The sequence below is a fragment of the Roseinatronobacter domitianus genome, assembly GCF_023336755.1.
Lineage (GTDB): Bacteria > Pseudomonadota > Alphaproteobacteria > Rhodobacterales > Rhodobacteraceae > Roseinatronobacter > Roseinatronobacter domitianus.
Window position 1 is genome coordinate 1 of record NZ_JALZWP010000018.1, and the last position, 56,548, is coordinate 56,548.

Consider the following 56,548-nt stretch of genomic DNA (forward strand, 5'->3'; position numbering starts at 1 on the left):
GGAGAGTAGCTCACCGCCAAACCTGATAATCAACCAGTCCATAATACCAACGCGGGGTGGAGCAGCCAGGTAGCTCGTCAGGCTCATAACCTGAAGGTCACAGGTTCAAATCCTGTCCCCGCAACCAAATATCTCAAATAAAACAAATGCTTAGCCTGAGGTATATTTATACCACAGTCCATTATGCGTTTTACATCAACGCCACATCAACACCAGAACAGAAAAACAGCATTCGCCTGCACTGGCGTGCATTCGCCCGCATTCGGCGGCATTCGCGGGCATCACGCCCGGCTTGTCACAGCACCGCGTGTTGTGTAGATTACCAAGTCATACTTGGAGTCTGCCCATGACAGTCAAAACCACGCTCAGTTTCACCGATCGCCATCATCGTTTTCTGACCGACAAGGTCGGCGAGGGCGTCTTCGCCTCGCAGAGCGCGGCTGTGGCTGCGGCGCTTGAGCAGATGATCCGCGATGAAGAAGAGCGCGCGATCGCGCTTGATGCGATGGCCGAAGAAATCCGCGCACGCATGCGAACTCCACCAGCGGAATATGTTGATCCTGAGGGCGCCTTCGCGGCGGTCCGCGCCCGTATCGGCGTCGCGCGGCAGGGATGACGTATCGCATCCGGTTTCACCCGGCTGTGGCGGATGACTTGGCATCGATCGCGGAGCTGATCGCCAATTACGCCGGGCCAGAGGCAGCCCAGCGGCGGCTGTCCGAGATTGAGGCCGTAATTTCCAGTCTGGCTGACACCCCCCTGAAAGGGAGCGTGCGGTCGGAAATCGCTCCGGGTCTTCGCGCTATTCCGGCAGGACGCAAAGCCGTCATTGCTTTTACTGTCAACGAGGCCGAGCGCGCGGTTCTGGTGCATGTCATCAGCTATGCGGGATCAGATTGGATCGCGCGCAGCACTGCGCGAGGGCGTTAGGGGATGGCAAAGACACCAGCACATAAATGGGCGTTCAAGCCGGGGATGCGTGCGGGCGTCTATAGCTGGAAGTCATCAGCCAAGGCCATCGATCGATTGAAATCTGCCAGCTCCGAGATCCGGGCTGTTGCGCGGGTCGACCCAGTGACCGCCGCCGAGGGCGTGATCGCGCTGGCCCAGCGCATCTGGCCTGCTTTCGAGCATATCGACACCTCGTCGGGCGCGCTTGGCAATGCCGTGCGCCGTACGCTAGAGGAGTTGCTGCCAGTACTGATAAGCGCACCCTCCGACGAGAAAACTCGCGCGAAGTGGCTTGAGCAGTTGCGCGAAGCGATCGAGGATGACGGCGTGGATTATCTTGCGCCGATCGCGCATAGCTTTGGACAGATTGCGGCATACCCCGCCCTGATGAACCTGCATGCCGACAGGGATCTCGACATGATCGAGGCCGCGTGGTCCGATCATGAGCGTTTCATTCATGTCGCAACGGCCTCGCTGACGTTGTCCTGTTTGTTGGAGGCGGGGCGTCATGACGAGTTGCTGGCGCTTCTGGCACGCAAGAAGACGCACCTGTGGTTCGACGAGAGGTTTGGCGCCGAGGCGCTGCTGCGCCAGGGGCTTGAAGACGAGGCCCTCGCCTATGCCGAAGGCCTGCTTCAGGGCGACCGTCGCCCATGGGGTCATGCCGAGATTGCCCAATTCTGCGAACGCATTCTGGTCGGGCAGGGGCGTGATGATGAAGCCTATCGGCGCTTCGGCCTGCCATCGGTCTCGGGCAACACGTATCTCGCGATGTGGCGCGATCTGGTGAAGCGCTATCCCGATCTCGATGCACGCCAGATCCTCAGGGACCTGATGGAAAGTCATGGATCACAGGGCAAGTGGTTTGCCGCAGCCAAGACAGCGAAGTATCTCGACATTGCGCTCGATTGCGCTGCGCAGCCTGATGCAGCACCCGCGACGCTCATTCGCGCGGCTCGGGATTTTGCGATCAAAGAGCCAGCGTTCGCTGCACAGGTTGGCTTGCATGCAATCTCGCATCTGCTGGCTGGCCGCGGATATGAGCCGAGCCCCTTCGATATCGATGAGGCCGTCGGGCATGTCATGGCAGCTAGCGCGCGGATAGGGCAGGAGGATCAGGTGCTGCGGGAGCTCAAGAGACTCGCAGCAAATTCGGCAGTTGATGTAAGGATGTCAGGACGGTTGCAATCCTGCATTGCAGACCTTGAAAAGAGCCTCGGCTAGGGGATCGGACACCTGAAATGCGCTGCGCCTGCATCACCCCGGGTTGCTGTCTTTGCAAGATGACGGAGTCCGCGGCTTCAGCTAAGCTGCCAGTATGAAATTCGCTTTTTACGACTTAGAGACCACCGGCATTTCGCCCGCCTTCGATCAACCCCTGCAATTCGCCGCCATTCTGACGGATGGTGAGTTCAGGGAGATCGAGCGGGTCAATCTGCGGTGCCGGATCGCCCCGCATATCATCCCGTCTCCTTGGGCGCTGGCAGTAACCGGTGTGCGCCCAGCGCAGTTGACTGATCCCAGCTTGCCAACCCTATTTGAGTTCACACAGGAAATCGGCGCGTTGATAGAGCGCTGGTCACCCTCGATCTGGACAGGGTTCAACAGCATTCGTTTCGACGAGGAAATGCTGCGCCAGGCCTTTTATCAGAACCTGCAGCCCGATGTGTTCGCCACCCAGTTCAATGGAAATTCGCGCTTCGACGTGCTGACAGCGCTATATGCTGTCTGGTATCGCCAGCCTGATCTGTTCGACTGGCCCGTCGATCCCGATGGCCGGGTGCGCTTCAAGCTGGACCGTATCGCGCCGCTGAATGGCTTCGCCGCGCACAATGCGCATGACGCGCTCGGCGACGTCGAGGCGACCATCCATGTCGCCCGCCAGATCGCCCAGCGCGCCCCGGCACTCTGGGCGGAGCTGCTTGCCAACCGCGATAAGGCGCATGTCCATTCGAGTCTTGCAACCTTCCAGCCGATGGCACTGGTTGAGCGGTTCGGGGGCGGCCTGCCGCGCGCAACCGTCGGCTGTTTCTGTGGAACCTCACCCAGCAATCCCAATCAGGCGGCGTTCTTCGATCTGGATGCTGCTGACCCGGCCGATCTCCTGGTGGCGGATGCCGCATGCCTTTTCGCAGCTGTCGATGCCACACCGAAGGTCATCCGTTCTGTAACGGTCAACAAGTCGCCCGCCTTGCTATTTGTGCCGACGCCCAGCGCCGAGCAGTTGCGCCGCGCCGAGGCAATCGCGAACGCGCCCGAGTTCCGGACGCGGGTAGGGCAGGCTCTGGCTGCGCGCTTTCCCGAGGATCCTGCTGCCCCCACCCCTCCGGTCGAAAAGCAGATCTACGGCGGCTTTTACAGCCATGCTGACAAGGCGTTGTTGGCGGAGTTTCAGCGCGCGGACTGGCGGCGCCGCCAGGAGATCGTCGCCAGCCTGGCCGATCCCCGTCTGCGCCAGCTTGGCCGACGTCTGGTGGCGTTTCACGCGCCCGAACTGCTCTCTGCCGAGGAGCAGGGGCAGTACCAGGCCTGGCTACGGGAGCGCTGGTCAGCGCCGGAAGGGCCTGCGACCGAGTGGATGACGGTAGAGAGGAGCCAACGCGCGATCGATGAAATGCGGACAAGCTCACACCTAGACGTCACGCTTACTACGGAGATCGCAACCTATCTTCAGCGGTTCGAGGGCTCTGAAGGCGAGGAAAGAGCATGATGTCGAACAGGCCTCCCCGCGTGGCTGGGGGCGCTACACGCTGCGCTTATTGCAGCCGACGTAAACTGGACAGGTCACGTCAACTCTACCGATGTGGCGGAAGTCCCGAGTGATTGATTGCCTTTTCCAATATTTCCAGTATTTTCTCATTTAGGCCGAATTCTCGGAGAACCAATGTGAACGGCGTCAGCGATGTCATGACGGTTAAGGAGGTCGCTTCTTACCTCAAGATTAAGGAGAAGACCGCCTACAGGCTGGCCGCAGGGGGAAAGATCCCAGGCTTCAAGGTGGGCGGATCATGGCGGTTTCGTCGGGGTGATATTGAACGCTGGATTGAAGCGCAGAGCGCTGAGAGTTCGGCTGAGGGCAAGGTTAGGACAGAACTTGAGTGAACCAGAGCAGAGCGTTTTGGAGAGCAGTGCGAACCTTGCAGCCATCGTCAAAGTCAGGCTGGCGGTCGGTTTGCTCGGCGAACAGGACCGCGGTAACTGGTGGCCATCATTATGGTTTACATCAAATGCTGCAGCTTTCGTGACGCCCATTTATGGCAATCGGGCCTATGTTGCGCGCTATCATGGTCTGGTCGAAGCGGCGCGGCGGGTGCACGATAGCCGTATCGGGGTTGGACAAGCGCTCCATCTTTTTCGTCTCCCTGAGAGTATGGAGCGACGACTCCATCATGCGATGATCGCAGATCCTGCTCTGGAAGCAGAGGCCAATGTCATTGATGAAGGCAAGGCTGAAGCCATTTTAAGTGATACTGAAATGACAGTGGTAGGTAGCGCCGGGCCGATATGTGTTGGGTCCGTGCGTGAGCTTGATAAAAGCGAGTGGATCAATTTGGTCGCGGGCCACTATCTAGCGGCGTTCAAGAGCGGGCAGCAGTCGTTTCCGTATTTTTCGGGGGCCTGATGGCGAAGCGGGCGTACACGACGAAACTACAGGCCGGGCTCGGTCTTATCCCTGAGACAGAGAAGCTCCTTGAGCTCTGGCAGCCAGGTATGGACAGCCGTGCGCTTCTGGAATGCGCCTTGAGCTCTGGTGATTTCCCGACAATAACAGCGCGGCGACTGCGCAACATCGTTACTGAAGGCTTCGCGCCGCGCTACCTCGCTGAGGATGCAGCACCCGCCCTGGCGCTGAAATCTCTGGAGCGGTCGCTCTCGGAGCTCGAGCGCAAGCAACTCTTCTTTCTTTTTACATGCCGCGCAAACCTAATTTTGGCTGATTTTGTTCGTGACTATTACTGGCCTCAGTACAGTTCTGGCGCGACATCAATTAGCAAACGTGATGCGCTCTCTTTTGTTGAAGATGCTGTTGCTGAAGGCAAAACTACAACGCCCTGGTCAGATTCTACCCGGAATCGAGTGTCTAGCTATCTGCTTGGCGCTTGCTGTGATTTTGGGCTGCTCGGCGCGATGGAGGGTGGTGGACGAAGAATTGAAACCTTCAGGCCAACGCGGATCGTCACAACATTTCTGGCACATGAGCTCCACTTTCGTGATCTTGGCGACAGCGCGGTACTTCACCATGAAGACTGGCGGCTGTTGGGTCTTGGACCTGAGGATGCCCTTGCTGAATTGAAACAAATTGCGCTGCGCGGAGAGGTCATCGTTCAATCAGCCGCTGGGCTCGTTCAAATATCCTGGAAACACAAAAATATGCAGGAGTTGGCAGATGCCGTCTCTTAACACTGACTTCGATGAATTACTGCGACGCATTCAGTCGGGCCGGGAGTTTTCTCACGCGAGCTTTGAGCCGATCTACTATCTGGTTTTCCACCCCCGCGAGATTTTGGAGGTCAAGCAGCACATGCCGGCATGGCTCGCACGCCTAAAGAACGCTGGCTGGCACGTTACGACCTTCTCTATTGCACAACATATCGAAGAAATTTTGCACTCATCACCGATGCGGAAAATCTGGCTGGCCGCCGATGCGAAGGCCCCACTTAATTGGGAAAAGACCAACAAAAGCCTCGCCAACGCACTCACTGGCAGGGATCAGCTGCAGGCGCGTCTGGAAGAAACGATATCGGCTGTCAAGGATGATCCCAATGCCATCGTGCTCGTGACTGACTTGGAGGCGTTGCACCCCTATTTGCGCATTGGCGCAATCGAAGCTCAGCTTCAGGGGAAATTCCATGTCCCAACGATTTTTTTCTATCCGGGCGTGAGAACGGGAAAGACTCGTCTTCGCTTTCTGGGATTCTACCCAGAAGATGGAAACTACCGCTCCGTGCATGTCGGTGGATAGCAGTAGGCAAAGAGAAAGATATGATCGCGATGACAAAAATACGCTCTTTGTTTGATCCTCAAAAAGGTCTTCAGCGCTCTATTGAGAAGGTGATTTCTTATCAGGCGTCGCAGGAAGAGCGGCTTAAAGCGGAGATTACTGAATACATCGTCACCGAGAGCATTGATGAGCAGCTGGAGAAGCTCTTGGACAATATCCAGGCGGCCTTGGAGAGCGGCGGCGGTCACGAGGTCGGCGTTTGGGTTTCGGGTTTCTACGGTTCCGGGAAAAGCTCTTTCACCAAGTATCTTGGTCTCGCGCTAGATGACCGCGTTACGGTCGAAGGTCAGCCATTTGTTCGCCACCTCAGCGATCGCCTCCGGAGACCGCAGACGAAAGCCCTCCTTGATGCTGTTAACAGGCGCCTATCAGCGGCGGTCTTTTTGCTCGACCTCGCGAGCCAGCAAATCGCTGGCGCGACGCTCGCTGAAGTTTCTAGCGTCCTTTACTACAAGGTTCTGCAATCGCTTGGCTACTCACGCAATATGAAGGTGGCCGCCCTTGAGCGTAAGTTGAAGAAAGATGGCCGCTATCAGGAGTTCACCACACTGTTCAAGGATGAGACTGGGGAAAACTGGGAAGACTACCAAAACGACGAATTGGTGGTCGATAGTCTGCTTCCGAACCTCGCACATCGTATGTACCCAGCCTTGTTTAAGAGCGATCAAGCGTTCTCAGCGGCTAGCAGCGAAACCATCTACTTGATGGACGATCGTGTCCGAGAAATGATCGATGTCATTCGCGACGAAACCGGGAAAGAGAATATTGTTTTTGTCATTGATGAGATCGGCCAATACGTCGGCAGTCAGCAGTCGAAGATTCTTGACCTGCAAGGCCTCGCTGAGAACATAAAGAATATTGGCCAGGGAAAGGTATGGATACTAGGGACTGCGCAGCAAACGCTTACCGAAGATGATCCACACACGGCCATAAACTCGCCAGAACTCTTCAAGCTCAAGGATCGCTTCCCGATCTCCGTTGAACTTGAATCCAGCGATATAAAAGAAATCTGCTTCCGTAGATTGCTTGGTAAATCCGCTGAAGGTGAAGCCCAACTAGCGAAATTGTTCGATGCGCATGGCCAGGGGCTACGCACGAATACCAAGCTCGCTGGAGCAAAATACTATGATGAGGGTTTCGACAAGACTAGTTTCGTTAACTTGTACCCGTTCCTGCCAGCTCACTTCGAAATTCTGCTGCGTCTACTGGGCGCGCTGGCGAAATCAACGGGTGGAGTTGGGTTGCGGTCTGCGATCAAGGTGCTCCAGGATGTCTTGGTGGAGGGCGCGGGAAATCAGCCGCCTGTCGCGGATCGGGAGCTTGGGTGGCTCGCGACGACAGTCACCCTTTATGACTCGCTGAATAAAGACATCCGTCGGGCCTTCCCCTCGCTGCATGGAGCAGTAGAAAAGGTCGCGTTCCAGTTCTCGGACGACGAACACACGCAAAATGTCGCTAAGACCATCGCCATTTTGCAGATCCTTGCCAATATGCCCGTCACGATCGAGAATGTGGCAGCGCTGATGCACCCGTCCATCACCTCCGCCTCCACCAAAGAGGCGGTAAAGGCTGCGATCGAGAAGATGCAGAGCAACGCCTTCGTTCCCCTCGGGGAAAAGGATGGCAGTCTCCGATTCTTCAGTGAAAAGCTCAACGACGTCGAACTAGAGCGCGCGCAGTTGCCTCTTCGCGGTACGGAGGTCCAACGGATCTTCAGCGGCGCTCTCCGCGATACCTTGACGCCGCTTCCCTCTGCGCGCTTGCACGGCAGTCGCGCTGTGACATCTGGGGTGAAGACGATCGCTGGCGGACGCAGTGTTGCCTTGGCCGGTGAGCGAGAGACTATCCAAACTGCGTTGGTTTTGGCGGATGCCAGCGAGTATGAAATTGAACGAACGCGGCTGGTGGATGAATCGCGGCAGCGAAGCGCTGAGAACACGATCTTTCTGCTCGGTCGGGCGCCCCAGGAAGCCATGAATCACGCTGGGGAGATATATCGGTGCAACCGGATTGTCGAAATCTATCGGAATGATCCCGATCAAGAGGTCAAAGAATACTGCTCGAGCCAGACTGACAGAGCCGCTCGACTCTCTAACGAGCTCGTGCAGCTGGTAACGCGCGATCTTGCTCGAGGATCTTTCGTGTTTCGCGGCGCTATGACGGCAGTCGAGAGTCTGGATCAGAATCTTCTAGCTGCTTGTAAGAGGTTTCTCGGCGACGTCGCGCAGCAAGTCTATGCCCGCTACACGGAAGCCCCGGAGCGGGTGGATACGGTACTTCCTGAGCGTTTTTTGCGTGCTGCTGACGCCAATCTGCGTGCAGTTACGTCGCAGATCGATCCGATGGGCCTTGTTCAGATCTCTGGTGGCACACCCACGATCCAGACCGACCACAAAGCACTTGTGAGCATACGTGACTACATAGAGCGAAATGGCCTCGTTGAGGGGAAACGTTTGCTCGATACCTTCGCCGATGCACCTTTCGGCTGGTCGCCAGACACGACGCGGTATCTACTTGGTGCGCTCTTGGTCGCGGGTGAAATCAAGCTGAAAGTCGGCGGCCGCGAAGTCACCGTTAACGGTCAGCAGGCCATCGAAGCCCTCAAGACCAACAACAGCTTTAAGCCTGTCGGTATATCACTGCGCCAGGATCGGCCGTCCATGGATGTACTGGCACGGGCGGCGGAGCGATTGACCGATCTCGCGGGGGACCAAATCGTCCCACTTGAAGAAAATATCAGTAAGGCAGCCCAGAGATTGCTGCCTGACCTGCAGCACCGCTATGCTTCTCTTCGTGAAAAGCTCACAACGCTAGGCCTGCATGGCGCTGATACTATGGAGTCCTTGAACCGTCAGGTCGCCGAGCTTCTACTTACTGATTGCTCTGACGCACCACAGGTGTTTGGGGCCGAAAGCTCCACTCTGTTCGATGAACTAAAATGGGCTCAGAGGGTCAAGATCGCCTTTGATCAAAAACTCGATCAAACGGTGCGGCGGGTGCGCGATCTCCAGCGTGATCTTGCGTCTCTGCCCAAGACCGGAGCTCCAGGCGAGCTCGCGAAAGTAGTCGAAGATGATCTAGAAAGCCTAAATGACCGTCTGTCAAAAGAGAGGTTCTTCGACCACGCAGCGGATATTTCAACGACGTGCAGGTCAATCGAAAACCGCGTAGCAGAGACCGTGCGGACGATGGCCAGCGCCCAATCGAGCCTTGTGAACGAGGCTGCCGCTGATCTTGCCCGGATCCCAGAATGGAATGAATTCACGGCTGAAGAGCAGCAGAAAGCGCTTGGCGAACTGCAAGAGCTTTCAGCAAAAGTGAGCGATGACATCGCTGGGCTTAAAGCCTTGCTCGCTTCGCAGTACGACATCAGCACAACTATCCAGGACTTGAAGCGACGAATTGTCGAAGAGGGCCGCGAACGCAGCCGGCCGTCCGAGCCAAAGCCTGGCCAAAAACCCCAAGGCAAGTCTCGCCGGGCGCTAAAGATACCAGCTCGCATAGCAACAACCGAAGAGCTCGACGAGCTAATAAAACGCCTCCAGGATCTGAGGTCGGATGCGTCCTACTACGAATTCGACGTTGAGATCGGAGAGGGGTAGGAGATGGCATTTGATACTGAAACAAGGGGCAAGCTGCAGCGGTTCGTTACGGAAATCAGGGGCCTGTTGACCGATGATTTTATTCGGCAGCTCCAGCAAACGTATGGCATGGACCCTGCTAGCGGGGAAGTTGCGCCGACGGAAAGCCTAAAGCAGCTCGACGATGCGCGCATTGAGACCGCGCACATCCTACGCGAGATCATGGAGCACTATCTCGCCACTGAGGCGAATAAGGACAACGCGGCCAGGATGGCGGTCCTTGAGCGCATCGCACGCGAGCAAGCCTTCACGGTCCTGAACCGACTTGCGGCACTTTGCATGATGGAAGCCCGCGGCCTGCTGTTGCAGTCAGTATCGAAGGGAACACAGTCGCAGGCATTCCAGCTCTACCAGCGCGTCGCAAATGGCGCGCTCGGCGATACAGGGGAAACATATCAGCACTTCCTGAACAGCTTGTTCGATCTTTACGCCGTGGACCTGCCCGGCCTCTTCGACCGGTTTGGACCGCAAAGCCGCTTGTTCCCGCGTGAAACGACGCTCACGAAGGCGCTCGAGCTCATCAACGGCAGTGAAATCGCGCGTCTCTGGTCCGAAGACGAGACGATCGGCTGGATCTACCAGTACTTCAACTCGAAGGAAGAGCGCAAAGCGATGCGTGAGTTGTCCCAGGCACCGCGCAACAGCCGCGAGCTGGCGGTGCGCAATCAGTTCTTCACCCCGCGCTATGTGGTGGAGTTCCTGGTCGACAACACGCTGGGGCGGCTCTGGTTCAACTGGACGGGCGGGCAGACCGGCCTGCGCGACCGCTGCCAGTACCTGCTGGTGAAACCGGATGAGCAACCCGAACCCGCCAAACGCCTGCGCGATCCGCGCACGATCAAGCTGCTTGATCCGGCCTGCGGGTCGATGCATTTCGGGCTCTACGCCTTTGATCTTTTCCTGGAGATTTATCGCGAGGCCTGGGCATGGGAGCAGACCCATGGCCCCGGCTGCCTGGATACTGAAACCGGCGGCAGCGTCGATCTGAAACCGCTCAACCAGACTTATGCCGACCAGGACGCGTTCCTGCACGACGTGCCGCGGATGATCATCGAGCACAACATCTACGGCGTCGATATCGATCCACGCGCGGCGCAGATCGCGTCCCTGGCGCTGTGGCTCCGGGCGCAGCGCGCCTGGCATCAGGCGGGCGTGAAGGCCAAGGACCGTCCCCAGGTGGGGCGTGGGCACGTGGTGGCGGCGGTTGCCCCCCCGGCCGAGGTGGACCTGCGTAAACGGTTAATGGAAGAGCTCGACCCCCTGGATGCAGAGCTGTTTGAGAAGACATTGTTTCTGCTCAAGGGCCTGCCGGAGCTTGGGGTTCTGTTGCAGGTTGAGAAAGAATTGCCTGCCCTCGTGCGCGCGGTCTTTGGCGAACATGGCGACCTCTTCCGCGAAGAGGACATGGCGCAGTGGCAGAAGGCTGAGGCACGACTGCGAGACGCTCTGACCGAGTTCACGCGCGCGGCGCGGTCCACCTATCAGGGGCGGCTCTTTGCCGAGGATGCGCTTCAGGGACTGCGCATGATCGACCACTGTCGTGAGGTGTTCGATGTGGTGGTGATGAACCCGCCATTCGGGGGGCTGAGCCTAAGCGTCAAAGATTACTTGATAAAAAGATACCCAAATTCCAAAAACGACCTTCTCGCGATATTTGTCGAAAGAGGTTTTCTGATGATGCGGTCACAAGGAATGATTGGGGCAATCACTTCGAGAACTTGCTTCTTTCTAAAACGTTTTGCCCCATGGCGGGAAAAAGTAGTTCTGGGATCAGCAACGCCCATTGTCTTTTCGGACCTGGGAGTCGGTGTCATGGATGATGCTGCAGTGGAAGCGGCAGCCTATGTTTTGGAGAAGAACTAGTGGCGCTTTTCTTTCGTCTTATTGGCAAAGATTCACAGGAGGATGCCCTCAAGGAGTCATCGACTTCGCTCCGAAATTCTGGCCATCATCCTGATGTATTTGAAATCGATACTGCGGATTTTCGTTCTATTCCGGGAATGCCTTTTGCCTACTGGACCGGGCCCGGCGTCAGGTCTGCATTCAAGAGCTTCAAGAGCGTAAAATCTCAGGATGTGACGGTTGCAAGCGGGGCTTCATCCAAAGACGATGAAAGGTTTCTACGCCTCGCTTGGGAGATAGAGATCGACGATAGCAATTTTCCGTTTTTGGCAAAAGGAGGGAAGTTCTCACCATACTACGCGACAGTTTATCTTCGGATAAACTGGCGGAATGACGGTGAAGAAATAAAAACTTTCGTCCAGGACTACAGACGCGCGAGGGGTTTTAGTCCCCATTGGACGGCCGCATTACTCAATGCACACCTCTATTTTAGGTCAGGATTGACATGGCCGAGACGAACGAATGGTTTGAGCTTCAGAGCCTTGCCAGCAGGCTGTGTCTTCGGAGACAAGGGACCCGCGGTGTTCGTCGAATATGACGATCCACAAAAGCTTCTTGCTCTATGCGCAATAGCAAACAGTGAGCCATTTAGCATTCTCGTTTCTGTTCGTTTGGCTCGCACTGAGCTAGCGCAATCGTTTGAAGTGGGATTGATTCAACAGACTCCATTGCCGAAGCTTACACCCGACCAAAGTGAAGTCTTTTCAAAATTGGCCCGGCGAGCTTGGTCGACCCAAAGAATCTTAGCGACGGTGGATGAAACATGTCCCGCATTTCTCCTTCCGATCGCGTTAAGAACACGCTTGGGAGATTACGACCCACCATCCATTGCTGCGAGCCTGGACGACATCCAAGCCGAGATCGACACGATCGCTCTTGAACTATATCGGTTTGGCGAAGCAGACCGTGCCGCCGCCCTCGGATCATCTGGAGCTACGGGTGAAGTTGACAGCGACGGAGCAGAAGACGCTGACGATAACGAAGACGACGATGGCGACGAAGCGGTCGACCAGACGGACGGTCTGCTCAGCTGGGCCGCTGGCGTTGCTTTCGGCCGTTTCGACTGGCGCTTGGCCACTGGCGAACGCGAAGCCCCGCCCGAGCCGGAACCTTTTGACCCGCTGCCAGCCAAAAGCCCCGGCATGCTGCCAGATGATGCAGAGCCGTTCTATGCCCATTCCGGCATCTTGGTCGACGACCAGGGGAACCCGAATGACCTTGCCCGCCTGATCGAGGAAGTGCTCGCCCGCGTCGAAGCGCCAGTGCCTGCCGATGTGCGCCGCTGGCTGCAACGCGACTTCTTTCCCCTGCACCTCAAGCAGTACAGCAAAAGCCGCCGCAAGGCCCCGATCTATTGGCCGCTCTCGACCGCTTCGGGCAGCTACACGCTGTGGCTCTACTACCCCAGCCTGACCAGCCAGACGCTCTATACTGCCGTTAACGATTTCATTGACGGGCCGAATGGAAAGCTCCCGCAAGTGGGCAGAGACTTGGTCACACTACGTGACAAGGGCGCGTCCCGAACGCGGGAGGACGAGAAGGTCTTCGAGGCCCTTCAGACATTCGAGCAGGAGCTGATCGATTTGCGCGACACCCTGCTGGAGATCGCGCCGACATATCGCCCGAACCATGATGATGGTGTCCAGATCACCGCAGCACCGCTGTGGCGGCTCTTCCGCCACAAGCCCTGGCAGAAGATACTGAAGGACACCTGGGCCAAGCTGGAAAAGGGCGACTACGACTGGGCGCATCTGGCCATGGCCTATTGGCCTGAGCGCGTGCGCGAGAAGTGCACGATCGACAAGTCGCTGGCGATCGCCCACGACTTGGAGCACCTCTATGTCGAGCCGGAACCCAAGGCGCCCAAGGCCCGCGGCCGCAAGAAGCGGGGTGACGCATGAGCATCGCCGCCTTTATTCGCGACTCGGTGCTTCGTCCTCGCCTCAGCAAGGCTCGTTGCCTGGTCGTCTACGATCCTGCCAAACTCTACCGCGCTATCGTCATCAGTCTTGCCGACGAAGAGACGACTGTCGTCGACGCCAGCGAACACGGGATAGAGAGTCGCGAGAAAGCACTGCAGAGCTTCATCTCCCTCGCGCGTATCGGAGCCGGCGTCCCGGCTGGGCTGGTAGTCTACGTGCCGTCGAGCCCACCAAAGTCGGATCATGAGCGCACTCTCGACCCGTATGCGATCTACACGGCGTGCGGCGCGGTGTTTCCTGATGGAGACGGTGATGAATACCTGAGCCTGTGCCTGAAGGCAAAGCCTGACCATGTGAGCGAAATTCGTCGGCTGTTTGAGGCTAACCCTGTTCCTTCATTCGAGCTGGTCGACAACATCGGAGGCGGAGTTGGCTACCCGACGTTACGAACGATTCTCAAAGTAGATTCCGCTCGGAATATCCTGCTCGCGTTGCTTGCCCCGAGCGAACGACAGCGGGAGGGATTGAAAGGAAACGATGCATGGATAGGCGAGGCAAAAAGCCTTTTCAAAGCAGCGCTGGGCCTAAAGCTGGCAACGAAGGGTAAGAGCTGGTCGGCTGTGGCCGACGAGCTTTGGCGCTTCTTGCTCTTCAGCGAGTTTGTCCTCGATTTGCCCGGCACGCTGCCACCCTCTCTGCAGGCTGTGCCCCATACGGATACAGGTGCATATGCATTGGTATTCGATCTCTGTGAAGCGCTGAGAAATGACAATCGAACACGGCAAACATATATCGACAGAGCTGAGCAGATTGAACGGGAGCTGAATTTACCTGCGGCCTGTTCCGACATGACCGACCTCGGTAAGCTGGACACCTTTCCATTCGAGGAACGGACCTTCCTGCACATGGCGGTGTCAGCGCTCAAGAGTGATCAACTTGACGACGCCCGTTTCGTGGTCGATCAGCACAAGAACTCCGTCTGGCTTGGCAAAGGCGAAAGCCAAGCGCAATGGGGGTTGGTTGCAGCAGGACTTCGGCTTGTTACTGCCTGCGAGGACGCGGAGCGGAACCTAGTCGGTTATGCCAACAGCCTGGACGCGCTCATCGAGCAGTACACGCTCAGCCTGCGAGAAATTGATCGTTTACAAAGGGAGTTCGAGCAGGCGCTTGGCGAGTATGTTTCTCTCGAACCCGTCGTGGATGACGTAGCCGACCATGTGCGTAAGCGTTATGCACGCGTGGCACAGAAAATTCAGACGATTTTCATAAAGCATCTTGAGAAGGAGGGCTGGCCGCCGCACGGGCTGCTTCCGAACATAAACTTATTCGACAAGCTGGTTGCTCCGCTGCTTACAGACCGCAGTAAGCGCGTTGCCTACTTTCTGGTAGACGCACTCCGTTACGAACTAGGTCTTGAGCTGAACCGGCAGCTCACAGATGCCGGAACCACAAGTATCCAAGCGGTGTCGGCCCAACTTCCGACAGTTACGCCCGTTGGCATGGCCAGCCTGCTCCCAGGCGCTGCCAAAAAGCTGAGCGTCATGCGCGAGGGCAAGGACATCATCGTTAGCTTCGACGGACAGCGGCTGACAAGTGTTGCTAGCCGCATGAAGGTTTTTGAATTGCTGTACGGCGACCGCTTCGCGCACATGACCCTATCCGAATTCAATAACGGGAATAACCCGACAGTGGCCGACGCCGTAAATCTCCTGGTCATTCGCAGCACTGAGGTCGACAGTCATCTGGAAAGCAACCCCGATACCACACTTGGCCTAGTTCACCAGGTACTCAAAGGTATTCGTGTGGCGGTTCACCGGTTGAAAAAAGCAGGATTTACGGATGTCGTCATCGCAACCGATCATGGATTCTTCTTGAATGGGCATGCCAATGCGGGAGATGTCTGCACAAAGCCTGGTGCCGGCGATTGGATCGTCGTCCATGATCGCGCCCTACTCGGGACCGGCAGCGGCGATGAGCAGAGTTTCGTCGTCCCTGCCGAGAAGCTTGGTATACGCGGCGATTTCGAATGTTTCGCCGCGCCGCGCAGCCTCGCCCCCTACCGCAGGGGTGTCCGGTTTTTTCATGGTGGTGCGTCGCTGCAGGAAGCCATAGTTCCGGCCATCACCGTGGCATTACAGGACCAAAGCGTGCACGAAACGTCTGTCGCAATAGTTCGGCTTTCATACAAAAGCGGTGTAAAGAGGATCACGACGCGGCTCCCAGTCGTCGATCTTTCGGTCGAATGCACTGATATGTTCGGTCAAGGCCTGGATGTGGAGATACTCCTCGAGGCGCACGACCGCCATGGCAACGTTATTGGTGAGGCGAGGAAGGGTGACCCGGTTGACCCTGCCACCGGAACACTAAAGCTTCAGCCCGGACAGGAAAAACAGGTCACAATCAGGATGGATATGGAATTTGAAGGCAAGTTCACACTCAAGGCCTTTAATCCCGTCACGCTGACTGCTTACGCCAGTATCGATTTGGAGACCGACTATGCAGTTTGAAATCGAGATGGATGAGCTCGACAAGAAGCTTAACACTGCCTTTGACGGCAAGGTTGTTCGCAAGGACCTGCTACATCGGATTAAGAAAGGTACAAATGTTCCTACTTTTGTGCTCGAGTTTTTGCTGGCCCGGTACTGTGCCAGCAACGAACCAGCCGAAATTCAAGCTGGTATGGAGGCTGTGCTTGCGACCTTGGACGAGAACTATGTTCGTCCCGACGAAGCTAATGCAGCTCAATCCCGTGTTGCAACAAAAGGTAAGCATAAGTTTATTGACAAGGTACACGTCCGTTACGTTGAAAAGGATAAGAGGCACTGGGCAGCGCTCGAGAACTTTGGGTCACAGAAGGTTGCAATAGCGGAAAAATTTTATCGTGACATTGACCGACTACTCGAGGGCGGGATTTGGGCGGAAGTGGTTATTGCCCATAACGATATCGACGAGGATAAATACGCGTTCTACGTCGAAGATCTTCGGCCAATTCAGCTTAAGAGGTTTAATTTCGAATCATATTGTGAGGGCCGTAAGGATTTTACACGCGACGACTGGCTGGACGTCATCCTGCGGTCAGTTGGTCTGGAGCCAATGAAGCTTACTCCACGTGTTAAGCTACATTTCATTGCTCGCTTGGCTCCGTTGGTGGAGGCAAATTTCAACTTCGTTGAGCTCGGTCCGCGTGGCACTGGAAAATCATACTTCTTCAGTGAGTTTTCTCCATACTCAACGCTGATAAGCGGTGGACAGGCAACCAAGGCAACGCTGTTCTACAACAATGCACGCGGCAAGATTGGTTTAGTTGGCTTCTGGGACACAGTTGCCTTTGACGAGGTCGGAGGCATTAAGGTCAAGGATCCAGATACTATACAGATAATGAAAGATTATATGGCCAATGGCCGTTTTTCACGTGGTGCCGAGATCATCGCAAACGCAAGCATGGCATTCATTGGGAATATAGATCAATCAATAGAACAAATCGTAAGATCAAGCGAACATGATCTATTCCTTCCGCTCCCGCCACAGTTCGACTTGGCAGTGATGGATCGCTTTGCTTGCTATCTGCCCGGATGGGAAATGCCGAAGAACAGTAGCGCATATCTGACGGGCCGCTTTGGCCTGATCACGGACTACCTGGCTGAGGCCTTCCACTATCAACTCAAACATAACAATCGCTACGAGGAAGTGAGCAGTCGCCTTAAGCTCGGCAATGCCGTAGAGGGTCGCGATGAAAAGGGAATCAAGAAAACGGTTTGTGCATTTCTAAAAATTCTTCACCCGGGCGCGCCAGCAAGCGACAAAGAGTTCCACGAATATGCTGAATATGCGATTGAATGTCGTCGACGCGTGAAAGAGCAGATGAACAAGAGGAAGCCCGATGACGAATTCGCACTGATTGATCTCTCTTACTTCGATGCATCAGGCGAAGAAAAGGTGGTCCACTGCCCAGAAACTAGGGGCATCTCAGCAACACTTGAACCCAGTCGACGCCGCTTGTCAGGGGGCGATGATTCGAGCAGTTTCGCTAGCGTTTCTTTGCCTAAAGAACTTACACGCTCAGTTCATGAAGAATCCGTTGCAGTCGAAAACTCCATAAGCGAGATTGAAGAGCAGCACTACACCATCAGTTACGGGGATACAGGGCATACCTATGAGTCGATCCTTGGACCCTACTTAACAAAGGCCACAGAAATAGTTATCGAAGATCCTTACATACGAGCGCCACATCAAATTGCTAATTTTGTGCGATTTTGTGAAACTGCGGTAAAATGTCCAACCCTCAGAAATATTCAACTTATAACCAGCTACGATGAAAAGACAGATTTGGCATTGCTCAATGAGAAAATAGATGAGCTAAAGCAAAGTCTGCTTGAGATAGACGTGGTGCTCACTGTCACGCTCAACGAGGTTCTTCATGATCGGGAAATTCGATTAGATAATGGATGGACAGTCAAGATTGGTCGTGGGCTTGATTTTTATCAAAAGCCTGATAGCTGGTTTACAATCGGCGCCAACGATTATTCTTTACGTCGCTGTCTTGAAACAAAGGTTGATATCTTCAGGACATCGCGTTGAGTCTGGAGAAATGGGTCTTTCTCCTGTCTACCTGCTTCACTGGGTGCAGCTTCTTGAGCGCCATGTCAGCGCGCTGGTTCAGATGATGAAGCTGCGCCATCCTGATGACGCTGACGATCTGACGGATCTGGAGCGCGTCTGGCAGGGCGAGGTGGAAGAGATGCATGCCGCGGTGTTGCGCAGGGACAGTTCGTTTTTCGAACAGCGCGAACAACGGGTCAGTAAGCGGCGGGGTGTGTGAATGGCTTTCCGCTTCTGGCGTCGGGTGCGCCTTGCCCCCGGTGTCACGCTGAACCTGTCTAAATCCAACGCATCATTGTCGTTTGGGCCGCGTGGCGCGGAATACACAATCAGCCCGCGCGGAAATCGCGCGACAGCGGGTCTGCCGGGGACGGGGCTGTTCTACACCGTCCATGACCGTAAGCGCGCCGGGCGCGGTGGGGCTGCCCCCGCGCCATCCGTGCCGCAGCGCGACCGGTTGAAGCTGGGCTTCTTCCAGCGGCTGATGACCCCGGCGGAGGAAAAGCGCTTTATCGACGGCATCCGCGCGCTGAATGACGGGGATCAGGACGCGGCGCTGGCCGCGCTTGAAGAGGCGGGCGATCTGCCCGATGCCGCCTGGATGGCCGGGATGATCCGACTGCGGCGAGAGGAATTGGACCTTGCCAGAGCACATTTCGAACACGCGTTGGCCCGCCTCGGGGATCTCGGCACGCTGTTTGCGAAATATGAGATCGGCGCGCAAGCCAGCCTGCCGATCACCAGCGATATCTTCGCCCACATCTTCCCGCGTGAACGCGGCACGCGGCTGGCGCTGGTGGAAATCGCGCAGCTACAAGGTCGCCACGCAGACGCCATGGCCAATGTTGAGCGCCTTTTGCAGATCGATGCGACTGATCCGGTGGTGGTGCTCTCCTTCGCAGAGCTGGCGCTCGACACCACGGATGACCGCGCGCTGATGGACCGCGTGGTCCGCGCCACTGTGCATGTCGAAAACGAAACCCCGGTTGATACGGCGATCCTGCTCTACCGTGGCCGGGCACTTTCCGCACTTGGTATGCCGGATGCTGCGATCGATGTGTTCACATTGGCCAATCGCCGTCGTAAGGACCGGCCCGAGGGCTTGTTGCATCAGATCCGCTATGACCGTGCGGTTCTTTATGAGCAGGTTGGGCGTGCGGCGCAGGCACGGCGCGAGTTTGAACGCCTTTATGCTGAAGATCACGAATTGGAAGATGTTCGCGCAAGGCTGAACCTATGACAACGGGTTCCAACGGAATGATCGTGCAATATGACTTTCACATACTTTGGCAGATTACCGCATCAGACGCGATAAACAGCCATGTGAAATGAGAATTTAAGGAAGGGCTAGAATACTTGGCGAGGTTTAATCCACATCATGATAACAGCAAGCTCTACCCCGCGATGCGCGAATTCGCGATGGAGTGCTTGTTGCGCGATGGGTCGGTGTTGCGGCCGGGTCAAGCGCTCTGGACGCCCGAGAACCTGGACGAACTTGATCGGTCCTTCGTCCAGAACCCCGATGAAGGGGAGGGCACATATTATGTCAAACTGGGGCAACAAGTCGCGCAGGGATCGCCTGACAGTCGAAAGCTGATGGCAGAGCTACATTGGCTACTTTTTGCGTTTCCAAGTGATATTACGCCGTCAACGAAGGAAGAGCGGGTCCGTGAAATCTGGTCCTGGTCGGGTGAAGATTTGCCCGATGCCGTGCCTTCCCTCGATCATGCTATTCTCGAAGGTCTTGGTCATACCGGGCAAGCCTACAACAACCACCGCTGGCGCGAACTGAGCTTTGTAATCGGCGCGCTGCAGCGCTGGAAAAAAATGCCCTTGGAGCAAAGGGAAGAGGCCCTTGCGCAGTCTGACCGGTTCACAGCATTTCTGGACGATGCGCCGGGCGTTGAGGGCCGGCAATTGCGCCATATCCTACCGCATCTTCTGTTTCCTGACGAATTCGAGCGCATTTCCAGCCCGCGCCATAAGCGTGAAATCCTCGAAGGCTTCGGCGTCGCGCCCCGTCGCGAGGTTAACAAGATGGACACTGCTTCACTTGATGCGGCGATTTTCAATTTGCGCAAGAAGCTGGAGACTGAGCACGGTAGGGAAATCGATTTCTACGAGCCGGATATTGAGGGCAATTGGCGAGACCGCGGCGCAACCTATCTGATCAGTTGGAACCCGACGCGTTGGGAATGGCCGTCCTTCGCAGATGATCGGGAGGTCACGATCGAGGGCAGGACTGTCACGCATCGCTGGCGAACCAGTTCAAAGAAACCCAAAGTTGATGATCGTGTGTACCTGCTTCGCACAGGGCAGGAACCGCGCGGGGTCATCGCACGCGGTAGAGTGGCCAAGACCCCCTATCCCGACGCACATTGGGACGAGGCGAAGGCGCAAAACGGAGAGACAACTGATTTCATCGATGTTGAATTCGAGGATATCCGTGATCCTGCGAAGGATGCATTCGTGCCTGGCGAGCTCTTGGCCAGCAAGATAGCAGGGCAGGACTGGAGCCCGCAATCGTCGGGTATTGTCATCAAACCAGCTGCGGTCCGTGCGTTGGATCGCCTGTGGGAAGCGGCAGAGCCCGCGCAGGCAGTGGTCGACACGACAGCGACGGGAGGCGGCGCTATGGCGCAAAACCTTATCCTTTATGGTCCGCCAGGCACCGGAAAAACCTTCAGCTCTGCGGCAGAAGCTGTCCGTCTGTGCGGCGAACTGGTGCCGACTGATCGCGACGCGCTGATGGAAGTCTATGACCGTCTGCTGGCCGAAGGTCGGATCGAATTCGTGACATTTCACCAGTCGATGGCATATGAAGATTTCGTCGAAGGGCGGCAGCCCATGACCGGATCTGAGGACGACGAAGGCGCGGCTTCGACGGGGTTCAGACTGGAAACCGTGCCCGGGACTTTTCGACGTATCGCCAAGCGCGCCGAGACCAGCCGAGGGCGCGCGTCAAGCGCAGACAGCCTGAAGCTGGCAGGACGGCAAGTGTTCAAGATGTCGATCGGCGAGGCCAATAATCACGAAGACGCACATCTCTTCGAGGATGCGATCAAGGGCGGCTACGCGGTTCTCGGATTTGAAGATATCGACTGGAGCGACCGGAAATTTGAGGCTCGGGAGGCCTTCATCGAGGCCTGCAAGGCTCAGGGCGAACACAACGCGAATGTTGATGCCCGGTCTGGTGTTGTCCAGATGCCGTTCATCTTCCGCAACTGGGTGCGCAAGGGCGATATTGTCGTCGTTTCAAAGGGCAACGCCCTGTTCAGAGCTATCGGCGTCTTCACGGGCGACTACGAATTCTGTCCCAGACCGGAAGGGGACTATGGTCATCGAAGGACCGTGCAATGGATTTGGGTGGATCGGGAGGGCGCTCCGGTCGAGGAAATCTACACGCGCCGGTTCATGCAGAAATCAATTTACATGCTGTTTGACAGCGAACTGAACGTGCCTGCTCTCGAGCGCTATATGAACAGCCAGCAGGTTGAAGGCACGGCTGATCCGGAGCCCTTCGTCCTGATCATCGACGAGATCAACCGCGCCAACATCTCGAAGGTATTCGGGGAATTGATAACGCTGCTGGAGCCAGACAAACGGCTCGGCCAGCCAAATCAGATCAAGGTCCGCCTGCCGTATTCCGGAGACGAATTCGGGGCGGTGTCGAACCTGCACATCCTTGGCACGATGAACACGGCCGACCGCTCAATCGCGCTGCTGGACACGGCATTGCGGCGGCGTTTCACCTTCCGTGAGCTGATGCCCGATCCGGCCGTTCTTAAAGACGCAGCGGAGCGCACCAATATCAATTTGCCCAAGCTACTGACCACGATCAATGATCGCATCGAGTACCTCTATGACCGCGAGCATCAGATCGGGCATGCCTATTTCACTGGCTGCGAAACACGGGCCGATGTCGACGAGGTCATGCGCCACAAGGTGATCCCGCTTCTGGCCGAGTATTTCTTCGAGGATTGGGCCAGGATCGCCGCAGTGCTGGGGGACCTGGAAACGCATGACCGCGACATCAGCGGTGGGTTTCTGAACCGCTCGACCCTGACTGCACCGCCGGGACTCGATAACGGTGAGGCTCTGCCGCGCTTTCGTTGGTCGGTTCGCAGTGTCGAAGAGGGCTTCAGCTATACGCGGCTGCTGGGCCCATGATCCGTCGCACCCTTCGCGAATGGCAGCGCATCAGCTACGGCGATGATGAGCACACGATCCTCGAGACACATGCTGACCGGATTGCGGCCATCGCGCAGCGGTCTGCTTTCGCAGGCCGCGGAGGTGAAGGCGTACTGGAGCATGGCCGCAAGAGCCTGCGCGCGCGGGGCGTGGTCGGTGTCATCGCAGCGCCGGGATGCCAACTCGAAATCCTGCCGAAGATCGAAGGGCTGGGTGAACGCGAACCAGATGAGGCCGACCTGCGCAGACGGCTCATCCACATGCTGGGTGTCGTGCATGACCTACCCATCGATGTGGGATCCATGACGCAGCTTGGCTCGCAGCGCGACACCGTGCTCGAATTGCTGATCCGGCTGTTCTGTCGGCGGCTTGCCGATGCTGTGCGCCAGGGGATGCCCCGGCGCTATCTGGAGCATGAAGACGATCTGCCTTCGCTGCGCGGGCGGCTGGATGTCACACGGCAATTCTCACGACACGCAGTTGCACCCCAGAAGCTGGCTTGCCGTTTCGATGACCTTTCCCCCGACATCGCCCTAAATCGGGTAATGCGCGCCGCTATTGCACGACTGCTGGGTCTGGCTCAGGCCCCCGACAATCAGCGGATGCTGCGCGAACTCAGCTTCGCCTATGCCGATGTCACCGATGTGCCGGTAAAGGCATTGCGCTGGGATCTGATCACCCTTGATCGCACGAACCAACGCTGGCGCGATCTTCTCGCCTTCGCTCGGCTGTTCCTGTCAGACCGGCATCAGCAGACCAGCGCAGGATCGATCGATGGTCACGCCCTTCTTTTTGAGATGAACACCCTTTTCGAGAACTATGTCGCCCGTTTGCTGCCCCGCGCCCTGGCTGGCAGCGGTCTGCGGGTCGTCGCGCAAGGTGGTCATCGCGACTGCCTGTTTGAAGGGGAGACGGGTCGTTTTCGGACGAAGCCCGATGTAATCATCCGCGAGGGCGAGCGTGTCGTGATGGTCATCGATACGAAATGGAAGCGGATGACACCGCAGATCGACGATCCGAAACAGGGCGTCAGCCAGGGGGATGTCTATCAACTGATGGCCTACAGCCAGCTCTACAATTGCCCGAATGTCATGCTGCTCTATCCGCATCATGGTGCGCTTCCAGCCGATCCGGTGTTCACAAGATATGCGATCGGCGCGAAAAACGCTGCTGTAACCCTGTCTATTGCCACATTGGACGTTACCGGACCATCGCGTCGGCATATTGAAGAGCTGAAGCGGCTGACTGATCTCTGCCATTCGGCAGCTACGCCAGCTTGAAACATGTATAGCTGTTGTTGAACCTAATCCAACCTGGTCGGGTTTTGATCAATTCGGGCTTTCTCTTCTCGGTCACCGACAGTCCCGCGCTTGATCTCGCAGGACGGTGTAATCTGCGAGCCAGTTCGCGATCATCGACCCCTCCGGCAGCGCGCCCAACTCCGCCGCTACCTTTGTCTGCTCAGCCCGGCTATATTCCACCACCGGCGGACACACGCAGGGCGCTGCGTCAAAACTGCCCCCCGCGCAGGCGCTCAAGAAGATCATCCCGGCTGCGAGGGCGGCGCGCGGCTGCATCCAGCATCTGGCGTTGAATGGCATTGATGCGCTCCAGTTGATCCAGCCGTTCGGCGGCGCGCCCAGCGCGCTCGCCTGATCGGCGAAGGTTGAGAATGAACAGGGTCACGGTGAGCACGACCAGGGCCAAACCAGCCGCCCGCCGCGCCCAGGGACGGGCAAGCAGCCCGACTATGAGGCTGCCCCACATCACCGCAGCCCCTTCTGCCAGTCGTCGACCCGGGCCCAGACTGCCAAGGCAATCCCGCCCAGCGCCAGCATGATGAACAGCCAGCGCAGGGTATCCAGATACGGCACCAGTGGCAGAACAGCGCCTTGCGCCTCAGCCAGAACTTCTTGGGCCACCTCGACGCCAGCAGCCCCAACCGTGGCCACGCCAGCTGCACCAGTGCCCTTGAGCGTCCGGCTTTCGGCCAGCACCTCCCGCGCGGGCGGGGTCTCGGATGCAAACGCCGTCGCCCGCACCGGAAACCGTTCACCCCAGCTGCGTGCGGGTCTGAGATCGATATGGATAAAGCCCGAGCGCGGATAAAAGCCAAAGCCCAGAAACCCTACTTCGCGGGCGGCGGCCTCGAAAGCCACAGGGTCATGGTTGGCCATGGCAATATCAAAGGCGGTGCCGTCCATATGCTTCGAGCGCGGCGCGCCTTTGACGGCTTTGTTATGGGCGGGCGAGCGATAGGCGGAACGGACGATCAGCGGTTTGCCCAGCCGGTCGCGCAGGGCTTGCAGTCTGTCCAGCGCCTCCGGATGCAGCTTCAGCTGGCCTGTGCCGCGACAGGCGATTTCAGCGGGCGAGAAGTTCTTCCAGCGCCAGAGATGGCCGGGCACATCGCGGAAATGGCGGAAGGTGCGGATGGGGTCAGACATGGGTCTCTCCTGTAAATGGTGGGCATGCGAAATCACCCCGTGCACGGGCAGGGGGAATGTGTCGGGAGTTCGGGATCGTCAGTTTCCAGAACGTCGGTGCGCAACGCTGATCGCAGCCTGCGCTGGACGATGCCGTCAGATGGGAACAACCGGTAGCCGGTTATCAATCACCATCCCGGCGCTGGAAGGCTGCAAAGATCAGGGTGCGCATATCGTGGATATCGCGCTCGATGCGGGCGAGGCGGTCGTGATCTACTTGGCGATCATCGTCGCGCCGCTTCTCCACGCGGGCGCGTTCTTCAGCGAGTTCTTGCTCGAGCTTGTGCAGCAGCGCTTCATTCGTAAACGCTTTGCGCGTCACGGCAGTCGCAAGCCCTGCGATGAAGGTGAACCAGACGCCGATGGCGGCCGTCAGACCATGATCGCGAAACGCCTGCAGGATCTGGTCGGTAACTCTCTCTTGCTGGCTCATCCGATCTTCGCTCCCCAGAAGCTGGTCTGCTCGGCGGCGAAGTAGCCATCATGCGCGCGGAAGGAGCCTTGCAATTCGACGGTGTCGCCCGCGCTCAGTGCTGCCATGCTCTGCAGCCAGAGCGCGGTGGCCTCTGAGCGATGCGTGGCGGAACTCTCCCCATAGCTGCCGCGCAGCACGTCGCTGCTATTGATCACCAGCCGTCCGCTCATGCGGGCCGAAGTGCTGGCATTGACCTTGAACATCAGCGTCGCACCGAAAAGATATGTCCCGCTGACCGGCGCCACAAACCGGTTGGCACCAGCATCAAACGCGCCCTGATCATTGTACTCGGTGTTGTTGATCCCGATCTTCGTCCAGGCGCCCACGCCGACATAGTTGTCGTAGTTCGTATAACCCTTGAAGCGCGGCAGGTTTGGCTGATCGACGATACCTGTGGCCGGGTCAGCGCGCAGCGCGTCCAGAAACGTGCTGCCGTCGGGCGAAACAGCCAAACGAAACTGATCACTGCCAAACAGCCCCAGCAGCGCGCGCGTCGAGAAGCCAGTTTGGAACAGTAAGCCCAGATCATTCGCGCTCGCCTCCTTGTTCAGGCTCTGGATCAGGCTGCCGGTCCCGCCTGCGCCCACGCCTAGCGCGGTCCAGAGGGCCGCATTGATTTGCGCAAGGAAGGGGTTGGAACTGTCAGCGGTTCCACCCAGCCCAAACCGGGTCAGCTCTTGCAGGGCAGGGGGGCGTGGTGCTGATCCAGCTTGTGCCATCATAGACCAGCAGCACACCCTCTGCCTCGATCCATGCCCGCCAGCCGACCCGCGGCGGCAGACGAAACCACGCCCCATCGGTCCAGAGCGCGACATTCAGATCCCAGCCCGTCCAGTCGCCTGTGGAACCCGAGGCCACGATATAGCGGTCCCCTTCATTGGGGCTGGCTGGGGGTGCTGTCAGATCGCGGTCGAGAACAGACAGCTGGACCAGCCCGTCGAGCAGCCGCAGGGCTTCATTATGGGTGACATGCTTCTGCGCCTGCGCGGCCAGAACATAGGGCAGCAGCAGATTGCTGGTGGTATCGGACATTGGGATTCCAGGCTTGTTTAAAGAAGAGGTCAGAAGAAGAGCGTGACCGTCCGCGCCGCCCCACGCCCGATCAGGGCAGAGAGCTGGGCGATGCGGATGGTCAGCGTGTCGCCGGGGCCGAGCAACGCGCCCCAATCAGTGATCTGGTCAGTGCCGGAATAAACCGCACCGGCAGTGTTGGTGCTGAGCGTCCGCTTCACGGTCGAACCGTCGAGGATGTCGAGCGCGTAAGCTTCAGCCTCCTCGGCGAGAGCGACATCGCCCATGCCCCAATTGTCAGCAGCCAGCGCCCGCGAGCGGCGCACCCAGCGAATGGTCAGATCACCAAGGCCCCGCGGCCTGCGCCACGGCTGGTCGATATGCGCAACCGAGAAGGGCCGCAGCCCAACACCATCGGGTGTGAAGCTGGCCGCCACATAGCTCTCGTCACTGGGCGGCCGCGCGGCAGGCCCGATGCGCCAGTTCCATGGCAGGCCCAGATCGGCCTCGGAAATTGGCAGCGTAGTCAGGCTGTCATCGAGAATGACCACGCGCGCGCCTTCTAGCGTGGGATTGCCCATCGCGGCTTCGGTCCCGCGTTGTCCGCGCAGCAGCCGCGTCAGGCAATAGCGCCCTGGAGCGATCAACTCGGCCGAGCCCGCCTGCACAATTTCCCATTGCCCAGCGCCGGTTTCAAGCGCCAGCGCATTGGCCCCGCCCAAAAGCGCGATGTCCGTGACGCTTTCCAGCGTGCCCGAGAACAGATCGATGAACAGGTCATTGCCGAAATCGAAACGCGATGTGGGGCCAGCATAAAAATCCGCGACCAGCACGCCCATACGCGCACGGCGGCCGAAGGTGGTCAGCAGATCAAACCCGTCATTTGCGGGGCTGCGATAGACGGCTAGCTCGCCCGGCCATGGCCGCGCATGGGCGGCGATCAGTGGACGATGCGCAGCTATCTCCTCGCGCAGCTGGGGCAGGTCCAGAAACAGCACATCAGGAGCACCAAAGACCATGGGGGTGGCCAGCGTCGCAGGCCGGGGATTGCCGGGAGGCAGATCATAGTTCGCGCGATCCTGCCGCAGGGCCTCGAAGCTGCGAAATGTCGAATCCGCGACCGAGACCAGACGCATGTCGACCTGCCGCCCGTCATGGTCGAGCGCGATCACATCGCAGGGGTCCAAGGCAAGGCGCGAGGGCGGCAGGCGGAACATAGCCGTTTCGCGCCCCGACCAGGCTTCCATTAGCGCCCGGCGACAGCGGCGTTCGGCCTCTTCGGGTGGGATGGCCATGGCGAAGCTTTCAAGCGCAATGCGGGTCGTGTCGACTGTAATCCTCTGCGCCTCGACCTGTGCCGCGTCATAATCCTCATCGGCGCGCGCCACCTGCCATTTGAGCGCCTGCGGCAGCTCGGTCTCCTGCGCGCGGGTGAGTTCCATGATATCGGTGCCAGATTCACCTGCACCAATTGCTACCATGTCATCGCTACTGATCACTGTGACAGCAGCCCGCCCGCGCATGATAAATCGGATCACGCCGCCGGTCTCGGTGGCATCAAAGCCGAAATGCCGCGCGAGCGTGGCGATGGAACTGCGCGGGGATTCCAGCGCGCCGATGACATAACCCTCGACGGCGCCCCAAAGACCTGAGACGTCGATGCGCTCCTCGGGCAGCCCAGCGCGGAGGCAGAGATGACGGACGAGGGCCGCGAGCGACACCGCGCCGAGCCGTCCGGTCAGCCAATGGCCCAGCCGCCAGTTCGGACCATCGGTCCAGACATCGGTGAGCGCCGGGAAGAAGGGATAGGGCCGCGCATCCCATGTCCAGGCGGCACACTCGGGGACGTGCACCATCCGGTCGCCATAGACAGATGAGGTCGGATTGTTAGCCGCATCACCCCACCAGAGATAGCTGCCCTCGAGATAAGCGCGCTGGATTGCATCATCCCGCCAGCCGCGCGAGAAATAGGGCACGAAGCTTTCCGACGACTTGGGGTCGAAGAAGACATTCGGCTGGTTGGTGCCGCGATCAACAGCAGGGCAACCCAGCTCGGTGAACCAGATGGGCTTGGACTCTGGAACCCATGCGGTCGGCGTCGCGCTTTCCACTCCACCCGGGCGATTGAAATGCGGCTCCGACCACCAGGCGCGCAGGTCCTTGTAGCGAAACACCCATGGTTTGGTCGCAGAGCCGTCCTCAATGGGCGTGCGCAGCTGTGCGGCACGATCAGAGGAACTGGCATAGAACCAGTCGAACCCTTCACCGCCTGCGATGTTCGATTGCAGATAGGCGCGGTCATGGATGGCAGGCCAGCCAGTCTGCGCGTCGGCATGCTCAAATCCGTCGCGCCAATCCGAGAGCGGCATGTAATTGTCGATGCCGATGAAGTCGATATTGGCATCGGCCCAGAGCGGATCGAGATGGAAGAACACGTCATTGCTGCCATCATCGGGCTGGTGGCCGAAATACTCCGACCAGTCGGCGGCGTAGCTGATCTTGGTGCCTGCTCCGAGGATTGCACGGACATCGGCTGCCAGATCGCGAAACGCGGCGACAGCCGGATATGTCGCGGCGCCTGAGCGGATGTGCGTGAGCCCGCGCATCTCGGTGCCGATCAGGAAGGCATCAACGCCGCCTGCGACCGCGCAGAGATGGGCGTAATGCAGGATCATCCGCCGTAGGCCCCAGTCATTAGCGGGGCCGGTCCAGCTGACGGTCTCACCCGAGATGCTGAAGTCCGCCGGTGTCGCGCTGCCAAAGAAGCTGGCCACTTCTGTGGCGGCAGAGGCGGTCTGGTCGACACTGCCCTCATAGCCTGCAGCCGGGGAGCATGTGATCCGCCCCCGCCAGGGAAAGGCAGGCTGACCGATATCACCTGCATTGTCGCTATAGGGATCGGGCAGTGTGTTCCCTGGCGGCACATCCATCATCAGGAAGGGATAGAAGGTCACGCGCATCCCGCGGGCTTTGAGCTCCCGGATCGCCTGTACCACCGCGAAATCCGCCGGCGTGCCGCCATAGACAGGGCGATCCTCAGAATCACGGCTGACCAGTTCGGCGTCTCCGCGCGCAATGCCATTCACCGACCAGTCGGCATTTGGAGTAGCCTTCTCAGAAAATTCGACCTTGGGGCGGATGCGGCAGTCGCCCGCGCGCAGGTCATCGCCGAACCAGGACACGACGAGGCTCACGGCTTCGACTGAGGGGACCATGGCCTGCAACCGATCCAGCGCGACGACGATATCGGCGGTGTCGGCTACCGCGTTGGAATTCTCGGTGCTGCTGGTCCCGCCGACGGTGGTGGTGAGCAAGGGATTGGTGACGGCAATCCCGCCCTCAACCTTCCGCACGACATCGGTTGCATAGGTGAACTCACCTGCGGACGGAATCAGTGTGACTGCGCGCGTGAGATCCTCGGCCGTGTCGGGATCGGCCAGCGGGCGGAACACCTCAAAGGTCAGCTGCGGGATACGGTTGCCGAAATTGCGGAGCGGCAGCTCTTCAAACACGACATAGGCGGTCCCGCGATAGGCGGGGGTGCTGGCCGCGCCCATTTTGGCAGCGATAAAGGGATCGGGATCCTGTTCCTCATCTCCAGGATACCAGCGCCAGACGACACCCACCATATCCAGCGGCTTGCCATCAGCCCAGATGCGCCCGATGTCGGTGATCGGCCCTTCGCAAAGGGCAACGGCAAAGCTGGCGAAATACAGATACTCGGTTGTCTGAACCTTTGGCCCACCACCTTTACCGCCACCCTGGCTACTCGTGCGCGTCTCCTCCCGAAAATCCGTGGCCCAGATGATGTTCCCGCCGACGCGCATGCGACCATAGACGCGCGGGATCACTGCGCCTTCGGAGGATGATGTGATGCGCAAACTGTCCAGCCTTGCGCCCTCGATGCGTTGCGCAGGTGCAAGGGACGAGACCAGCCAGCTGTCGACGGCAGATCCGATGGTCGAGCCGATCATGCCGCCGATCACGGTGCCCGACAGCCCAAGGATCGCGCCGCCAAAACTCGACCCGATGGCAGAGCCGACCGCGCCGAGGACTAAGGTTGCCATGAATGAAACTCACTCGGGTGTGGGGTGATCGAGCCCATTGCCCGGAAACAGAAATGCGAAAGCGATGCGCCGCCGCCAGGCTGGTGTCAGTGGCTGTTCGATCACGCCGAGGCGTTCATAAGCATGGATGAAGCTACAGGGTCCCGTCAGGATGCCGACATGCTTCGCGATCGCGCGCGGCATCATGCGGAACAGGATCAGAGCGCCGGGTGGGGCGACAGCAGCTGAGACTTCGATCATCATGGCGCGCGCGCCCTCTGCCAGCACCTCTCGCGGACCGGTTTCGCCCCAGTCCCGGCTGTAGGATGGGATCGGGAAGGGTTCGGCTCCGACAACTTCCCGCCAGACCCCGCGGGCAAGGCCAAGGCAGTCACAGCCGACCCCGCGCAGGCTTGCCTGATCGTGGTAAGGGGTGCCGAGCCAGCTGCGGGCAATGGCAATGACCTCGGACGGATCGGCATTTCCAGATTGGTTCATTGTCATCGTATCCCTCACAGCACACCGCCTTCATGCCCACCATCGCGCGAGACGTAGCGCAGAATGGTGTCCTGCCCGGGGATGTGCGGGAAGCCGCGAAAGTTGGCGATATTGGCAAACTTGGCGCTGCAGGTTTCCAGGCGTTTGTCGCAGCCTGCGCGGATCGTGAAATTGTCGCCCTCGGCTATCGGGCGCACAGGTGCTTCGAGCAGAGTGAGAATGGCCATGCCATCCACGAGATCATGCGTCAGCACCTCAGCCCGCCGCCCGGCATTGTCTCCAGATGTCCACTCGACCGTTCCAAAGGCGAACCAGCCCGAGGCAAATCCTGACAAGCCAGAGGCCGTGAAAGCCCGGTCGCGCAGCGGGTCGACCACAGTTCCTGCGCCTTTGAAAGCGGGGTTCTCCAGATCGACGCCGCAGCGCGCATCGCCCAAGCGCGCATCGCAGCCCGCCTGAAACGTCCGCCCGACGGTCTGGCCCAAAACATGCGCGAGGCTGCGAACCTCGGCAACAAACGCCATGCGCCCGCGCCGGATTTGTCCTACAGCGCCTCGGCGCATCAGCACACGCTGATTGGTGTCCGCCCAGTTCACGCGCCAAAGCTCGACCTCGGCGGCATCCCAGCGCCCATCCAGAATATCCGTCTCGGTGATCCGGTCGGACGACAGCACGCCCTCGGCATCCTGCGCATCAACCGACAGGTCCGATCCAGCACGGATTTCCGAGGCGGCGAAGCCGCTTTCAGGTTCAAACTCGGTGCCGTCAAATACCAGCACGCGGTCATGATCGGTGAAGCCGAAGGCCACACCATCAGCGCGGATGATGCGCCAGCACCAGGCGAGCGTCGTGGTGCCCTCATCGAGATGCGTCTGCAGGGCAGGGTCGAGCTGTTTCATAGATTTACCTTGATTTGGCGCGACGGGTTCGACACATTCCTCTGGTGAGATGTGTTCGGTAAAAGGTGTATGAGTATGCGTGATACGTTTCAGGACGGGGCAGGCGAGGCTGCAAAACCCGTGGATGACCCCCAAGCGGTGCGCATAGATGTCGTCCGGCTCGACAGCTTTCTCGCCGCTTTGAAAAAAGCCGCGGAAGAGCAGGACTGCAAGGTGGTTCCCTTCCCGGACAGCGGTTCTGAAAAGAGCTGAGGCGGCGCGCTCATCTCCGTATTTCCAGCAGGGGAATGGATGTAATCGAGCCCAGCCGTTCGACATCGAGGGTGACATCCAGCGTGTCGCTGTCAAAGCGCACGGGGACATCGAATTCAAACCCGGCGGTGATTTCGATGCCAGCGGCCGGGGCTGTGGCGAATGTCACCACGCCGGTCGTGGTATCGACCGCCCAGCCGCTCGTCTGTTCAACCCCGCCCAGCGCGAGGCGGACGCTGCCCGCGACAGGCCTGGTGATGGCGCGAGTCCAGCTTTGGCCGCCGGAGCTATAGTGCTTCAGCAGCGCGAATGTGGTGAGCGTGCCATTGCCGGTGCCGATGGGCTGATCGGTGGTGGCGACAGCTTGTGAGGGCGCGCAGGATTTGTAATCCGACCAGTCCTTGAACCGAAACCCGTGCAGGCGTCCGTTCCGCGCCTCGAAAAACGCCACGACCGCTGCCAGATCATCCGCGCGACGAATGCCATAGGCGACATCATAGCGACGCCGCGAATTGGCCCAGCTGGCATTGCGCTCCTCGTCGCCCGAGGCAAGCTCCACGATCTGCGTGCGCCGTTCGGGCCCGCCACGCGCGCCGCGGCTGACATTGTCGGGGAAACGGACCTCATGGAACGCCATTACATCCCCCTCCGGCCCAACGAGACGGCGCGGGCGATATCTGCGTTCGCGACTGCCGGAAGCTCTCGGCGCCGCGCGCTTCAAAGACGGCTTTCATCAAATGCAGATCGATCATGGTCTACATTCCCCTGCGCCCAAGACTGACCGCACGCGCGATATCCGCGGCGACCTGTGTTCTGGACTGGCGGAAGCTTTCTGCATCGCGGGCCATGATGGTGACGTTCACCGTCGTGCCGCCATCTGCGCCCGCGCCGCGCCCGCCATAGCCAGCGGCCTCTCTCCGTGAGAGCACCCGCTCGCCCCGCTGCAGGATCGCGGGGACTTCGTCAGGATTGATCCCCGCCCAACCGCCCGAATGCATGCGCGGGGCACCGGCAAAGGCCATGGCGGGCACCATGCGCGCCGGGGCGGGGCTGCCGACCAGACCACCGTCATGCAGGATATTGGCAAAGAGTCCGCCAGCGCTGCCCAAAACGCCCGAGAGCACACCGGCCAGCGGGCCAAGGAGGAACTTGCGCGCGGCAAGCCGCGCGAGATCCGCGATCATCGAGGTGACCAGATCGCGGAAGTCGAGTTTGCCCTTGCGTACGAAATCTCCAATCGCGGTCTCCGCAGACGAGAATGCCCCCACCAGCACCTGGCCGATATCAGACCCGATCTCGCGCGCCTTGCTGGTATAGTCTGAGAGCGACGCTGTGACCGCATCCCAGCCAGCCAGGGCCTGCCCAGCGCCAGATGCGGTATCCGACCCAGCCTTCTTCCCGGCAGCCCCCGCGCGACCCGCTGCTGCCTCGGCCTGATCCAGCGCCTCCGACATGCGCTGCGCACCAGCTGCCGCCACTCCCAGAGCGTCTTCAGTTTCATCACTCGACCCGCGCACGGTCTCAAGCAGTGCTGCCATCGCTTCCCGCGCGCCGTCAAACGCGCTGGCCAGTGTGGCATCTGCTCGGGCCCGAAATCCCTCTGCGGATTGCTCGGCACGCATTATCCCTGCGTCAAAGCTCGACACCCAGGCCTGCACGCCCAGCGCATCGATCTGGAACCCGGCTCCGATCACATCGGCGATCCGGTTGAACCCGGGTGCGATCCGGCTCAGGAAATCCGCCCATTTCTGCCCCAGAAACCGCATCAGCCGCAGCCAGAGCGCTTCGATTTCAGCCCCCATAGCGCGAAACCGATCTCCAAAGGCGGACAGCGACGTGCCGATCCCGTCCCAGACGGCCTTTGCCACATTGCCCATCAGCTCCAGAGCGCCCCCGAACCCACCGGCACCGGAGACCAGCTTCCCGAATTGATAGACCAGCTCGCCTGCGCCGACGATCAGCGCCCCGATGCCCGTGCGGATCAGCGCGCCGCGCAGCACGACCAGTGCTGTGGCCAACCCGCGCACGGACAGCGCGGCGGCGGCCAGCCCAGCCACCCAGCGCCCGGCCATGAAAGCGGCAAATGTGCCTGCGATGCTGACGAGGCGGCCAAGATTGCCAAAGAGGCCCCGGATCGCCATCCCCAGCGGCCCGGTGGTGCGCGACACGGCTGCCATGGCATCGGCGACGCTTTCCAGCGCAGGAGCTGCAGCAACTGCCAGCTGGTTCGACAGCTCCCGCCAGATCAGGCCCAGTCGCGAAATCGCGTCATTCGTGCGCTCGATCTGTGCGGCATCCTGATCGGAGACCACGACGCCAAAATTCCGGACATCCTGCGTGGCCTGCCGCAGCGTTGCGCCGTCGATGCGCCCGAAGACCAGAGAGGCCCGATCGCCAAACAGCTGAGAGGCAATGGCCGCGCGTTCGGCCTCAGGCACGAACTCCGCCAGCCGCTCCTGAATTGTCGCGATGCGGGTGTCCAGCGGCAAGGCTTGCAGATCCTCAGCCGAGAGCTGCAACCGGCGCAGGGCCTCGATGGCCGGGCCCGTGCCGGACGCTGCTTGCGACAACCTCCGCGTCAGCTGGATCGTCGCCTGTTCGACCTGACCCATCGACACGCCCGCCAGATCGCCCGCGCGCTCGAGCACCTGAATACTGGCCACTGTCGTATCCAACGAGGCGGCGAGCTTCGCCTGCGCGTCCACCGTTTGCAGGCCGGATCGGATCATGGCCACACCTGCGGCCGTGGCCGCCGCAACAGCCGCCGCACTTGCCACCTTGACCCGACGCGAAAACGCCGCAAGCCGCCGGTTCGCCGCCTCCATCTCCTGGCTGAGGCGCCCAAGGCCGCGCTTGCCAGCCTCGCCGACACCTTCCAGCGCCGTACGGACCTTCTCGCCGCCGATCACGGCAAGGCGGACGCTGACGCGCTTCTCGGCCATCGGGTTATCCTTCTATGCGTCATTGACATATGCGCCATTGGCGCACATATGCTCCTATGAGCATTGTGACTGTTGTTGAGACACCGGAATTCCAGCGCCGTGCGCGCAGCCTCATGTCAGAGGATGAGCGGTTGGCCCTGGTCCATTATGTCGCGCGCAATCCGACGGCGGGCGTGTCCATCGGCGGTGGTGTGCGCAAGTTTCGCTTCGCCCGGGACGGTGGCGGCAAGAGCGGCGGGTATCGGGTGATCCATTTCTTCAGCGCGGAGGCCGATATGCCGATCTTTCTGATCACGGTTTTTGCCAAGAACGAGAAGGCCAACCTCACCCCACGTGAAACAGACATGGTCAGACAACTGGGCGAGGCCCTTGCGGCAAGTTACAGGAGGACATCATGAGTGACGCATTCAAAAGCATTGAAACGGGTCTGCAGGAGGCACTGGCCCATGCGCAGGGCAAACCTGTCGGGACAGTCCACGAGATCGAGCTGTCCGATCCGGATGTGCAGGCGATCCGGGCGCGCACGGGCCTGTCGCAGTCTGACTTCGCGCGCAGCATCGGGGTGAAAAAGGGCACGCTTCTGAATTGGGAGCAGCGCCGCCGCAGCCCGGAGGGACCAGCGCGGGTATTGCTGGCGCTGATTGACAAGGATCCGCAAATTGTCCAGCGCACGCTGGTGCGCTGAGGCTGCTACGAGCGCTCGGATTCCATATGTTCATGGAGTTTGAGGACCATCACGGCCTCGATGCCGGGCAGGAGTTCCGCCATGACGATAGGCGGCACGCCCAGCGCCTGACCAAGTGCCAGAGCCGCGCCCATATCCCAGCCGATCACCGCACCCGGAGCGATGCGCAGCTGGCCGCCCAGCCGCCCGACCAGATCCCAGACCTGCCAGCCTTCCTGCGTAAGGGGCCGGTTCAGCCGCGCGGGGCAGTCCGTGCACGACCTTTCGCGGCCCTCGAAGGGCTCGCAGGCTTCGCTGGGTTCGCAACCCTCGCAGTAGCGCGCGCCCCCGCCGAATTCCCAGTCGGCGAGGGCGCAGAGGCGTTTTTTTCCTGTTCCAGCAGCAGACCTTTGGAAACATAAGTCAGCTGGGAGGCCTCAAATATGGGCCAGATATCGAGCAGCGCATCGATCGCCGCGGGGCTGGGATCAATCGGCACACCGTCCGCATCACCGATGCCTTCCCAAGCCAGCACCGCCCGCCGCGCGAGGGCTTTGGCGAAGGCCATGGCGCGGGTCTCATCCGTGGCGTCCTCGGGCATCGCCTCGACCTCTGGATCAGCGCGTGTGGCCACCATCAGCGCGGTGGTTAGCGGGCGCAGTTGCACGCGCACGCCTGGGGCGAGATCATGCCATCGGGGAGCATTGGTCAGATCTAGGGTCAGCATTAGTATTCCTCCACTGCATTTATAAGGGTGGCCGTGCACATCCGCCCCACAGTTGCATCCCGCGCGGCCTACCAGTCGAATGTTGCCTGCACCCCTTGCGTCCCTGAAATCTCGATGCGGGGGCGGGGCAGGTAGACCGCGTGCACGGTGAACGTGAAACTTTCGCCCGAGGGCAGGACATAAGCGAACTCCATCTCGCAAGGATCGCCATTGATGGCCTGCGTCACCAGTGTCTGGTCCGCAAAGCGCACCTCGATCCGGCCGGTGAGCGCGGCAATCGAGGGATCCGCGCCATCAATGCGTCCATCGGCGCGGATAGTTTCGATCCGATCGAGATTGTTGGCATAGGTGATCTCGGCTGAGACAACATTGCCCAGCGCTGTCCCATTGCGTTTGATCGACCCGTTGAAATGGCCGAAGCGTTGTAGCTCCAGCGTGGCAGGTGTTCCGGCGGCGGTGGCCGTTCCGACAGCTTCGCCCTGTGCCACCAGTCGCGCCGTCGCAGTCAGCAGGCCCGAGCGCTGCATCTGCCAGGAGAGCTGATCCAGCACACAGCCCGAATACATCGCATAGCGTGGCACCTCTGGCATGCCCGTCTCAATGGACATCGAAGGCAGTGTCCATGCGCCGGACTGGAATTCATGGGTGTAGGGCGCAGCCGATCCAGTGGTTGCCGGCGCGCCAAAGGCGGCCTTCAGCCAGAAGCCGAAGGCCTGTGCGTCGATGGGCACCACCACATCGCCATCCGAGGTCACCGCATCCTTGATCGCTGGCAGCGGATCGCGGCCATAGCCCAGCAGCTCGCTGTTCAGCAGCGGCTGCTCCGCGCCCAGCGTCGCGCTGGCAAAGGGCATCCGGGTGAAGCCGCTCGCGGGCGGGGTGCCATATGTCGTCTCGAACGCCAGCGCCATCTGCGCCCGCGCGCCTTGCGCTCGTGCCATTGTCTCGTTTCCTTGCTGTGATTAGAGTGTTCTGGTCTGGGTTAAGGAGCCCGAGCTGACATGAGTCGCGCTTGACTTGTGATCCTGATCATTTGGCTGTTGGGGGAGCTGCGATGGATCGCCAAAACACACCATTCGACAATGATGTCTTTACGCATGTTGCACAGCTCTTTGAACATAAGGGCCAGGTGCTGCCGCCCGACATGCTTGAGCAATTCGCGCGCGATGTTGTTACGCGCGTTTCCGAGCGGGTCGTGGGGCATCCCGCGCGTACAACGCTCTCTATTTCCGCGGATGATGTGGCCGCGTTTTGCGATCTGCTTCAGCTCCCGGATCAGCCGCGCGTCGCACTGGACTTCATCGCCGCGCGCCGCGCAGAGGGCACGAGCCTTGAAGATGTGTATCTCGGATATATCGGCGGGGCGGCACGTCTGCTGGGGGAGCGTTGGGAAGACGACCGGATGACTCCGTTGCAGGTGACAGTATGTGCGGGAACCCTCTACGCCCTCATGCGGGCGCTGCGTTCCTCCGAACTGGACCAGCAACACTTTGATGGCCGCCGGATGGCCCTGTTCGCGACCGTGCAGGGAGAACAGCACGGCGTCGGGATCACGGTTGCGGCTGACATGTTCCGCAAGGCTGGCTGGGATATCGATTTGCAGATCGGGCTGGACCAGAAGCGTCTGCTGGACCGGGTGCAGAAAACCCAGCCGGGTATCATCGGGCTGTCGCTGAGCAGCCGCGACCGGCTACCGGACCTTCTGAAAACTGTCGTGGCGCTGCGCCTTGCCTCCAACCACGCTTTTATCGGCGTTGCGCCGGGCGGCGATTTGACGGCTGAAGACGTGCGGTCGGTTGCTGATGTCGATATCGTGTTCGGGGATGCGCTCGGTGCGATTGAGGCATTGGAACAGGTGGTCGCGGCCAGACAGAGTTTTTAAACGGCCAGAGGAGCCAGCGGCTCAAGCAAAGCCCGTCCCTAGAGTGTATGCGATAGTGTGTAGTGCAGAACTACGGGAACAATCCCTGCCTTCAGGCTGGCGGCACCCTCGACCGGCAGATCGACGGGGCGTGGCGCTTCGGCCTCGACCCAGTCGCAAAGTCCGCCCAGTGTCCGGTCGGCGGCAATAGTCGCGCCGATACTGGCGCATAGCGTGTCGAAGGTGGTGTCACGGTCGGCACCCTGAACCACAGCCTCGATCTCGGCGCGGTGCTGATAGTGGTAGCGCAGCGGTGACAGCGTGACCTCCGGCTCGCCCGGCTCGCCGTCCCGCAGGATCAGGAGGCCAGCGGCAGGCACGCGCTCGGGCAGCACTTCGCCACGCAGCGCGGTGGCTGGTAGCGCCGAGAGTCGCGCGTGCAGCTCGCTGAGAATGGTTTCGCGGGGGGTGAGCATAAGGCGTTATCAGCCTCGAACCATACGCACAATTCGTGATAGCTCGAATTCTTCAGGTCTTTCTTGACCAGCTACGTGAAACAAGACCCGGTCTTTGGGAGATGCAGGAACCGACCCAAACGGCTCAGAAAGCCATATCATTGGGCCCGATCCAAAAACTGCGACAAAGAACGAAATCAACTTGTTCCTGACGCATTCGACACTTACGATTCCACCGCTCGGTAAGTCCTTAAGCTTAATTGGCGGACCATTGCCCCGCAGTTCAAGTAAGTCGCCTGAGATAACTCTTCCGCCGAACAGCTCAAGCTTATCAAAGGTTTCAAGCTGTGAGACTGCACGCACTGCAGCTTCGTAGTCCAGTGTGGGTATAGCACTGAAGAAGCCGTCGGCGGCGATCTGACTCGCTTCCTGTTCGAGGCAAAGTTCAAGGACAGACATGAGGAACCGCTCGCCGAAGCCTGATGCCTTCTGATGGCTCAAGAACCTCTCAAGCTCGTGATGCATGACAATTTCATTGCGACGGGCAACTGCTGACGGAACGCTCACGTTACGGTTCCACAGTATTACCCGGGAGATCCGAGTCTTCGGAACGCGGATGTTCTTCGCCTCCAGAAATGCACACAAGCTCTCCAGCTTCTTCTGGTTTTTCTGAAGCGGATCGTCGTGAATGACCTCTTCGCCATTCCGCCGCTCCTGAATCCAAGAAGAGCCCGAAATACGCACCGAACCAGACCAGTTCTTGATTTCTACTGCACTGATCTGCTTGTGCGACAAAACTATCAGATCAATTTCGTATCTGCCTCGCCTCGGTGAGCGAAAATCTGTCGGGACACGCTTGGAATGGAATATGCTTGCCGACTTCCAGCTAAGGTGGTTCGAGACCATCGAACGCAGAGCTAGCTCCGCGTCTCTGCCTGCGACGACTTCATCTAGTTCAGGTTCAGCGTTCGTAGCTACGATGTCGCGCCAAACCTGTAGTCTTGGAACACTTCCAACCCGATCCACCATGGGGAACTCCCAATCATTTCTTGGTCTTTTCTTAGCAGCGAACTGGAGATCGAGCCAAGATCATATGCGAATATCGAGCCAGTTCGCCAAGATCGCGCCCGGAAGTGCGTCCTGCGCCCGCTCTGCGTCCCGATCCAGATCCAGCCGCTTTGGCAGCCTGACCTGAGGGACAAGCAGGAAGATCGGCACGGTGGTCCGACCGCGTCCGGTTTTAGAGCGCGAGGCGACCGCGCGCCCCCGGGTGTTCAACCGCCCTTCGGCCACCAGCAGGCTTGGCCCCATCCGCCGATAGACAAAGCGCAGGCGCAGGCCAGAGCGCCGCTCCCATTCGCCGGGCGTGATGCGCCCACCACGCGCGGATTTGCCAGCGGCGGGGGTAGGGATTGCCAGCCAGAACCCATCGCGCGAGCGGATCAGCGGCCCGGTATCATGCGCGCCGATGATCACGGGCGCTTTCGACCAGACCAGTGTTGCGGCACTCAGGCTTGTTCTTCCTTTCGGATACTGCTCGGAGCGGATGGTGCGCGCGAGCCGCTGACCCAACCCCGCGCCGGTGATTTGCCCGCGCCAGGCGGTCTTGAGATTGGTGCCTGCCTCGCGTGTGGCCGTGGTGACAGCTCGTTCGCCTGCTTTGATCTCGGCCGCCATGATCGCTGCCAGATCCGGCGTGATATCCAGCCTCAGTTTCATGGGTTGTGTTCCGCTCTTGTGTCAGGCTGGTCGCAGATCGACAGTCCAGACCAACCGCTCCCGATCCCGCACCGGCTCCCCCTGAATAGTGAACGCCTCGGCGCCGAGTTCGATCCGGTCGCCCGGACGCGGGTTGGGGACCTCTGCCACCCGCAGATCCACCCGCGTGGTTTCCGACCAGAGCCGCGCGTCGCCAAAGCTGGTCACGTCATCCGCGCGGCGCATGACCACGCGGATAAGCTGGGCTGTGCCACCGCCCGCAATGTATGTCGCTTCAATGGAGATATTCGGATCGGCAAAGAGATTGTCGATGGCGGCTGCGAAGACTGACACGCGCTTGTCCTGCCGCTATCAGTTCGAGCTGTGCAGGCGAATAGCCAGACGCGGGCGCTTGTTCACCGGCAGGATGGAACTTTCCGTCATCAGATCGATCCAGCGGCCCTTGGGATCCATCATCTGGCGGGCGTAAAGCGGCAGACCGACGGTATTGGCGGTCTCCAGCAGGTTGGCAGGCCCGCCATAAGTGGTGAAGGTGTCGAAGGTGCCCAGCGGGAAGGCGATGCCTTCACCTGTGGGGATAAGCCGTTCCGATGTGCCGTTCGACAGCGTGACCGAGCCGTTGTATTCCTCAAACAGGATGCCCGCGAAAGGAAATGCCCGGCGCATGTCATCGCGCAGGGGCTGGCCGCCTGTGGCCGAGTAGAACTTATAGGCGTCCTCGGTCTTCGGATGACTGATCAGCTTGTCGAAGAATTCCGAGCTGACCAGTGCATGGGCCGTGGTCATGGTCTCGCCCAGCAGATTGTCTTCAATGGCGCGCAGGACGGTGCGGACCTTGCCCTGCACATTGGTGCCCGCGGTGCCGAAGACGAAATCCACCGAGACCTGAGACAGCCCGAATTCGGTGAAGTAATTGTAGAGCGTGGTGCCCGCCCCATCCTTCACGATGCCGCGCAGGGCGTTCATTTCCATATACTCGCGGGTCTGGGCATGCTTGCGCCGCATCAGCGTCAGCTTGCGGTTCATCACCTCGACCAAAGGGTCGGCCGCGTCTGACACACCCAGCGCGGGCATGCCTTGGATATCAGCGGGCAGGATCACATCATCATGCGGGATCCACGGCAGCGCAAAACTGCGCATCGAGCGCGCCTCGCGATTGCCAACGGTGGCCGGCGCGCCGAGCGGGACCGAGGGCAGGAGGCTCAGGACGCCTTCGTGCTGCTCAATCACGATGGAACGTTGCGTGACGCCCTCAAAGCGAAACAGCCCGATCTGGCCGAGGCGGGTATAGAGATTGGGCAGGATATTGATGGCCTGCGTCATCTCGGCGAGCGAATAGCCGCCCGCATCAAACGGGTTGCGGGTGATGGTCATGGGGAACTCCGGGGAAAGAGGGTGAATTAGGTGCTGTGCGGCGGAGGCGGCGCGATAACCTCCGATCAGGCGGTATCGCGCGCGATAATGCCGAGGCTGGCCAGCTGACCGAGTTTGGTGGTGATCTTGGCGCCGTCATCGACGGTAGCGTCATGGGCGAGGGCTGCGCGCGAGACGATTGCGGGGCCGCGTACGATCACCACGCCGATAGCATCGGCGAGCGTTGCATCGACGGGGTAGAGCAGCACGGCGGCTGCGGTTTGCGCGCCATCCGAGCCGCCGGAGGTGGCGAGCTTGTATTTGCCGCTGGCGGTGACGCGGCCCAGCACGGCGCCAACCGGATAGGCAGTGCCGGCCAGAAGCGTGACGGTTTCGCGGGTATAGTTCGGGTTCACCTCGTATTTGAGGAGATCGCCCATCGTGCTGGGTTGGGTGAGCGCATTCATGGCGGAGTTCCTGTGTCAGGGGTGCAAATGAAGAACCCCGCCGATGCAGATCAGCGGGGTGGGGTAGCAAGGTGTCGTGTGGTTGGTCAGGTCTCGGCGCCTTTGGCGGCGCAACAGAAAGGACAGAGCCGCTCAGCCGCGCGGACTGGCCGCGGCCCGTTTCGCCGCTGCCACGATCGGGCTTTCGCTGGCCTTGGGCAGGATTGGCGAGGGGGCGGCGGCCACGACATCCCGCGCATCCGACGCATCCGACGCGCGTTGCAGGACCAGCTTGCGCAGGGCTTCCGGAGTTGTGCCCTCGCGCAGCGCTTTTGCCGCGTCGATTGCGATGCCGAGCCGTCCCGCCTGGGCTGCGATCTCGGCGATCTCCGCCGCCGTCTCGCGAAACTGCGCCGAGAGCTCGGCCAGATTGGCGGGCTGTGGCGGTGCGGTTTGTGCGGTGGAGGACCGGTGATCTGCCTCTGACCCGGATGCCTGGCCATCGAGTGTCTGGGGTGTCTGTATCGCGGTTGATGCAACCGGCTCGTCTGACGCGGCGGCACCGGCCACAGTGTTTTTGGAGTCATCAGTAGGTGCAGCACCAGCGGTATTGTCACCAGCAGGGGCGTCATCAGCAGAAGGAGCGGAGTCGATCGCATCATCCGGCTGCGCATCGGTGGTATCCTCTCGCACGTCATCCTGTTCCGGCGCATGGGCCATGGCTCTTTCCTTTCGGGGTTGGTGGGTAATCGCTTGGTGTTTGGTTGACCGGGTGGCGCGGACGGTCGCAGTTACCGGCCTGCCCGCAATCATCTGCCGGAATGCAGCAAAGCCGCGCGCCAGATCCGTGACCTCGTCGGCAATACCCGCGGCGACGGCATCCGCGCCGCGATAGGTCGCGGCCTCGGTTGCCATCGCGGCCTCCTCGCTCAGCCGCCCGGTCCGGCCAGCGGCCACGGTTTCTGCAAAGAGAAAACGCAGCACATCGATCTCGCGCTGGATATCGCCTCGGACACCTTCCGGCAGGGGCTCATACGGATTGCCATCGACCTTGTGGCGACCGGAATGGATCAGCGTGACGCGCACGCCGTCCTGATCGAGCTGCCCGCTCATATCGGCATGCAGGACCACGACCCCTATGCTGCCCACGGCGCCGGTGCGCGGCAGAAGGATGCGATCCGCCTGTGAGGCCAGCACATATCCCGCCGAGAAAGCGTGTTCGGCCACAAAGGCCCAGACCGGCTTGGTGCCCCGAAGCGCACGAATGCGATCCGCAAGGTCAAAAACACCCGCAACTTCGCCGCCAAAGCTGTCAATTTCCAATGCAAGGCCGCGCACGGCTGGATCAGAAGCCGCTGCTTCGATCTGCGCCGCGATCCCCTCATAGCTGGTCTGGCCCGAGGACTGACCGACCCATCCGCCCCGGTGGATCAGCACGCCAGATATTTCGATCACGGCGATGCCGTCGATGATGGGGTAGGGCGCCTCGCCATGCTGGCGGTAGCCGTCAGCCAGACCGCCAGCCAGCAAGCTGGCGCGGGCGGGCAGGGAGGTTGCGCCGAGTGCATCCACCGCTCCGGTATCATCGACCATATCAACCCGCCGCCCAAGAATGCGCGGCCCCAGACCGGAGAGGAAGGCCATGGCTTTGGAGGGGTCTACCAGCAGCGGCGTGTTGAAGGCGCGCGCGGCAATGCGGGCGTGGAGCATCAGGTCCGGTCCTTCGCAGTTTTTGCAATTCGCCTTAGCTCATGGTAAGGAGAGTAAGCGTTTTGTAAGGAGTGTGGCTCATGCAAGAATCGACCGTGACCATCAAAGGCCAGACGACCTTGCCGCGGGATGTCCGCGCGGCACTGGGCCTCAGCAGTGGCGACAAGGTGCGCTATGTGATCCTTGATGGTGAAGTGCGCCTTATGAAAGCGCGCTCGGTGACAGAGCTGCGCGGTCTGCTGGCCCGGCCTGATCAAGCCACCGTTTCGCTTGAGGAGATGGACGAGGCCATCGCCGAGAGTGCTCGGTCCAGCGCAGGCACTCATCCGTGATCGCGCTCGACACCAATGTTCTGGTGCGCTTCCTGGTGCAGGATGACCCGGAACAGGCAAGGCTGGCAGGGTCTGTCATCGACGCGCTGAGCGAAACTATGCCCGGCTTCATCTCACGCGAGGTGCTTGTCGAGCTAGTATGGGTGCTGGAGCGCGCCTATCGACTTTCCAAACCCGATATCGCCGGGGCGATTGATGGATTGCTCGCCTCAGCTGAGCTGGTGATTGAGGGGGCCGATGAGGTGGGCCCCGCGCTGGAACTCTACCGCAATGACGGATTTGGGTTTGCCGATCTAATGATCGCTGCCGCCGCCCGACGCGCTGGGGCGAAAGAATTGGTGACCTTTGATCGCAAAGCCGCACAACTGCCCGGTGTCCGATTGCTGGGAGCCTGATCTCCAGATCAGGGCAAGTCCTCGTCTGGGCGCGGGCGGTCTTCCGCCTCATCGGTGTCATTGGCGTCATCGGCATCGCCCCGCGCCGCCGCGTCCGAATTGCCGTCGGCATCTGGCACTGCCTGCACGCCCTGCGCGGGCGATCCGGGTCGACGGAAATCGAGGCACAATGTGCGCTCGCGCGCCCGCTCCGCCGCGATTTCCCGATCAACCTGCTCGGCATCAAAGCCGCGCTCGGCAATGGCCTGCGTGCGGGATTTGAGCCCCGCCTCGATCTGGGCGATTTCGGCATTGGCGTCTTTCAGCGGATCAACCCAGTCCCACTTGGTGGGCAGCCAGTCGGCAGTGAGCAGCCGCGCGCGGTTGGTCTCATATCTCGGTAGCGAAAGCGCACCTGCCAGCACAGCCGCATCCATCCAGCGCGCATAGACGGGTCGGCACAGCTGATACACCATCACTGAATGCTGCCAGGCGGAAACCCGGCGCCGGAACTCGATCAGCGCGAGGCGCGAGTTCGAGAAATTGCCCTTCACCATGTCATTGGCGAGGTAAGGGTAGGGGATGCCCAGCGCGGCCGAGATTTGCAGCAATGTGCGGTACTGGAACGGCTCATAGGTCGCGCCGCTATCGGCAGGCTGGCCTACGGTCACATCCTCGCCCGGATCCAGCCGTACGATCTGGCCGGGGCTGATCTCGACGCCATCCGGCAAATCGTCATCCTCGGCGGGTGCCAGCGGGTTCTCTGGCGCAGGCGAGGTCACGAACATCGCGTACATCGCCGCGACCTTTTTGCGGTCGAGCTCGGCATCGTCATACTGATCGAGCAGAAACAGTTTCACGATGGCCGGGGCCAGCTTCGAGACCCCGCGCAGCTGGCCGCCCTCGACCGGGTCGATGATGTGGATAACTTCCGATGCTGGAACGCGCACCATTTCGCCCGCCAACCCCGGATCGGTGCTGTCGCCGGGGTGGCGGCGCAGGAAGTGATAGGCGACGCGCCGCCCGATCCGGTCGAACTCGATGCCCTGCCGGATCGCATTGCCGTTGGCGGCAATGCCGGACTGTTCCAGCGGCAGCATTTCCGAGGGCAGCATCTGGAGCTGCAAGGGCACCGAGAGCCCATCACTCGCCCGCCGCATCCGGATCCGGAAGAACACCTCGCCTGCGATAAACACTTCGCGGGCGGCGCGGCGTTGGAGCCCGTAGAAATCGGTCAGCCCCTCGGCATCGGCCTCGTCGGTCTAGGCGAGCCAGAGGCGCTGCAGCTCTTCCTTCCTTGCCGCATCCCCGATCTTCGAGATCGGCTTGATCCCCTCGCCCACGGTATTGGCTGCCCAGCTTTCGACCGCATTTACGGCATAGCCGTTGTTGCGAACGAGCCAGCGGGCGCGGGCGGTGATGTCGGGACCCGCGGCTGCGATCAGCGCGTTGACATGCGCGCGGGTGGCGCGGAACCCGCGCAGGCGCCGATGATGCTGACCGGCGTCGAACCCGCCGATGAAGGCGCCGAGGCGCTGACGCCAGTTCATCACAGATCCTTCACGGCGAAGGGGCGCAACACCCGCCCAGCGCCGCGCTCGAGTTTTGCAATGCGACGTTCGACATCGCTGATCGCGGCAGCCAGTTCGGCATCCGTGCCATAGTTGATGCTCTTGCCGTCATAACTGACCGAGCGCGTGCCGCTGTAGCGTGCGGCCAGCAGCGCGCTGTGGCGGGCCTTCAGATCATCGAGGGTCATCAATCATTCCATGTATCGGGGCGTGCTGATCTTCCAGCCGCGGCGGCGCGGTGCGGTGATGCGCCCGGCCTCGGGTTCCGTTTTGTTCTGGTCAGCGTACGGTGCTACATCTGGCGCAACACTTGGGGGTTCGACCCCGGCTTGGGCCTCCAGCTGCCGCCACATGCGCTCATCAAAACGATCTGCCCCGAGGATCCACGCGGCAGCCCGCGCATAGACGCGGGTGTCGAGCGCTTCATTGCGCTCGCGCAGCTTCTGCCATTCCTGGCGGGCATAGCCACGCTTGTCGCGGATGGTGACCAGCTGCTCGGCCACCAGCTGTTTCAGCCATTCGCTATCGGCCCAGTCGGGCAGGTGGATCGTGCCCGCCGGATGGCGCGCGCCTTGCGCGATATCCTCATCGCTGGGCCGCTCGATCCGCAGATACCGATAGGTTTCTGCTTTGAAGGTCGCCGTGGCCACGGTCCAGAGCCGGGCGCCGCGTTTCAGCTTCCGCCCGTTTACGGTGGCATCGACATAGGTCGGGCCTGACACGGGTGTTGCCCGATTAAACCCTTCGAGTCCCTTCACCGGCGCCACTTGCGCAATGCCCTGCTTTCGGGACCAGGCGTAGACGGCCGCGGATTCGTAGCCCGTGTCGATGGCGAGCTTCGCCAGCGTCATGATTGCGCCGTTCTCATGCGTCCATGTCTGGCCCAGCAGAGACGTCAGGCTGTCCCAGCACGTAGGATCATCCGGTCCACCCGGGATGACGATGTGATCCACGAGCCAGCTGGTCATGCCGCGGCCCCAAGCCCAGACATCAACCTCGATCCGGTCTTTCTGCACATCGGCGCCTGCGGTCAGGAACAGCCCGCCTGCCGGGATCTGCGCTGCAAATACCTCACGCGGATCCGCCAGACGCTGCCATTCCGGGGCTTCCCCGCTTTCGACCCATGTCTCCCCCAAGAGCGTGTTGCGCGCGGCGCGCAGCATCTCATCCGAGCCTTGGGCGGCCAGCCAGTCCCGCGCGATCTGCTCCCAGCTCTTCCAGCCGATCGGCGAATAGAGGGCGGAGAGGTGGAAGCCGATCGATGTCGGGTCTGCCGAGACCGCCGTCGCCCGCCATTCGCCTTGTTCCAGCATCTGCGTCTTGTGGTGCTCCGCGATCGGCGTCTCACAGCCAGCGCAGTGATAGGCGGCCGTTTCAGGCCGCCCCTTGTCCCAGCGTAGCCGCTCGAACTCGAGCCATTGCATATGTCCGCAATGCGGGCAGGGGACATAATACCGGCGCTGATCACTGGCCTCGAACTCCCGCTCGATGCGCGACATCCCCCGGATCGTGGGCGTCGAGACCATGAACACCTTGCGCCGATGCGCGAAGGTGGTGGTGCGCGCTTCGGCCAGCGTGACCGGATCGCCTTCTTCATCGGCCGAGCCGGGATAGGCATCGACCTCATCGAGAAACACATAGCGTGCAGGCATCGAGCGCAGGCCGGTGGCCGAGTTCGCGCCCGTGAGCACCAAAATGCCGCCCGGGAATTCCTTGGACAGCATGGAATTGCCGGCGTCGCGCGAGCGGGCCGGGCTGACGCGTTCTTTAAGCGCGGCGCTATCCTTGATCAGCGGATCGATCCGGCCCCGCGAGCTGCGTTTCGCCATCTCGACCGTCGGCAGGACAGCCAGCATCGGGCCCGGCGCGTGATGGATCACGAAGCCGATCCAGTTATTGCCAGCCTCAGTTGCGCCCACCTGCGCGGAATGGTTCACCACATCGGCCACGACCATGCGCGCTTCGCGCAGCCGCTCTTCGATCCAGTCCTGGCGGGCCGCATCCCGCGCCCGGCGCTTGCGGAAGGGCAGGGGGAGGGTCATCGCCGGCCTCCCGCGCGCCGCGACGCCCCGCGCTTCGCCGCGTCTTTGCGCTGCTGCTCTTGTGCAAGCAGCCAGGCACGCACCGTGTCGCGGCGGTAAAACACCTTGCGCCCGATCCGGGTGCAGGCGGGGCCTATCTGGCGCGCTTCCCAACGCGAGAGCGTATCGCAGGTGAGGCCCAGCTCTCGCGCCAGCTGATCGCGGCTGATCCAGTCAGCCAGCAGGTTCAGGGGTTCCTCCTGCGCCGCAGGGGCAATGCTCTGCATTTCTGTCTCCTTTTCGGTAATCCCGGCATCGGCCAGGGCAAGGGGAGCGAAGCAGAGGTGCAAGACCGGAACCTAGGCGGAGACCGGAATTGAAGCGGCCGGAGCAATTCCGGTCCTTGTTTTGTTGGCGATAGCGCGTCTCATGCGGAAACCGGAATTGGCGCATAGGGCATTTCAATTCCGCAATTCCGGTCGGTCCAGAGCGTGGGTGATTCTGAGGTTCGCTGCATGAGGCGGAATTGGTCGGCATCAACTGCGCCTCCGGTGCAGACGCCTATCCGGCGTGACGAACACCTGTTCCGGCTGCTCGGCTCGATTGTCTGAACGATTTTCAACTGCAGGGTGTTCTTATTATGTTCGGCATCGACTAGAGATGCCGCATCGCGAACGACTCGCCTTAAGGATGTGTGTCCGGCTCTGGTTTGACCAGGGCTGGCCAACGCAAGCTGGTCTGAGTTCTGCGTGCCGCGCTGCAATCGATCCGATGAGATCGTCGCTGCCGACAAAATTTGACGCAAGCTGAGACGGCCCGCTCGGATTCGCGGGGCCGTTTCCAAACGTAATTCACGTGCCACTGGTCTTTTGACCGGGGTGCTTTTGCTTGAAGAAAGGGTGCTACTCAGATGAATTTTCCGCCGCGAGCCTTCTATTCCCTGACGGAAGTTTCTGCACGCTGGGGTTGTTCGATGTCTGACATTGCCGGATGGGCGGCGACGGGCCATTTAACGCTGGTCACCAGCATCGGGGCTGTCACCTGCGGTTGCCTGCCGGTGGTTGGCATTGTTGAGGTCAGTGCACGTGACATGATGTGCATGTTCCGCGGCAGCGGTCCGAGTGAAGAGGAATGCCGCATCCTGCGGATCCGGCAGCCGGGGGAGGGGCACTGGCAATACATCACTGACCCGGCCGCGGGTTTGCGGGTCACGCCGAACGATCTGCTGCTGATGGCAGAAGACGTGCATAAGTTCGAGGATGAGCGCGATCTTCTCCGCCGCCCAGCGCTGCCAACAGGATCGGCACCGCGCTACGACTGGGAAGGGATGACCATCATGCTGATCAAGCGTTTCAATGACCATGGCCTGCCAGCGACGCAGGCCGAGCTGATCAACGAAATCCAGGATTGGTTTGTGCAACACTCACCCGATGGCGAGATCCCCGAGGAAAGTACGACACGCAAGAAGATCGCGCCGATCTGGCGGGCACTGCGCGGGTGAGGCGCAGATTGCCCTCAGGCCAAGGGTAAAGAGGGAAGGGCGGCTGCTCGGTTTAAATGACCCAGCGCTGTGTTCTTGCGCCTCAGTCTGGCTGACAGCCTGTCAGTCAGTTCGCCGGACAGAACGCCCAAGCTACAGCCTGCGCGAAGAATGGTCAGGCGCCTTTGCGCGCCTGATCCGCATCATGCACCAGCTGTGGGCGAGGCCGAAACGCGCTGGCCACAACGCTCAGTCCTTCGCGCAGGGGTGAATCCATCAGATGCGCATAGCGCTGGGTCGTCTGCATCTGGCTATGGCCCAGGAGCTTACCGATCATCTCGAGCGAGGCGCCACCGCTGACCAGAAGCGATGCGAATGTGTGGCGCAGGTCATGCACGCGCACACCGGACAGATCAGCTTCCTTCTGGATCGCAAGCCAGAAGCGGCGGATTTCGCGAACAGGCTTGCCGGGTACATCGCCCGGAAAAAGCCATGGCGTGCCGCGGGGGACAACCAGCTGGCGCTGCCGCACGATCGCAGCGACCTCCGATGAGATGGGGATCCGGTGGACTTTGCGCTGCTTGGTGGCAGCTGCGGGCTTCGACCAGGTGCCAAGTTCGAGATGGAACTGCTCGAACCGCGCATTCTGCACCTCACCTACGCGTGCACCGGTCAGCATACACAGCCGGATGATCCCTGCCGCGCGCTGATCCTCGGCCGCGTCCAGCGCCTGCGCCAGCCGCCCGATTTCTTCATGGGTCAGGAAGCGCTCTCGGGCGGTTTCGATCCGGCGGCGAAACCCGCTGGCCGGATTGTCCTCGCGCCAGCCCCATTCCATCGTGAGCCCGAACATCTTGCGCAGCACCTCGCCCACGCGATTGGCGCGCACGGGTGTGGGCTTTGGCCCCTGCAGTTTGCGAGTGCGGTTATTGGGTTTGGCCTTGGACGGACGCGCGCGACCGGCGGCGATTTTGGTCAGCAGCTTCTCGACATCCGATTTGGTAATGTCGCGTACCAGCCGGTTTCCCCAGTCCGGGGCCACCAGCTTATGCATGATCGTGTGCTGGTCACGGGCATTCCTGGGCGCAAGATGCGTTGCGTGCTCTTCGAGATAGCGTTTGATCATGTCCGACACCCGTGGGGCTTCACGCGACGCTTCGCGCTCGGCCAGTGGATCGATCCCCTCATCGATGCAGCGGCGCAGCTCCTTAGCGCGTTCGCGGGCAGCGACCGTCGTCCATTCCGGCCAGCGCCCGATGACCATACGCCGCTGGCGACCGGAAATCCGATAGTCGAGCGTGAAGGCGCGATTGCCGGACGGGTAGATCGAGATCGAAAACCCGCGCACATCGGTGTCGAAGAGCTGGTACACCCGTGCGCCCGGATCGGCCTCGCGTACGGATTTCTCATTCAGTTTCAACCTTTTGACCATGCATCACTCCCCGGCAGCCCATCGGATATGAGGCGTAGATTCGCGCCCATATCAAGCAAAGCATGGCCAGAGGACCGGAATGTAGGAATTGACCGGAATTGGGGTGGGCTGGGGCGTTCCGGTGGGGAGCGTGGTGTCGACGTAGAGGGCGGGAAGTGTGAATTCTCCGCACCTGCGAAGACACACTGTCAAACACATGGAAGTCGCCATTCGCAGGGAGGGGAGTTTGCAAAGTTTGGGCCGTTTTCCGACAGCGGCCATCCGTAGAACACAGCATATGCCGGGTGAGTTTCCAAAGCTGCTTCCTATCGGTAATGTATTTTCTTCTCTTGAAGCTCGCTGCTGGACTACGAAACGTGGCCAAACCTCAAGCCGAATCGATCAGAGAGGCGAAGCAGTGTCGGCCGGAAAATCAGAACGATGAGGTGTAATCGTTCTGCTTGTGCGGCGCCAAACATCTTGTATGAAGGAAGTGCTTGCATTCGTTCGTCCCGGTCGTGGTTGAGCGATGCTGGTTATTCTCAATTGCTCCGACCAGAGGTCCAACACGATGTCGAAAGCAATAACGTTTTCTAAGGTCACTCAGTCCTTCGAAAGACGCGGTCAAACCTCAATTCAAGCACTTGACGATCTTTCATTCGAGATCGGCGCACGTGAATTTGTTTCCGTGTTGGGGCCTTCAGGATGTGGAAAATCTACACTGTTACAACTTTTATCTGGCTTGTTGATGCCATCTCACGGAACGATAAGCGTTAACGATCAGAAAGTTACCGGCCCGAGGGATGACGTCGGGATCGTTTTCCAAAAGCCCACGCTTTTGCCGTGGTTCGACGTTGTCGGGAACGTGACATTCCCCATCCGGCACAAGGGCCTTTCAGTAACCAGCGAGATTCAGGATCGCGCCCAGGAGTTGCTCGAATTGGTTGGGCTGAAGGAATTCTCTGCCCGTCGTGTCGACGAACTGTCTGGCGGCATGCAGCAACGGGTCTCAATCGCCCGGGCCCTCCTGCTGGACCCGGACATCCTTCTGATGGACGAGCCTTTCTCCGCTCTCGACGCGCTCACACGTGACGAAATGAGCTTTGAGCTTCTGCGCATCTGGTCTGCCAAGAAAAAGACGGTTCTCTTCATCACGCACTCGATTCCGGAAGCTTTGCTTTTGTCCGACAGAATTATCGTCATGACACCAAGGCCCGGTCGGGTCATGGAAGAAATTAACTGCCCCTTTCAGCGCCCCCGCTCTCAAGAGACGCTTGGCGACCCTAGGTTTGCCGAGTTATCAAACCATATTCGTGGATCGCTTCTTAAAGACAATGCAAACCAGCCCCAGTAGACGCTCATGATACTCTCTCGCGCCTGGACATATTTCGAGGCCGTTGCGCGCCATGGGTCATTGAAGTCAGCCTCGGAGGAGCTGAATGTGGCATCTTCGGCCATCGGCGCGCAGATATCTCAACTTGAACACGATCTTGGTGCGCCGCTGTTTGATCGCCTCCCAAGGGGCATGCGCCTCTCCAGCGCGGGCGAAACATTTCTGCATCACGGGCGCCGTGCCATACTCGAAATCGAGCGCGGCAGGGCTTTTGTGGAAAGGCTGCACGGCACGGACAGTGGCTTGACAACCCTCGCGACAGTTGAAGGTCTGGCGCAGGGCCTGGTCGCGGATGCGCTGGCGGGGCTTTGGAAAAGCAAGCCGAACATTCGGGTGTCGGTCACATCTGTGGCGAGCGCGCGTGTCCCGGAGATGATCGACAATGGACAGGCGGAACTCGGCCTCTCCTATCTTGGTAGCAGACACGCCTATGTAAATGTTCTGGCCAACGTCAAACTCGAAATCGGCGTGCTGCTTCCGCAAAATCACGAACTGGCGTCGAAAGGCCAAATTTCTCTTGAAGAACTCGCAGAAACTGGCACGCCGCTTCTCCTTTCGGACCAGTCTGTCAACGTCAGGGAGATGCTCGAAGCTGCCGTAGGGCGATCTTCGCTGGAGAGACACACACGGCTTGTATCGAACTCCACGGCTTCACTGACTCGGCTGGCTGAACTGGGGGCTGGCGCGGCGATCCGCACGCGACTGGAACCGATACTGGGGAGGCCTGATAAGGGCGGGTTATCCTTCGCAACCCTTGTTGAGCTGAAGGGAACGGTGCAAGAGCTTGCCCTGATCAAGAACAAGGATGTTAGCTTGAGCCCGGCAGGACAAACTGTCGTGGAGCACCTTCAGAGGTCTCTGCGAGAGCTCGACACATAAATCAGAGTTCTGTTTTTCCGACCGTTAAGAGCGAAACCTTCTGCTTGTTAGACTGCTTCCGGCGGATAACATGCAGCAAGGATAAATGGAATCGGTCCGGTCATGCCGCTGGTTCTGATTTCAATGCGTCGCTTCGTAGAAATCGTGGAATGCCATGACACTGTCAAAACAACTGTTCGCCCTAACCGAACGCTTCGGCGCCCTGATTAGCTTATCGCTCGTGTTGCTTTTGTGGGAAGTGGGCGTTTCCCTCTTCAACATTCCAACCTACGTCCTGCCACCCCCATCCGACGTCTTTGCAGCCGCGACCGGCATTGCATTCGGGCAATGGTTTTCGCATAGCGCTGCAACGCTCAAGGTTGTGTTGGCCGGTTTTTTCGCTGCAACCTGCGTTTCAATCCCACTGGCCGTTGCGATTTCAAGCTCGCGCATGGCTTCAAGCCTCATCATGCCCGTACTGATCGCGATCAAGGCGACCCCTGTGGTCGCGGTGGCGCCGATTATCATTGTCGTGCTGGGCACCGGCGATATGCCACGGGTGCTGATCACCTTCCTGATAGCCTTCTTTCCAATTGTTGTTTCGGCAACGACCGGCCTCGCCTTGGCGCCGCCGGAACTCATCAGCTTGTCAAAATCTCTCAAGGCGTCGGGCTGGCGAGAGCTTTGGGACATACGGCTGCCCTACGCCGTGCCGCATATCTTTTCGGGTCTGAAAGTAGCCAGCACGCTGGTCGTGACCGGTGCTGTCGTTGGGGAGTTTGTGGCAGCTGAGCGCGGCCTAGGATATCTCGTCCTGTTCTCCACGTCGAATTTTGACGTTGCGACGGCTTTCGTTTGCCTCGGGCTTTTGGTGGGTTTCAGCCTCCTACTCTTCTCATGTGTAGGAACCGTGCAAGCGCGATTGTTCCCGTGGTCACTGCCCAAGGACGCCACCGGTTGACAGACCCAATCAAGCTCAAAGGAAAAATCGATGGACCATACCTTGTATCGAGGCGTACACCTGAACCAGGAGTTGCCAAGTTTTGCGCGCGTATGGTTGTTGGGGACCGGCAGCCCGTCTCTTCAGGTGTGCCGCCACGGCATCAGTACGCTGATGCAACTGCGCGGGCGCTTTTTTCTATTCGATACAGGGCGTGCAACGTTGCAGCGCATGTATGAATGCGGAATTCCGGCCGCTCAGGTGCGAAACGTGTTCATCACGCACCTCCATTCGGATCACATATGCGGCATGCCCGATTTCTGGATGACGGCATGGTATGTCATGCACAGGTCAAAGCCGCTCAGGATCTACGGGCCTAAAGGGACCGAACGCTTTGTCGCTGGCATGAAGGAAATGCACCATTTCGATTTGGACGTGCGCCCAAAATACGAAACGGCGAAGATCGAAGGCGTACAAATCGAACCGACCGAGTTCGAAGAGGGAGTGGTGTATGACGAGGACGGCATCACGATAAAAGCTTTCCTTGTCGACCATGGACCGGCGACCCCAGCTTACGGGTTCCGAATTGAGTGCGACGGAAAGGTCATCGTTCTGTCGGGTGACACGACTTACAATACGAACTTGGTTCAACATGCGACGGGCTGTGATCTGTTGATCCACGCTGTTGCTGCGGCTTCAGATCGTCAACTTGCAGAGAACGAGATCACGCGGCGCCTGATCAAAAACCATACATCGCCCGAACAACTGGCACAGGTCCTCGAAGAGGCGAAGCCCAAGATGACGCTGTTGCATCACATTAGCACATGGCGCGTGACAGAGTACGACATTCTTTCACGCATCCGTTCCGGCACTCACCAGCCTTTCGAAATGGGGCATGACCGCATGGAAATCTTGGTGGGCGATGAGATCAAGATATTCCCGTCGAATGCGCCTGCAACGGGTGAAGACCTGATCGTGAGCGATCATGCGGACTAGTCCGCCAATATCGGCAAAAGCCAATCATCATCTAAACGCAAAATCGGAGCCAGACATGAAAATTCGGAAATTTGCCGCCCTCGCGACCACCGCGATATTCGTCGCCAGCGCCGGTACAGCTACCGCGATGGAAAAAATCGTGTTTCAGCTCGGCTGGCTACCCGGAGGGAATTATGCACCCCTCTACGTAGGTATCGATCAGGGTATCTTTGCCGACGCCGGGTTTGATGTGACGATCCAATCGGGTCGCGGAGCATCTGACGTGGTGACTAAGCTGTCCACCGGATCGTCCGACATTGGCATCGCGGCGTTTGGTGGGCTGTTGCGGTCCCACGTCGCCGGCAACAGCCAGATCAAGGCGATCTATTCCGTCTACACTCAGCAACCGGATTCAATTATCACCTATGCTGGATCGGGCATCGAGACGCTGGCGGATGTGAGCGGGAAAACCATCGCGACATCTGCAAACTCATCGTCCAACTTTTCCTGGCCGATTGTTTTGCAGAATAACGACATTGATCCGGATAGCGTAACCCTGATCAAGTCGGATCCGAAAACTCTGGCGCCCATGCTGGCGACAGGGCAAGTCGATGCAGTAATCGCATTTTCGACAAACGGCCCCTCCTATTCGGAAATCCTTGGCAAGGCAGAGAGGGATATTGTCATCATCCCGTGGGCAGAGTTCGGGTTTGACGGCTACAGCCACATGCTGATGGCCTCTGAAACCCTACTGAGCGAACGCCCAGATGCGGTCAAAGGCTTCCTTGTGGCCTATACAGAAGCCGCCGAAGCCGCGATGGCGGATCACGAAGCTGCTGCGGACAGCGTCATCGCCGTCGCGCCACAACTCGACCGGGACGTCGCACTTGCTCAGTGGACCTCCGCATTGGCGCTGATTGATAATGAGGTATCTCAGGCGTCCGGTTTGGGGCAGATCGATGAAGCCCGCGTCATGGCGACATGGGACTGGGCCGCGAAAGCCCAGAACCTCGCCATGGACACTATTGATCCGCTGAATGCTGTTGCCATCGGGTTTGTTGAATAGGCGAAGGGGCACCGACACCTATCGTTGATGACAAGGTGTATCGAGGACCATAGAGAAAAACAGGCGCAATAGCTTTGCGCCTGTTTGTAATTCTCAGGATACGCAAAGCGTTGACTAAAGTCACTCTAGACCTTGCAGACCAGTCGCGGCCCACTCAAACTTCAATCTTGAGCATCTTTGTGTTGATTGTCACTGAGAACTGACCCGGCATTGTCACCGAGAACTGACCCACCCAGTTGTTATGTTCTGCGTGTCATGTTGGGGTCAATGGTGGTGTTTCCTTCCGTTTCTTTTTCGCTGTTTCGGAGCTGGCCTTGAAGCGGTAACTGTCGTTGCCGGTCTCCAGAATGTGGCAGCGGTGGGTGAGGCGATCGA

Annotated in this window: 53 protein-coding genes, 1 tRNA gene and 2 pseudogenes; 30 read left to right on the plus strand and 26 right to left on the minus strand. The window is 59.8% G+C overall.

Going from position 1 to position 56,548, the window contains the following annotated elements:
• The first annotated feature begins 50 nt into the window (after window positions 1-50).
• The 18 genes from M3N55_RS14155 to M3N55_RS14240 all read left to right on the plus strand — a co-directional run bounded on the left by M3N55_RS14155 (window position 51) and on the right by M3N55_RS14240 (window position 23,488).
• Window positions 51-127 (plus strand) — tRNA-Met (locus M3N55_RS14155).
• Between the two features lie 219 nt (window positions 128-346).
• On the plus strand, window positions 347-616 hold the full coding sequence (locus M3N55_RS14160; protein WP_249060191.1) for a hypothetical protein: 270 nt from the start codon (window positions 347-349) through the stop codon (window positions 614-616).
• Window positions 613-930, plus strand: a complete 318-nt coding sequence (locus M3N55_RS14165; protein ID WP_249060192.1) for a type II toxin-antitoxin system RelE/ParE family toxin — start codon at window positions 613-615, stop codon at window positions 928-930. Before M3N55_RS14160 ends, M3N55_RS14165 begins: the two co-directional genes overlap by 4 nt.
• A 3-nt stretch (window positions 931-933) precedes the next feature.
• Window positions 934-2,175 carry a hypothetical protein gene (locus M3N55_RS14170; protein ID WP_249060193.1) on the plus strand — a complete coding sequence of 414 codons (1,242 nt, stop codon included), beginning with the start codon at window positions 934-936 and terminating at the stop codon, window positions 2,173-2,175.
• 94 nt (window positions 2,176-2,269) lie between these two features.
• Window positions 2,270-3,661, plus strand: coding sequence for an exonuclease domain-containing protein (locus M3N55_RS14175; protein ID WP_249060194.1), 1,392 nt, complete (start codon window positions 2,270-2,272; stop codon window positions 3,659-3,661).
• Window positions 3,662-3,837: 176 nt separating this feature from the next.
• The gene (locus M3N55_RS14180; protein ID WP_428982671.1) at window positions 3,838-4,053 is read left to right on the plus strand and encodes a helix-turn-helix domain-containing protein; all 216 of its coding nucleotides are present in this window, start codon (window positions 3,838-3,840) and stop codon (window positions 4,051-4,053) included.
• Window positions 4,046-4,573, plus strand: a complete 528-nt coding sequence (locus M3N55_RS14185; RefSeq protein WP_249060195.1) for a BrxE family protein — start codon at window positions 4,046-4,048, stop codon at window positions 4,571-4,573. Before M3N55_RS14180 ends, M3N55_RS14185 begins: the two co-directional genes overlap by 8 nt.
• Window positions 4,573-5,352 carry a BrxA family protein gene (locus M3N55_RS14190; protein ID WP_249060196.1) on the plus strand — a complete coding sequence of 260 codons (780 nt, stop codon included), beginning with the start codon at window positions 4,573-4,575 and terminating at the stop codon, window positions 5,350-5,352. The genes M3N55_RS14185 and M3N55_RS14190 overlap by 1 nt, the downstream gene beginning before the upstream one ends.
• On the plus strand, window positions 5,339-5,914 hold the full coding sequence (locus tag M3N55_RS14195; RefSeq protein ID WP_249060198.1) for a BREX protein BrxB domain-containing protein: 576 nt from the start codon (window positions 5,339-5,341) through the stop codon (window positions 5,912-5,914). Before M3N55_RS14190 ends, M3N55_RS14195 begins: the two co-directional genes overlap by 14 nt.
• Before the next feature lie 20 nt (window positions 5,915-5,934).
• Window positions 5,935-9,555 (plus strand): BREX system P-loop protein BrxC, encoded by a 3,621-nt coding sequence (gene brxC / locus M3N55_RS14200; protein WP_249060201.1) that lies wholly within the window; start codon window positions 5,935-5,937, stop codon window positions 9,553-9,555.
• Window positions 9,556-9,558: 3 nt separating this feature from the next.
• Complete coding sequence (locus tag M3N55_RS14205) at window positions 9,559-11,457, plus strand: BREX-1 system adenine-specific DNA-methyltransferase PglX (RefSeq protein ID WP_249060203.1); 1,899 nt, start codon at window positions 9,559-9,561, stop codon at window positions 11,455-11,457.
• Complete coding sequence (locus tag M3N55_RS14210; protein ID WP_249060205.1) at window positions 11,457-13,397, plus strand: BREX-1 system adenine-specific DNA-methyltransferase PglX; 1,941 nt, start codon at window positions 11,457-11,459, stop codon at window positions 13,395-13,397. Before M3N55_RS14205 ends, M3N55_RS14210 begins: the two co-directional genes overlap by 1 nt.
• Window positions 13,394-15,925 (plus strand): PglZ domain-containing protein, encoded by a 2,532-nt coding sequence (locus M3N55_RS14215; protein ID WP_249060207.1) that lies wholly within the window; start codon window positions 13,394-13,396, stop codon window positions 15,923-15,925. The genes M3N55_RS14210 and M3N55_RS14215 overlap by 4 nt, the downstream gene beginning before the upstream one ends.
• Window positions 15,915-17,996: a BREX system Lon protease-like protein BrxL gene (brxL, locus tag M3N55_RS14220; protein WP_249060213.1), complete on the plus strand. Its 2,082-nt coding sequence runs from the start codon at window positions 15,915-15,917 to the stop codon at window positions 17,994-17,996. The genes M3N55_RS14215 and brxL overlap by 11 nt, the downstream gene beginning before the upstream one ends.
• A 10-nt stretch (window positions 17,997-18,006) precedes the next feature.
• Window positions 18,007-18,237: a hypothetical protein gene (locus tag M3N55_RS14225; RefSeq protein ID WP_249060214.1), complete on the plus strand. Its 231-nt coding sequence runs from the start codon at window positions 18,007-18,009 to the stop codon at window positions 18,235-18,237.
• Window positions 18,238-19,257 (plus strand): DUF4236 domain-containing protein, encoded by a 1,020-nt coding sequence (locus M3N55_RS14230; RefSeq protein WP_249060216.1) that lies wholly within the window; start codon window positions 18,238-18,240, stop codon window positions 19,255-19,257.
• A gap of 116 nt (window positions 19,258-19,373) precedes the next feature.
• Window positions 19,374-22,187, plus strand: coding sequence for an AAA family ATPase (locus M3N55_RS14235; protein ID WP_249060223.1), 2,814 nt, complete (start codon window positions 19,374-19,376; stop codon window positions 22,185-22,187).
• Complete coding sequence (locus tag M3N55_RS14240; protein ID WP_249060226.1) at window positions 22,184-23,488, plus strand: McrC family protein; 1,305 nt, start codon at window positions 22,184-22,186, stop codon at window positions 23,486-23,488. Before M3N55_RS14235 ends, M3N55_RS14240 begins: the two co-directional genes overlap by 4 nt.
• A 229-nt stretch (window positions 23,489-23,717) precedes the next feature.
• Here M3N55_RS14240 and M3N55_RS14250 read toward each other — a convergent pair whose 3' ends face one another.
• From M3N55_RS14250 to M3N55_RS14285, 8 genes are all read right to left on the minus strand, one after another.
• Window positions 23,718-23,975: a hypothetical protein gene (locus tag M3N55_RS14250; protein ID WP_249060229.1), complete on the minus strand. Its 258-nt coding sequence runs from the start codon at window positions 23,973-23,975 to the stop codon at window positions 23,718-23,720.
• Window positions 23,975-24,655 carry a YcbK family protein gene (locus tag M3N55_RS14255; protein WP_249060230.1) on the minus strand — a complete coding sequence of 227 codons (681 nt, stop codon included), beginning with the start codon at window positions 24,653-24,655 and terminating at the stop codon, window positions 23,975-23,977. Before M3N55_RS14255 ends, M3N55_RS14250 begins: the two co-directional genes overlap by 1 nt.
• A gap of 163 nt (window positions 24,656-24,818) precedes the next feature.
• Window positions 24,819-25,127 carry a hypothetical protein gene (locus M3N55_RS14260; RefSeq protein ID WP_249060233.1) on the minus strand — a complete coding sequence of 103 codons (309 nt, stop codon included), beginning with the start codon at window positions 25,125-25,127 and terminating at the stop codon, window positions 24,819-24,821.
• Complete coding sequence (locus M3N55_RS14265) at window positions 25,124-25,891, minus strand: complement C1q domain-containing protein (protein WP_249060235.1); 768 nt, start codon at window positions 25,889-25,891, stop codon at window positions 25,124-25,126. Before M3N55_RS14265 ends, M3N55_RS14260 begins: the two co-directional genes overlap by 4 nt.
• A complete protein-coding gene (locus M3N55_RS14270) occupies window positions 25,812-26,201 on the minus strand; it encodes a DUF2793 domain-containing protein (RefSeq protein WP_249060237.1) in 390 nt (129 codons plus the stop codon). The genes M3N55_RS14265 and M3N55_RS14270 overlap by 80 nt, the downstream gene beginning before the upstream one ends.
• Before the next feature lie 29 nt (window positions 26,202-26,230).
• Window positions 26,231-30,247, minus strand: a complete 4,017-nt coding sequence (locus tag M3N55_RS14275; protein ID WP_249060238.1) for a baseplate multidomain protein megatron — start codon at window positions 30,245-30,247, stop codon at window positions 26,231-26,233.
• A 9-nt stretch (window positions 30,248-30,256) separates the two neighbouring features.
• Entirely contained in the window at window positions 30,257-30,724 is a 468-nt protein-coding gene (locus M3N55_RS14280) for an NlpC/P60 family protein (RefSeq protein ID WP_249060240.1), read from the minus strand.
• Window positions 30,725-30,738: 14 nt separating this feature from the next.
• Window positions 30,739-31,623 carry a DUF2163 domain-containing protein gene (locus M3N55_RS14285; RefSeq protein WP_249060242.1) on the minus strand — a complete coding sequence of 295 codons (885 nt, stop codon included), beginning with the start codon at window positions 31,621-31,623 and terminating at the stop codon, window positions 30,739-30,741.
• Between the two features lie 75 nt (window positions 31,624-31,698).
• Between M3N55_RS14285 and M3N55_RS14290 the strand changes: the two genes are divergently transcribed.
• The gene (locus M3N55_RS14290) at window positions 31,699-31,875 is read left to right on the plus strand and encodes a hypothetical protein (protein WP_249060252.1); all 177 of its coding nucleotides are present in this window, start codon (window positions 31,699-31,701) and stop codon (window positions 31,873-31,875) included.
• Window positions 31,876-31,885: 10 nt separating this feature from the next.
• On the opposite strand, the gene M3N55_RS14295 is transcribed toward M3N55_RS14290, so the two are convergent.
• A complete protein-coding gene (locus M3N55_RS14295) occupies window positions 31,886-32,512 on the minus strand; it encodes a DUF2460 domain-containing protein (RefSeq protein ID WP_249060253.1) in 627 nt (208 codons plus the stop codon).
• A 118-nt stretch (window positions 32,513-32,630) separates the two neighbouring features.
• The gene (locus tag M3N55_RS14300; protein ID WP_249060255.1) at window positions 32,631-34,817 is read right to left on the minus strand and encodes a phage tail tape measure C-terminal domain-containing protein; all 2,187 of its coding nucleotides are present in this window, start codon (window positions 34,815-34,817) and stop codon (window positions 32,631-32,633) included.
• Window positions 34,818-34,873: 56 nt separating this feature from the next.
• On the opposite strand from M3N55_RS14300, the gene M3N55_RS14305 reads away from it, so the two are divergent.
• Window positions 34,874-35,215 (plus strand): type II toxin-antitoxin system RelE/ParE family toxin, encoded by a 342-nt coding sequence (locus M3N55_RS14305; RefSeq protein ID WP_249060256.1) that lies wholly within the window; start codon window positions 34,874-34,876, stop codon window positions 35,213-35,215.
• Window positions 35,212-35,502: a helix-turn-helix domain-containing protein gene (locus tag M3N55_RS14310; RefSeq protein WP_249060258.1), complete on the plus strand. Its 291-nt coding sequence runs from the start codon at window positions 35,212-35,214 to the stop codon at window positions 35,500-35,502. The genes M3N55_RS14305 and M3N55_RS14310 overlap by 4 nt, the downstream gene beginning before the upstream one ends.
• Before the next feature lie 5 nt (window positions 35,503-35,507).
• Here the strand turns inward: M3N55_RS14310 and M3N55_RS14315 are convergent, their stop codons facing one another.
• The 3 genes and pseudogenes from M3N55_RS14315 to M3N55_RS14325 all read right to left on the minus strand — a co-directional run bounded on the left by M3N55_RS14315 (window position 35,508) and on the right by M3N55_RS14325 (window position 37,149).
• Window positions 35,508-35,651, minus strand: coding sequence for a DUF7697 family protein (locus tag M3N55_RS14315; RefSeq protein WP_249060260.1), 144 nt, complete (start codon window positions 35,649-35,651; stop codon window positions 35,508-35,510).
• Window positions 35,652-35,734: 83 nt separating this feature from the next.
• On the minus strand, window positions 35,735-36,208 hold the full coding sequence (locus M3N55_RS14320) for a hypothetical protein (RefSeq protein WP_249060261.1): 474 nt from the start codon (window positions 36,206-36,208) through the stop codon (window positions 35,735-35,737).
• Window positions 36,208-37,149, minus strand: a pseudogene (locus M3N55_RS14325) (phage tail tube protein). The gene M3N55_RS14320 and the pseudogene M3N55_RS14325 overlap by 1 nt, the downstream one beginning before the upstream one ends.
• A gap of 113 nt (window positions 37,150-37,262) precedes the next feature.
• Here M3N55_RS14325 and M3N55_RS14330 point away from each other — a divergent pair.
• Window positions 37,263-38,090 (plus strand): cobalamin B12-binding domain-containing protein, encoded by an 828-nt coding sequence (locus tag M3N55_RS14330; RefSeq protein ID WP_249060263.1) that lies wholly within the window; start codon window positions 37,263-37,265, stop codon window positions 38,088-38,090.
• Between the two features lie 38 nt (window positions 38,091-38,128).
• Here M3N55_RS14330 and M3N55_RS14335 read toward each other — a convergent pair whose 3' ends face one another.
• From M3N55_RS14335 to M3N55_RS14365, 7 genes are all read right to left on the minus strand, one after another.
• The gene (locus M3N55_RS14335; protein WP_249060265.1) at window positions 38,129-38,545 is read right to left on the minus strand and encodes an acyl-CoA transferase; all 417 of its coding nucleotides are present in this window, start codon (window positions 38,543-38,545) and stop codon (window positions 38,129-38,131) included.
• 9 nt (window positions 38,546-38,554) lie between these two features.
• Window positions 38,555-39,553, minus strand: coding sequence for a nuclease-related domain-containing protein (locus M3N55_RS14340; RefSeq protein WP_249060278.1), 999 nt, complete (start codon window positions 39,551-39,553; stop codon window positions 38,555-38,557).
• Between the two features lie 60 nt (window positions 39,554-39,613).
• Window positions 39,614-40,243, minus strand: a complete 630-nt coding sequence (locus M3N55_RS14345; protein WP_249060280.1) for a DUF6441 family protein — start codon at window positions 40,241-40,243, stop codon at window positions 39,614-39,616.
• 21 nt (window positions 40,244-40,264) lie between these two features.
• On the minus strand, window positions 40,265-40,576 hold the full coding sequence (locus M3N55_RS14350; RefSeq protein ID WP_249060283.1) for a head-tail joining protein: 312 nt from the start codon (window positions 40,574-40,576) through the stop codon (window positions 40,265-40,267).
• 18 nt (window positions 40,577-40,594) lie between these two features.
• Window positions 40,595-41,617: a major capsid protein gene (locus M3N55_RS14355; protein ID WP_249060284.1), complete on the minus strand. Its 1,023-nt coding sequence runs from the start codon at window positions 41,615-41,617 to the stop codon at window positions 40,595-40,597.
• Between the two features lie 65 nt (window positions 41,618-41,682).
• Window positions 41,683-42,063 carry a head decoration protein gene (locus M3N55_RS14360; RefSeq protein WP_249060287.1) on the minus strand — a complete coding sequence of 127 codons (381 nt, stop codon included), beginning with the start codon at window positions 42,061-42,063 and terminating at the stop codon, window positions 41,683-41,685.
• 132 nt (window positions 42,064-42,195) lie between these two features.
• Window positions 42,196-43,752, minus strand: coding sequence for a S49 family peptidase (locus M3N55_RS14365; RefSeq protein ID WP_249060288.1), 1,557 nt, complete (start codon window positions 43,750-43,752; stop codon window positions 42,196-42,198).
• An 80-nt stretch (window positions 43,753-43,832) separates the two neighbouring features.
• On the opposite strand from M3N55_RS14365, the gene M3N55_RS14370 reads away from it, so the two are divergent.
• Together M3N55_RS14370 and M3N55_RS14375 are read left to right on the plus strand one after the other, a co-directional pair.
• Complete coding sequence (locus M3N55_RS14370) at window positions 43,833-44,084, plus strand: AbrB/MazE/SpoVT family DNA-binding domain-containing protein (protein WP_249060290.1); 252 nt, start codon at window positions 43,833-43,835, stop codon at window positions 44,082-44,084.
• On the plus strand, window positions 44,081-44,479 hold the full coding sequence (locus tag M3N55_RS14375; protein ID WP_249060293.1) for a type II toxin-antitoxin system VapC family toxin: 399 nt from the start codon (window positions 44,081-44,083) through the stop codon (window positions 44,477-44,479). Before M3N55_RS14370 ends, M3N55_RS14375 begins: the two co-directional genes overlap by 4 nt.
• An 8-nt stretch (window positions 44,480-44,487) precedes the next feature.
• Here M3N55_RS14375 and M3N55_RS14380 read toward each other — a convergent pair.
• The 4 genes and pseudogenes from M3N55_RS14380 to M3N55_RS14395 all read right to left on the minus strand — a co-directional run bounded on the left by M3N55_RS14380 (window position 44,488) and on the right by M3N55_RS14395 (window position 48,337).
• Window positions 44,488-46,008 (minus strand): annotated as a pseudogene (locus tag M3N55_RS14380) (phage portal protein).
• Window positions 46,008-46,217: a phage head-tail joining protein gene (locus M3N55_RS14385; RefSeq protein ID WP_249060296.1), complete on the minus strand. Its 210-nt coding sequence runs from the start codon at window positions 46,215-46,217 to the stop codon at window positions 46,008-46,010. The pseudogene M3N55_RS14380 and the gene M3N55_RS14385 overlap by 1 nt, the downstream one beginning before the upstream one ends.
• Window positions 46,218-46,220: 3 nt before the next feature.
• Window positions 46,221-48,071, minus strand: coding sequence for a phage terminase large subunit family protein (locus M3N55_RS14390; RefSeq protein WP_249060299.1), 1,851 nt, complete (start codon window positions 48,069-48,071; stop codon window positions 46,221-46,223).
• Entirely contained in the window at window positions 48,068-48,337 is a 270-nt protein-coding gene (locus tag M3N55_RS14395) for a helix-turn-helix transcriptional regulator (protein ID WP_249060302.1), read from the minus strand. The genes M3N55_RS14390 and M3N55_RS14395 overlap by 4 nt, the downstream gene beginning before the upstream one ends.
• A gap of 686 nt (window positions 48,338-49,023) precedes the next feature.
• On the opposite strand from M3N55_RS14395, the gene M3N55_RS14400 reads away from it, so the two are divergent.
• Complete coding sequence (locus M3N55_RS14400; protein WP_249060305.1) at window positions 49,024-49,551, plus strand: hypothetical protein; 528 nt, start codon at window positions 49,024-49,026, stop codon at window positions 49,549-49,551.
• 154 nt (window positions 49,552-49,705) lie between these two features.
• Here the strand turns inward: M3N55_RS14400 and M3N55_RS14405 are convergent, their stop codons facing one another.
• Window positions 49,706-50,962: a tyrosine-type recombinase/integrase gene (locus M3N55_RS14405; protein ID WP_249060307.1), complete on the minus strand. Its 1,257-nt coding sequence runs from the start codon at window positions 50,960-50,962 to the stop codon at window positions 49,706-49,708.
• 550 nt (window positions 50,963-51,512) lie between these two features.
• On the opposite strand from M3N55_RS14405, the gene M3N55_RS14410 reads away from it, so the two are divergent.
• From M3N55_RS14410 to M3N55_RS14430, 5 genes are all read left to right on the plus strand, one after another.
• The gene (locus M3N55_RS14410) at window positions 51,513-52,295 is read left to right on the plus strand and encodes an ABC transporter ATP-binding protein (protein WP_249060310.1); all 783 of its coding nucleotides are present in this window, start codon (window positions 51,513-51,515) and stop codon (window positions 52,293-52,295) included.
• Between the two features lie 6 nt (window positions 52,296-52,301).
• Window positions 52,302-53,213, plus strand: a complete 912-nt coding sequence (locus M3N55_RS14415; RefSeq protein ID WP_249060315.1) for a LysR family transcriptional regulator — start codon at window positions 52,302-52,304, stop codon at window positions 53,211-53,213.
• A 154-nt stretch (window positions 53,214-53,367) separates the two neighbouring features.
• Window positions 53,368-54,153 (plus strand): ABC transporter permease, encoded by a 786-nt coding sequence (locus tag M3N55_RS14420; protein ID WP_249060317.1) that lies wholly within the window; start codon window positions 53,368-53,370, stop codon window positions 54,151-54,153.
• 30 nt (window positions 54,154-54,183) lie between these two features.
• Entirely contained in the window at window positions 54,184-55,128 is a 945-nt protein-coding gene (locus M3N55_RS14425; RefSeq protein WP_249060320.1) for an MBL fold metallo-hydrolase, read from the plus strand.
• A 55-nt stretch (window positions 55,129-55,183) separates the two neighbouring features.
• Entirely contained in the window at window positions 55,184-56,173 is a 990-nt protein-coding gene (locus tag M3N55_RS14430; protein WP_249060322.1) for an ABC transporter substrate-binding protein, read from the plus strand.
• Between the two features lie 253 nt (window positions 56,174-56,426).
• Here the strand turns inward: M3N55_RS14430 and M3N55_RS14435 are convergent.
• The coding region (locus M3N55_RS14435; protein ID WP_249060327.1) for an ATP-binding protein at window positions 56,427-56,548 on the minus strand (122 nt) is incomplete at its 5' end.

Bases quoted from the DNA above. Each gene is read 5' to 3' on its own strand.
- brxL (WP_249060213.1), top strand. From the start codon at position 15,915: ATGCAGTTTGAAATCGAGATGGATGAGCTCGACAAGAAGCTTAACACT.
- M3N55_RS14305 (WP_249060256.1), top strand. From the start codon at position 34,874: ATGAGCATTGTGACTGTTGTTGAGACACCGGAATTCCAGCGCCGTGCG.
- M3N55_RS14345 (WP_249060280.1), bottom strand. From the start codon at position 40,243: ATGAAACTGAGGCTGGATATCACGCCGGATCTGGCAGCGATCATGGCG.
- M3N55_RS14320 (WP_249060261.1), bottom strand. From the start codon at position 36,208: ATGCTGACCCTAGATCTGACCAATGCTCCCCGATGGCATGATCTCGCC.
- M3N55_RS14365 (WP_249060288.1), bottom strand. From the start codon at position 43,752: ATGCTCCACGCCCGCATTGCCGCGCGCGCCTTCAACACGCCGCTGCTG.
- M3N55_RS14400 (WP_249060305.1), top strand. From the start codon at position 49,024: ATGTCTGACATTGCCGGATGGGCGGCGACGGGCCATTTAACGCTGGTC.
- M3N55_RS14280 (WP_249060240.1), bottom strand. From the start codon at position 30,724: ATGAACCAATCTGGAAATGCCGATCCGTCCGAGGTCATTGCCATTGCC.
- M3N55_RS14425 (WP_249060320.1), top strand. From the start codon at position 54,184: ATGGACCATACCTTGTATCGAGGCGTACACCTGAACCAGGAGTTGCCA.
- M3N55_RS14250 (WP_249060229.1), bottom strand. From the start codon at position 23,975: ATGTGGGGCAGCCTCATAGTCGGGCTGCTTGCCCGTCCCTGGGCGCGG.
- M3N55_RS14175 (WP_249060194.1), top strand. From the start codon at position 2,270: ATGAAATTCGCTTTTTACGACTTAGAGACCACCGGCATTTCGCCCGCC.
- M3N55_RS14275 (WP_249060238.1), bottom strand. From the start codon at position 30,247: ATGGCAACCTTAGTCCTCGGCGCGGTCGGCTCTGCCATCGGGTCGAGT.
- M3N55_RS14300 (WP_249060255.1), bottom strand. From the start codon at position 34,817: ATGGCCGAGAAGCGCGTCAGCGTCCGCCTTGCCGTGATCGGCGGCGAG.
- M3N55_RS14360 (WP_249060287.1), bottom strand. From the start codon at position 42,063: ATGAATGCGCTCACCCAACCCAGCACGATGGGCGATCTCCTCAAATAC.
- M3N55_RS14430 (WP_249060322.1), top strand. From the start codon at position 55,184: ATGAAAATTCGGAAATTTGCCGCCCTCGCGACCACCGCGATATTCGTC.
- M3N55_RS14165 (WP_249060192.1), top strand. From the start codon at position 613: ATGACGTATCGCATCCGGTTTCACCCGGCTGTGGCGGATGACTTGGCA.
- M3N55_RS14415 (WP_249060315.1), top strand. From the start codon at position 52,302: ATGATACTCTCTCGCGCCTGGACATATTTCGAGGCCGTTGCGCGCCAT.
- M3N55_RS14385 (WP_249060296.1), bottom strand. From the start codon at position 46,217: ATGACCCTCGATGATCTGAAGGCCCGCCACAGCGCGCTGCTGGCCGCA.
- M3N55_RS14195 (WP_249060198.1), top strand. From the start codon at position 5,339: ATGCCGTCTCTTAACACTGACTTCGATGAATTACTGCGACGCATTCAG.
- M3N55_RS14205 (WP_249060203.1), top strand. From the start codon at position 9,559: ATGGCATTTGATACTGAAACAAGGGGCAAGCTGCAGCGGTTCGTTACG.
- M3N55_RS14190 (WP_249060196.1), top strand. From the start codon at position 4,573: ATGGCGAAGCGGGCGTACACGACGAAACTACAGGCCGGGCTCGGTCTT.
- M3N55_RS14390 (WP_249060299.1), bottom strand. From the start codon at position 48,071: ATGACCCTCCCCCTGCCCTTCCGCAAGCGCCGGGCGCGGGATGCGGCC.
- M3N55_RS14295 (WP_249060253.1), bottom strand. From the start codon at position 32,512: ATGGCGTTCCATGAGGTCCGTTTCCCCGACAATGTCAGCCGCGGCGCG.
- M3N55_RS14410 (WP_249060310.1), top strand. From the start codon at position 51,513: ATGTCGAAAGCAATAACGTTTTCTAAGGTCACTCAGTCCTTCGAAAGA.
- M3N55_RS14290 (WP_249060252.1), top strand. From the start codon at position 31,699: ATGCGTGATACGTTTCAGGACGGGGCAGGCGAGGCTGCAAAACCCGTG.
- brxC (WP_249060201.1), top strand. From the start codon at position 5,935: ATGATCGCGATGACAAAAATACGCTCTTTGTTTGATCCTCAAAAAGGT.
- M3N55_RS14285 (WP_249060242.1), bottom strand. From the start codon at position 31,623: ATGAAACAGCTCGACCCTGCCCTGCAGACGCATCTCGATGAGGGCACC.
- M3N55_RS14270 (WP_249060237.1), bottom strand. From the start codon at position 26,201: ATGTCCGATACCACCAGCAATCTGCTGCTGCCCTATGTTCTGGCCGCG.
- M3N55_RS14160 (WP_249060191.1), top strand. From the start codon at position 347: ATGACAGTCAAAACCACGCTCAGTTTCACCGATCGCCATCATCGTTTT.
- M3N55_RS14260 (WP_249060233.1), bottom strand. From the start codon at position 25,127: ATGAGCCAGCAAGAGAGAGTTACCGACCAGATCCTGCAGGCGTTTCGC.
- M3N55_RS14170 (WP_249060193.1), top strand. From the start codon at position 934: ATGGCAAAGACACCAGCACATAAATGGGCGTTCAAGCCGGGGATGCGT.
- M3N55_RS14215 (WP_249060207.1), top strand. From the start codon at position 13,394: ATGAGCATCGCCGCCTTTATTCGCGACTCGGTGCTTCGTCCTCGCCTC.
- M3N55_RS14240 (WP_249060226.1), top strand. From the start codon at position 22,184: ATGATCCGTCGCACCCTTCGCGAATGGCAGCGCATCAGCTACGGCGAT.
- M3N55_RS14335 (WP_249060265.1), bottom strand. From the start codon at position 38,545: ATGCTCACCCCCCGCGAAACCATTCTCAGCGAGCTGCACGCGCGACTC.
- M3N55_RS14405 (WP_249060307.1), bottom strand. From the start codon at position 50,962: ATGGTCAAAAGGTTGAAACTGAATGAGAAATCCGTACGCGAGGCCGAT.
- M3N55_RS14395 (WP_249060302.1), bottom strand. From the start codon at position 48,337: ATGCAGAGCATTGCCCCTGCGGCGCAGGAGGAACCCCTGAACCTGCTG.
- M3N55_RS14310 (WP_249060258.1), top strand. From the start codon at position 35,212: ATGAGTGACGCATTCAAAAGCATTGAAACGGGTCTGCAGGAGGCACTG.
- M3N55_RS14420 (WP_249060317.1), top strand. From the start codon at position 53,368: ATGACACTGTCAAAACAACTGTTCGCCCTAACCGAACGCTTCGGCGCC.
- M3N55_RS14225 (WP_249060214.1), top strand. From the start codon at position 18,007: ATGGGTCTTTCTCCTGTCTACCTGCTTCACTGGGTGCAGCTTCTTGAG.
- M3N55_RS14230 (WP_249060216.1), top strand. From the start codon at position 18,238: ATGGCTTTCCGCTTCTGGCGTCGGGTGCGCCTTGCCCCCGGTGTCACG.
- M3N55_RS14355 (WP_249060284.1), bottom strand. From the start codon at position 41,617: ATGACCATCACCCGCAACCCGTTTGATGCGGGCGGCTATTCGCTCGCC.
- M3N55_RS14265 (WP_249060235.1), bottom strand. From the start codon at position 25,891: ATGATGGCACAAGCTGGATCAGCACCACGCCCCCCTGCCCTGCAAGAG.
- M3N55_RS14255 (WP_249060230.1), bottom strand. From the start codon at position 24,655: ATGTCTGACCCCATCCGCACCTTCCGCCATTTCCGCGATGTGCCCGGC.
- M3N55_RS14370 (WP_249060290.1), top strand. From the start codon at position 43,833: ATGCAAGAATCGACCGTGACCATCAAAGGCCAGACGACCTTGCCGCGG.
- M3N55_RS14340 (WP_249060278.1), bottom strand. From the start codon at position 39,553: ATGGTGGATCGGGTTGGAAGTGTTCCAAGACTACAGGTTTGGCGCGAC.
- M3N55_RS14330 (WP_249060263.1), top strand. From the start codon at position 37,263: ATGGATCGCCAAAACACACCATTCGACAATGATGTCTTTACGCATGTT.